Raw genomic sequence first — 57,671 nt, 5'->3', positions numbered from 1 at the left:
GTGCTGGTTTCGGCTGTTGATAGCGGCGTGCTGAACATTACCGACTACAAAACACCGGATCCGTGGGAAGCCTTCTTTGGCCGTAAACGCTACGGCGCGGATTTATATGATATCTACGGCCAGGTGATTGAAGGAGAAGGGCGTTTAGCCGCGCTACGCTTTGGTGGTGACGGCGACGAAGGTGATGAACTCAGCCGTGGGGGCAAAAAGCCTGTTAACCACGTCACAATCATTGCTCAGCAGGCTCAACCGGTACAACTTAACGATAAAGGCGAAGGGACGATCTCGCTGCCGATTGGTGATTTCAATGGTGAGCTGCGCGTGATGGCGCAAGCCTGGACCGATGACCGTTTTGGTGACAGCGAAAGCAAAGTGGTCGTTGCCGCACCGCTGGTTACCGAGCTCGCAGCCCCGCGCTTTATGGCAAGCGGAGATACCAGCCGAGTGGCGATGGATCTCACGAACCTGACTGATAAACCGCAAACGCTGAATATTAACCTCAATGCCAGTGGCCTGATTGCACTGGATTCTGCGCCATCGCAATCAGTGCAACTTGCACCGGGGGCGCGTAAAACGCTGTTTGTTTCAGTCCGTGGGCTGGATGGTTTTGGTGATGGACAATTAAATGCGCAAATCAGCGGCCTGAGCCTGCCTGGTGAAACGCTACCGGCGATTCAGAAGCAATGGAAATTAGGCGTACGTCCTCCGTTCCCGGCACAAAATATCAACAGCGGTACAGTGCTTGCTCCTGGTGAAGTGTGGAATATCCCACCGCAACATATTTCTGGATTGGCACCGGCCACGCTTGAAGGGCAAGTGCTGCTCAGTGGCCGCCCGCCACTCAACCTGGCTCGTTATATCCGTGAACTTAAAGCCTATCCGTATGGTTGCCTCGAACAAACAACCAGCGGACTGTTCCCATCGCTTTACACCAACCAGGCGCAGTTAGCGTCTTTGGGAATCAAAGGAACCACGGATGAACAACGCCGTGCGGCAATCGACCTGGGCATTTCACGTCTGCTGGATATGCAGCGCGACGACGGCAGTTTTGGCCTGTGGGATAAAGAAGGGCCGGAGGAATACTGGTTAACGGCTTACGTTACTGATTTCCTGGTGCGTGCGAGTGAGCAAGGTTACAGCGTCAATACCGACTCTCTGAACAAAGCCAACCAGCGCCTGCTGCGTTACCTTCAGGATTCGGGGCTGATTTCGCTGCGTTACAGCGATGATGCCGCCGCCAGTAAATTTGCGGTTCAGGCTTATGCCGGGCAAGTGCTTGCGCGCCAGCAAAAAGCTCCTTTAGGTGCGTTGCGTGAACTTTGGTCACGTCATAACAGTGCGCGTGCTGGTTTGCCGTTAGTGCAGCTTGGAGTTGCGTTGAAATTGATGGGGGATGCGCCGCGTGGCGATAAGGCTATCAATTTAGGTTTGAAAACCAATCGCAGCGACGAGCGTATCTGGATGGCTGACTACGGCAGCGAATTGCGCGATAAAGCCATGGAGCTGAGTCTGCTGGAAGAGAATAAATTGCTGCCGCAGCAGCAGAATCAATTGCTGATGGAGCTTTCAAATCTCGCTTACAGCCAACGCTGGCTTTCCACTCAGGAAAGTAACGCGTTGTTCCTGGCGGGTCGTAATTGGCAAACGGCGAAAGGTGACTGGCAATCCCAGGTGTCATTCGACGCTGAACCGCTGGCGGGGACACAATCCGTCACTCGTAATTTGAGTGCTGAAGAACTGGCAGGGTTGCAGGTAAGCAATACGGGTACAGGTAATCTTTACCTTCGTTTAGACAGTGTGGGTTATCCGCAGCAGGCTCCGGCACCGTATAGCAATGTGTTGCACATTGAGCGCCATTTCCTCGATGCAAAAGGCAACAGCAAATCGTTGTCGCAACTGAAAAGTGGTGAGTTGGTGATGGTTTGGCTGGACGTGTGGGCAGATAAAAATGTGCCGGATGCGCTGGTAGTGGATTTGTTGCCTGCCGGGCTGGAACTGGAAAACCAGAATCTTTCTGATAGCAGCGCAAGTCTGAACGACAGTGATAGTCAGGTTCAGGGATTACTGAACCAAATGCAGCAAGCGGATATTCAGCATATGGAATTCCGTGACGACCGCTTTGTGGCTGCATTGCCGCTGAACGAAAGTCAGCATGCAACGCTGGTTTATCTGGCTCGCGCTGTGACACCTGGAACTTATTCGGTGCCAGTATCGCAGGTTGAGTCGATGTATGTACCGCAATGGCGGGCAACGGGAGCCAGCACAGGCATGCTGACTATCCATCCATAACAGGCTGAAGCAAGTGCGAAAGCCTTTACGTTGGCGGCACCGCTATTTGTGGCTGGTGCTGCCACTTATTTTCTTGCTGGGTGTTTGGTTGGCGGACCGGCTTTGGCCGCTTCCGCTATCTCAGGCGAACCCAGCGCGAGTCGTCGTCGCCGCTGATGGCACGCCGTTATGGCGCTTTGCAGATGAGAATGGCATCTGGCGTTATCCGGTTACTCTCAAAGATGTTTCTCCGCGCTATCTGGAAGCCCTGATCAACTATGAAGATCGTTGGTTTTGGGATCATCCGGGGATCAACCCGCTGTCGATTATTCGTGCGGCCTGGCAGGATCTTATCAGTGGCAGAGTGATTTCGGGTGGCAGCACTTTGACGATGCAAGTGGCTCGTTTGCTCGATCCTCATCCGCGTACATTTGGTGGCAAGGTTCGCCAGGTGTGGCGAGCGTTGCAACTTGAGTGGTATCTCTCAAAAGAACAAATCCTCACGCTTTATCTCAATCGAGCCCCTTTTGGCGGCACGTTACAGGGCGTCGGGGCCGCCAGTTGGGTTTATCTCGGAAAATCCCCGCAACAGTTAAGTTATGCAGAAGCTGCCTTATTAGCGGTGCTCCCGCAGGCACCTAGCCGTTTGCGTCCGGATCGTTGGCCTGAGCGTGCGCAAGCGGCGCGTAATAAAGTGCTTATGCGAATGGCGGAACAAGCCGTCTGGGAACCGCAGCAGGTAAAAGAATCTCTGGAAGAACCGGTCTGGCTCGCCTCACGCCAGATACCGCAGTTAGCGCCGTTACTCTCGCGTTATCTGGTGAACCGCAGCAAGGCACAGAAAATAACCACAACGCTGGATGCGTCGTTACAGCGCCAACTCGAAGAGCTGGCCTTGAACTGGAAAGCCCGACTTCCGCCGCGTTCATCATTGGCGATACTGGTTGTTGACCACACCACCATGGACGTTCGCGGTTGGGTGGGTTCAGTCGATATCAACGATCAAAGCCGCTTCGGGCATGTTGATATGGTGACGGCGATTCGCTCACCAGGCTCGGTGCTGAAGCCGTTTGTCTATGGCATGGCGCTGGATGATGGGCTGATTCATGCCACATCCTTGTTACAGGATGTCCCCCGGCGTTTTGGCGATTATCGCCCTGGGAATTTCGACACTGGCTTTCATGGCCCGGTGAGTATGAGTGAAGCGTTGGTTCGTTCACTTAATCTCCCGGCGGTTCAGGTTCTTGAGGCGTATGGCCCAAAGCGTTTTGCCGCGCAATTGCGAAATGTCGGTCTTGATCTGCGTTTTCCTGCTGGAAGCGAACCGAATCTTTCGTTAATTCTTGGCGGAGGAGGGGCGCGACTTGACCAGATTGTTGCAGCGTATAGCGCCTTTGCTCGTCATGGTCGTGCAGCTCAACTGCGCTTGCAGCCTGAACAGCCGCTCATCGAACGCCCATTAATGTCAGCCGGAGCGGCCTGGATTATCCGTCGAATTCTGGCGGGTGAAGCACAACCACAATCGGATGCGACCTTGCCCGCAGTCGTGCCTTTAGCCTGGAAAACCGGCACCAGTTATGGCTACCGCGATGCGTGGGCTGTTGGTGTGGCCCCTCGTTATCTGATTGGCATCTGGACTGGTCGCCCGGACAGCACTCCGGTTGCCGGGCAGTTCGGAACGGGCAGCGCCATTCCGCTGCTAAACCAGGTGAACAATTTGCTGCAAGCCAGTTCAGCCGTACAACAAGCGCGTCTGCCGGTTGACCCTCGCCCGGCGGCTGTTTCTGAAGGGCAAATTTGCTGGCCGGGTGGGCAAAATCTGACTGACGGAGACAGCAATTGCCGACGTAGATTAACGAGTTGGTTGTTGGATAACAGCCAGCCACCGACGCTTGAAGCGCCGGGTCAGGAGGGCGTGCAGGGAGCAAGGAAAGTCGTCTGGTTAGACGAACATGGCAAGCAGGTGGCGGCTGATTGCCCGGGCGCGACGCAACAAACCCTTTCATTGTGGCCGTTACCGCTCGAGCCATGGTTGCCTGCAAGTGAAAGAAGAGCCGCGCGTTTACCTCCGGTGTCAGAGCAATGTCCACCCATACAGAAAGATGAAGTTACGCCTTTATTGTTGTTAGGCGTTCGTGAGGGCGCTATTTTGAAGCGTCTTCCCGGCGAACTGAGCTTAGCGCTTCGCCTGAGTGCTCAGGGTGGCCAAGGAAATCGCTGGTGGTTTTTGAACGGCGAGCCAGTGGGGGACAGTAGTAACGGAATCGCGCTCAGTCTTGATAAACCGGGGGCGTATCAGATTCTGGTGCTCGATGAGGCAGGGCAAATTGCGGCAGCTCATTTCACATTGCAGTAGAGCGATAGTCTAATTTTTAGACGTTTGCATTATTATGTTGCCGACATTCATCTTATTTTAAAAAAATGTTACCTGCATCCATATGCAATGCAAGAGTTGCTCATTATAATCGGCGCCAAATCATAACCGGTTATCCCACCAGGGACCGGGCAAACAGAACAGACAGAGGTAATCATGGCTATTGAACGTACTTTTTCCATCATCAAACCAAACGCGGTGGCAAAAAACGTTATTGGTAACATTTATGCTCGTTTTGAATCCGCAGGGTTTAAGATTGTTGGCGCAAAAATGCTGCACCTGACTTCCGAGCAGGCTCAGGGTTTCTATGCTGAGCACGAAGGCAAACCTTTCTTCGACGGCCTGGTTGCTTTCATGACCTCCGGCCCAATCATGGTTAGCGTTCTGGAAGGCGAAAATGCCGTTCAGCGTCACCGTGACATTCTGGGTGCAACCAACCCAGCTAACGCACTGGCTGGAACTCTGCGTGCAGATTACGCTGACAGCTTCACCGAAAACGGTACTCACGGTTCCGATTCTATAGAATCAGCTACCCGTGAAATCGCGTACTTCTTCGCTGAAGGCGAAGTGTGCCCGCGTACACGTTAATAAATTCTTTCTGTTAAGCGACCGTTACATTTATTTATCGGTACTTCGCTTTCAGTCATGGCATCTGTGCCATAGAATTTGTACAATGCTGCGCCCCGGACGAGCCTGCTCTCCGGGGCGTATCTTTTTTTAACCCACCTGGGGCCGTAACGTGTAACAACGAGGCCGGAAGAAATTATGTCAGAACAAATTGTCACTCCTGAGACACCAGTTTCAGTCATTTCTAACAAGTCAGAAAAAATTAACCTGTTGGATCTCAACCGCCAGCAACTGCGTGAGTTCTTCGCTGATATGGGCGAAAAACCCTTCCGCGCCGATCAAGTCATGAAATGGATGTATCACTATTGCAGTGATGACTTCGACGACATGACCGACATCAACAAAGTCCTGCGTAACAAACTTAAAGAAGTTGCTGAGATCCGTGCACCTGAAGTGGCTGAAGAGCAGCGTTCAGCTGATGGCACCATTAAATGGGCTATCAAAATTGCCGATCAGCTGGTGGAAACCGTGTATATCCCGGAAGAAGACCGCGCCACGTTGTGTGTTTCTTCGCAAGTGGGTTGTGCTCTGGAATGCAAATTCTGTTCTACCGCTCAGCAAGGTTTTAACCGTAACCTGCGTGTTTCTGAAATCATCGGCCAGGTCTGGCGTGCAGCGAAAATTATCGGTGCGCAAAAGAAAACCGGCGTTCGTCCGATCACCAACGTGGTGATGATGGGCATGGGTGAGCCACTGCTGAACCTGAACAACGTGGTTCCGGCAATGGAAATCATGCTGGATGATTTCGGCTTTGGTCTTTCCAAACGCCGCGTAACGCTTTCGACTTCTGGTGTGGTTCCTGCTCTCGATAAATTGGGCGACATGATTGATGTGGCATTGGCCATTTCTCTGCATGCTCCGACCGATGATATTCGCGACGAAATCATGCCAATCAACAAAAAGTACAACATCGAGACTTTCCTGGCTGCGGTTCGCCGTTATCTGGAGAAATCCAATGCCAACCAAGGCCGCGTCACCGTAGAGTACGTTCTGCTGGATCACGTGAACGATGGTACTGACCATGCGCATCAACTGGCAGAATGCCTGAAAGATACGCCATGTAAGATTAACCTGATCCCATGGAACCCGTTCCCGGGCGCGCCGTATGGCCGTAGCTCTAACAGCCGTATTGACCGTTTCTCAAAAGTATTAATGAGTTATGGCTTTACAACCATCGTGCGTAAAACACGCGGTGATGATATTGACGCGGCATGTGGTCAGTTGGCTGGTGAAGTTATCGACCGCACCAAACGTACGTTGCGTAAACGTATGCAAGGTGAACCTATTGATGTTAAAGCAGTCTGATTAGCGTTCCAATAAATCAGATTCGTGCCGCGCGGCAATGTCGCTTCGTGGCACAAAAAACACATAGTGATCTCTTGCAGTTATGCAAGTTTCGCGAGTGTCTTTAAGATTAATAATTACGGTGCGTTTCACTGCCTTTTAAGGCAGTATGTAGCGGTACAACAATAGTTTAGGCGTATCTATTTGAGCCATCACATTCGCAATCCGCTGACAACATTAAAAATGGTGTCTATGGTTAACTCAACGGTGATGAAGTTGTTCATGTGAAGCGGTTCGTTTATGTGAACAAGTTGTTTGAACTAAATGTTATGTTGTCTGAAGGTGTTGCCTTCAGAACACAAATTTGTTTCGCGGAGCGGGAGAATGTGGCGTAGCGGAAATGCTGTGCGACAAGGCTCCTGCCTAATTCCTCAATCGAACAGTTCCAGCAGTTGTAGCTAATGAATACTGAAGCCACTCACGAATCAAATGCAGCAAAAACTACGGGTGAACGTTTACGTGTTGCCCGCGAAGAACTCGGTCTGACCCAACAAGCCGTGGCGGAACGCCTGTGCCTGAAAGTTTCTACCGTTCGGGATATTGAAGATGACACGGCGCCTGCTGAGTTAGCGTCTACCTTCCTGCGTGGTTATATCCGCTCTTATGCACGTCTGGTGCGTATTCCGGAAGAAGAACTGTTGCCAATGATGGAAAAACAAGCACCGATCAGAGCAGCGAAAGTGGCTCCGATGCAAAGTTTTTCTCTGGGGAAACGCCGTAAGAAACGTGACGGTTGGTTGATGAGCTTTACCTGGCTCATTTTGTTTGTCGTCGTCGGCCTGACGGGTGCATGGTGGTGGCAAAACCACAAAGCGCAGCAGGAAGAAATCTCGACAATGGCGGATCAATCTTCAGCTGAGCTTTCCGCCAGCAACAGTAACTCTCAGTCAGTGCCGTTGAATACGGGTGATTCATCGACTACCGATACCTCTGCACAGCAACCTGTGCAGACTCCTGCGCCGCAATCTGCTCCAGCGACTGATTCAACGCAAAGTCTGACTCCATCAGCAACGGCTCAGCAAACCACACCGGCGGATTCTTCCGCAGTTGTGTCGCCAAGCCAGGCTCCGGTCGACAATGCGCAGGCCACGACGGCTCCAGCATCAAACACGGCGTTGCCAACCGATCAAGCTGCTGTAACAACGACTCCAGCGGCTGATCCGAACGCATTAGTCATGAATTTTAACGCTGATTGCTGGTTGGAAGTGACCGATGCAACCGGGAAAAAATTGTTCAGCGGTATGCAGCGTAAAGACGGCAATTTAAATTTAGCGGGCCAGGCACCGTATAAGTTGAAAATTGGCGCTCCGGCAGCGGTACAAATTCAGTTCCAGGGTAAACCTGTCGACCTGAGTCGTTTTATCAGAACTAGCCAGGTTGCACGTCTGACAGTAAGCGCTGAATAATCGCAGCCAGCATGACGCGTAATTGTGGAGATTTGTAATGCATAATGAAGCCCCAATTCAACGTAGAAAATCCAAACGGATCTACGTCGGGAATGTGCCAATCGGCGACGGGGCACCGATCGCCGTTCAGTCAATGACTAACACCCGTACAACGGATGTTGAAGCTACTGTCAATCAGATCAAAGCGTTAGAAAGAGTCGGTGCAGATATCGTTCGTATATCTATACCGACGATGGACGCGGCAGAAGCCTTTAAGCTTATCAAACAGCAGGTCAATGTCCCGTTGGTCGCTGATATCCATTTTGACTATCGTATCGCCCTCAAAGTCGCTGAGTATGGTGTCGATTGTCTGCGTATCAACCCAGGTAACATTGGCAGCGAAGAGCGTATTCGTTCAGTCGTCGATTGCGCCCGGGACAAAAACATCCCTATCCGTATCGGTGTTAACGCCGGATCGCTGGAAAAAGATCTCCAGGAAAAGTATGGCGAGCCGACACCACAGGCGTTGCTGGAATCAGCAATGCGTCATGTGGATCATCTGGATCGTCTCAACTTTGATCAATTCAAAGTTAGCGTTAAAGCCTCCGATGTTTTCCTCGCTGTAGAATCTTACCGTTTACTGGCTAAGCAGATTGATCAACCGCTGCATCTCGGGATCACCGAGGCGGGCGGCATGCGTAGTGGTTCGGTGAAATCAGCAATTGGCTTAGGTTTACTGCTTTCTGAAGGTATCGGTGACACGCTGCGTGTTTCACTGGCCGCCGACCCGGTTGAAGAAATCAAGGTCGGTTTCGACATTCTGAAATCTTTGCGCATTCGCGCTCGCGGTATTAACTTTATCGCCTGCCCGACCTGTTCGCGCCAGGAGTTCGATGTTATCGGAACGGTTAACGCACTCGAACAACGCCTGGAAGATATCATCACGCCGATGGATGTTTCGATTATTGGCTGTGTGGTGAACGGGCCGGGTGAAGCGTTAGTGTCCACTTTGGGTGTCACTGGCGGTCACAAGAAAAGCGGTTTCTACGAAGACGGTGTGCGTCAGAAAGAACGAATGGATAACGAAAACATGATTGCGCAGCTTGAAGCGCGTATTCGTGCCAAGGCTTCCATGCTTGATGAATCACAGCGTATTAGTATCCAGCAGTTGGAAAAATAGTGCGAAACATGGGAAGCATTCGGCTTCCCGTGTATGATTGAACCCGCCAGACGTTTTGCTCACGCAAACAGTCTGATTTCGGGTTCATTTTTTGTATAAATTCGGTAGAGAATAAACGTGGCAAAAAACATTCAAGCCATCCGCGGCATGAACGATTACCTGCCTGGCGAAACCGCCATCTGGCAGCGCATTGAAGGCATTCTGAAACAGGTGCTCGGCAGCTACGGTTACAGTGAAATCCGTTTGCCGATTGTAGAGCAGACCCCGTTATTCAAACGCGCCATCGGTGAAGTCACCGACGTGGTTGAAAAAGAGATGTATACCTTTGAGGACCGCAACGGCGATAGCCTGACTCTGCGTCCTGAAGGCACCGCGGGCTGCGTGCGTGCCGGTATCGAACATGGTCTTCTGTACAATCAGGAACAGCGCTTGTGGTACATCGGGCCGATGTTCCGCCATGAGCGTCCGCAAAAAGGACGCTATCGCCAGTTCAATCAGTTGGGTGTTGAAGTCTTTGGTCTGCAAGGGCCAGATATTGACGCCGAGCTGATCATGCTGACCGCTCGTTGGTGGCGTGCGCTGGGTATCGACCAGCACGTTAGCCTTGAGCTGAACTCTATTGGTTCGCTGGAAGCTCGCGCTAACTACCGCGATGCGTTAGTGGCATTCCTTGAGCAGCATAAAGAAAAGCTTGATGAAGATTGCCAGCGTCGCATGTACAGCAACCCACTGCGCGTGCTGGATTCCAAAAATCCAGAAGTGCAGGCTTTGCTGGATGACGCTCCAACGCTGGGCGATTATCTGGACGAAGAGTCCCGTGAACACTTCGCAGGCTTGTGCCAGTACCTTGATGCTGCCGGTATCGCATATACCGTGAATCAGCGCCTGGTGCGCGGCCTGGACTACTACAATCGCACCGTTTTCGAATGGGTGACCAGCAGCCTGGGTTCACAGGGCACCGTTTGTGCTGGCGGCCGTTACGACGGATTAGTCGAGCAACTCGGTGGTCGCGCGGCACCTGCTGTTGGTTTTGCGATGGGCCTTGAGCGTCTTGTTTTACTGGTTCAGGCTATTAATCCGGAATTTAAAGCAGAATCTGTTGTCGATATTTACCTGATATCGTCAGGTCAGGGAACGCAAGCTGCGGCAATGCTGTTAGCTGAGCAATTGCGTGACCAGGTCCCGGCTATCAAGCTGATGACCAACTACGGCGGTGGCAACTTCAAGAAACAGTTCGTCCGTGCAGATAAGTGGGGCGCTCGTGCGGCTCTGGTGCTGGGTGAAACAGAAGTCGCAAATGGTCAGGTGGTCGTGAAGGATCTGCGCACAGGTGAGCAAACTACCGTTGAACAAGCTAACGCGGTCGCTCATTTGCAGGCGCTACTGGGTTAATTTCCCCAGTGATTAATCGTTAAGGAGAAGGACTGCGTGGAAATTTACGAAAACGATAACGAGCAGGTTGAAGCGGTAAAACGTTTTTTTGCTGAAAATGGCAAAGCGCTGGTAGTGGGTGTCGTTCTGGGTATTGGCGCACTGGTTGGCTGGCGTTACTGGAACGGTCATCAAGCTGAAAGCGCAATGGCTTCTTCTCTGGAATATCAAACGGTAACCGAGGCTGTGCGTGCAGATAATCCTGCGACGCTGAGTGCGGCTGAGAAATTTGCTGCTGGCACCAAAAATACTTATGGTGCTCTGGCGGCATTAGAATTAGCGCAGAAGTATGCGGATAACAACGACCTCGCGAAAGCGGCAGCTCAATTGCAGCAAGGTCTGGCAAATACGACTGATGAAAACCTGCAGGCGTTGATCAATGCGCGTCTGGCTCGTGTTCAAATTCAACAAAAGCAATCTGATGCAGCGCTGAAAACCCTCGACAGTATTAAAGGTGAAGGTTGGGTAGCGATTGTTGCTGATTTGCGCGGTGAAGCGCTGCTCAGCAAAGGGGACAAGCAAGGTGCACGCGATGCGTGGAGCAAAGGCTCAAACACTGACGCTTCTCCAGCCCTGCGCGAAATGATGCAGATGAAAATTAATAATTTGTCGAGCTAAGAGGGACCCGATGCAATTGCATAAACTACTTGTACCAGGGCTGATTTCTCTGACGCTGCTCAGCGGTTGTTCACTGTTTAGCGGTGAAGAAGACGTGGTAAAAATGTCTCCACTGCCGACAGTTGAAAACCAGTTTGAACCTGAAAAAACATGGAGCACTTCTGTTGGTAGCGGTATTGGTGATTTCTATTCCAATCTGCACCCAGCATGGCAAGACGGCAACGTTTATGCCGCAGACCGCCGTGGTACTGTTAAAGCCGTAAACGCGGATGATGGTAAAGAAGTCTGGTCTGTTGATCTGTCTGAAAAAACAAACTTTTACTCCAGCAATCTTCCGGCACTGCTTTCTGGTGGCGTAACGGTTGAAGGCGCGCATGTTTACGTTGGTAGTGAGAAAGCACAGGTTTATGCGCTGAACACCTCTGATGGTAGTATTGCGTGGCAAAACAAAGCCGCTGGCGAAGTGCTTTCTCGCCCGGTAGTGAGTGACGGTTTAGTTCTGATCCACACCAGCAACGGTCAGCTTCAGGCATTTGATGAAGCAGACGGCGCGGTGAAATGGACCGTGAACCTGGATATGCCAGCGCTTTCCCTGCGTGGCGAATCTGCACCAGCCACTGCGTTTGGTGCTGCTGTAGTCGGTGGTGATAATGGCCGTGTCAGCGCTGTGCTGATGAAACAAGGCCAGCTGATTTGGCAACAACGTATTTCTCAGGCAACCGGTGCAACTGAAATTGACCGTCTGAGCGATGTTGATACCACTCCAGTCATCGTGAATGGCGTTGTTTATGCCCTGGCATACAACGGCAACCTGACTGCGCTGGACTTACGTTCAGGCCAGATCATGTGGAAACGTGAACTGGGCTCAGTGAACGATTTCATCGTGGATGCAAACCGTATTTTCCTCGTCGATCAGAATGACCGCGTTGTCGCGTTAAACGCTGATGGCGGCGTGACTCTGTGGACGCAAAGCGATTTGCTGCACCGTAATCTGACCGCTCCTGTTCTGTACAACGGTTATCTGGTTGTTGCCGACAGCGAGGGTTACATGCACTGGATCAATGCTGACGATGGTCGCTTTGTTGCCCAGCAAAAAGTGGACGGTTCTGGCTTCCAGACTGAGCCAGTTGTTGCCAGCGACAAGCTGCTGATTCAGGCAAAAGACGGAACGTTATACGCTATTAAGCGTTAAACTTTCCTGAAGCAATATTGATTGCGAAACGGTTCCCGTAGTCCGGGAGCCGTTTCCTGTTTTTAGAAACGGTGTGATTTGACGCCGTTTTATGATGAATTTTGAGTTATGAGGCTTTTATCATGGTACCTGTGGTTGCGCTTGTCGGGCGCCCTAATGTCGGAAAATCCACGTTGTTTAACCGCTTGACGCGTACCCGAGATGCGCTGGTCGCGGATTTCCCGGGGCTGACTCGCGACCGCAAGTATGGTCGTGCTGAAGTGGAAGGTCGCGAATTCATTGCCATTGATACCGGTGGTATTGATGGCACTGAAGATGGCGTTGAAACGCATATGGCTGCTCAATCGTTATTAGCGATTGAAGAAGCTGATGTCGTGCTGTTTATGGTTGATGCGCGTGCGGGCCTGATGCCAGCCGATGAAGCCATTGCAAAACACCTGCGTTCACGTATGAAGCCAACCTTCCTGGTGGCGAACAAAACTGACGGTATGGACCCGGATCAGGCGGTAATTGATTTTTACTCCCTGGGTTTAGGTGAAATCCACCCAATCGCTGCATCTCACGGTCGTGGTGTCACCACACTGCTTGAACATGTTCTGATTCCGTTCATCGACGAAAAAAATCCGCGTGAGCCGGAAGAAGAAATTGATGAAGATGCGGCTTACTGGGCGGCATTCAATGCTAAAAACGGCATTGTTTCTGAAGATGACGAAGAAATCGAAGAGGAAGAAGAAGCCTTCAATCCTATCGATTTGCCTATCAAACTGGCAATCGTTGGCCGTCCAAATGTAGGTAAGTCAACGCTTACCAACCGTATTCTTGGCGAAGACCGCGTTGTGGTTTACGACATGCCGGGCACCACGCGTGACAGCATCTACATCCCAATGGAACGTGATGAGCGCGAATTCATTCTTATCGACACCGCTGGTGTCCGTAAGCGCGGCAAAATCACTGAAACCGTTGAGAAATTCTCGGTAATCAAAACGCTGCAAGCGATCGAAGATGCAAACGTTGTATTGCTGGTGATTGATGCCCGCGAAGGGATTTCCGACCAGGACTTGTCTCTGCTCGGCTTTATCCTCAATAGTGGGCGCTCACTGGTGATCGTGGTCAACAAGTGGGATGGCCTGAGCAACGAAGTCAGAGAACAAGTTAAAGAGACACTGGATTATCGTCTTGGCTTTATCGACTTTGCTCGCGTGCACTTTATCTCCGCACTGCACGGCAGCGGCGTGGGTAACTTGTTTGAATCTGTTCGTGAAGCCTATGACAGCTCCACGCGCCGCGTAAGCACTGCATTGCTGACTCGCATCATGTCGATGGCTGCGGAAGACCACCAGCCACCGTTAGTGCGTGGTCGTCGCGTTAAGCTGAAATACGCTCACGCCGGTGGTTATAACCCGCCAATCGTGGTGATTCACGGCAACCAGGTGAAAGACCTGCCGGATTCCTACAAGCGCTACTTGATGAACTACTTCCGCAAATCGCTGGATGTAATGGGTACGCCAATCCGTATTCAGTTCAAAGAAGGGGAGAACCCGTTTGCTAACAAACGTAACACCCTGACGCCGAACCAAATGCGTAAACGTAAGCGTTTGATCAAGCACATCAAGAAAAGCAAATAATTCGTTGCGGGCAATAACCCGCGAGTGAAAAATAAAAACCCGGTATCTACCGGGTTTTTTTATGTTTGTTACTTACTTCACACCATATTTGCTTTGCAGTTCAGTGATTCGTTGCTGATAAGCATCTTGCAGGCAGGCGTTTTTATCGTCTTCTTTCCAGCACTCATTGCGCCCCTTGATCCAGCCACGTTGTTCGGCTTTTAGCGTCGAGTTATTGTTGGATTTAGCCAGCGCGAGTTTGTAGGTTTCGGTCAATTTAACATCCTGGGCCGATAACGTTTTGCTTTGGCAAATAAGATCTTCCATGCTGCCTTTGCTCACCGCGGCACAAGCAAACGATGGGCCAGTTTGAGACGTGGTTTTTTTCCCTGCGACCGGGGCGAAACTCACTTCATCTTCAGCTAAACAGATGCCGTGTGTACGGTTTGGGCCGGTAAAGGAAATTTCCGGATTACCTTCTGCAGAGCGCCCAATGCTGATAACCGTTTTTCCGCTGCTCGCTTCCCAGTAGGTCGGGCTGCTCTGCTTGACCGTGGCCTTATTGCCATCAATCCACACACCGCCTTTCCCATCGCTATAAACCCCACCGGTTTTCCCACAACTAAAATTGAATGGTTGAGGTGCTGCAGCGAATGAAGCCAGCGGAATAAGCGTTAGTGCGAGTAAAATTAATTTTTTCATTTAAAACCCCAGATAAAAATTATGCTATTGAGATAGCGGTTTAACTATTTGATGCAACGCTGGATTATCGCTTTCGTCTTTAAGCTTTACGCCCGTTAAGCGGCGTAGAAATGCCTGTTCCAGCAACCAGGCCAGTTTAAATGCCGCGGCTTTATGGCACAAACCTTCCGGGCGAATGTTAGATATGCAGTTGCGTTCTGACTCCAGCCGTTTGCGCTCGGGTTTCCACGTTAAATACACCCCCAGACTGTCTGGTGAAGAAAGCCCTGGACGCTCGCCAATCAGCATCGCCACCGCTTTGCAGTGAAGTATCTCGCCAATATCGTCCCCCAGCGCGACACGTGACTGATGGGCCAATACAATGGGGGCCAGCGTTAGCCCGAGCGTTTCGGTATACGGTAATAACTCGCGAACAAGCGCAACAGCCTGGCGATGGACGGCGTGAGAAGAAAGCCCATCACCGATAACGATCAACAGATCGTTAGTTCTGGTCTGGTTTGTTTTCAGCATCTCGCGGCTTTCATCGCTCAGCATGCGCCCTAAATCCGGACGGCTCAGATAGATGTGCCGGTCGGGTGCTGCACTTTCTACCGTCAGTGTGGGTAAACCCAGTTCAGCCAATTCATGACAGATATCGTCGCTATGAAAGGGCTGGTGAACGGCATCTCTGGCCTGCGCGTGAGCAAGGCCAAAGTTGAGCACTTCTTTGGTTGGCAGGCTCGCACCGCTGCGGCCAAGAGCAATACGCGCGTCAGTAAACTCCCGTAATAATGTCCAGGCATCGGCAGTCATTACGTACCTCCCTGCGGGAGTGCGGTTAACAAGGGGTGACTGGCACCCGTGAGGCGAAGCTGCCCATGCGTATCTATAATTTGCATCCGTGTCAGCCAGTCGGCAAATTCTGGCGCATGTTTTAGCCCCAGCAAACGGCGGGCATAAAGGGCATCATGGAAAGAGGTGCTTTGGTAATTGAGCATGATGTCGTCCGCACCCGGTACGCCGATTAAGAAAGTCAGCCCAGCGTTACACAGCAGCGTGAGTAGCGTGTCCATATCGTCTTGATCGGCTTCGGCATGATTGGTGTAACAGACATCACAACCCAACGGTAAGCCCATCAGTTTGCCGCAGAAATGATCCTCTAATCCGGCACGAATAATCTGTTTGCCGTCATAAAGATATTCCGGGCCAATAAACCCTACAACGGTGTTGACCAGTAACGGATTAAAATGACGAGCAACCGCGTAAGCACGGGCTTCGCATGTTTGTTGGTCAACGCCGTGATGTGCATTGGAAGACAGACAACTGCCCTGGCCGGTTTCGAAATACATCACGTTATTGCCGAGCGTGCCGCGGTTTAAACTCAGCGCTGCATTGTGTGCTTCTTGTAACAATGCGAGGTTTATTCCAAAACCACTGTTGGCGGCTTCGGTTCCCGCGACGGACTGAAACACCAAATCGACAGGTGCGCCGCGTTCAATTAATTGCAGTGTGTTGGTCACATGCGTGAGTACGCAGGATTGGGTCGGAATCTCAAAGCGGCTAATGATGTCATCCATCATATGATTCAGCCGCTCCAGCACAGGCAGGCTGTCGCTGGCAGGGTTAATGCCAACCACCGCATCGCCTGCGCCATAAAACAGCCCGTCGAGCATGCTGGCGGCAATACCTTTTAAATCGTCGGTCGGGTGATTGGGCTGCAATCGCACGCTGAGGTGGCCGGGCAAACCGATGGTATTGCGAAATTGAGTGGTGACCTGGCATTTGCTGGCCGCCAGAATTAAATCCTGGTTGCGCATCAGTTTACTGACCGCTGCCGCCATTTCTGGCGTGATGCCTTTTGCGACCTCACGCAGTGTCTGGGTATCCGTGCTGTCATCAAGCAACCAGTCGCGAAAATCGCCGACGGTTAAATGGCTAATGGCCTGAAAAGCGTTTTTATCGTGAGTATCAATAATCAGACGGGTAACTTCATCGTCTTCATAGGGAATCAGTGGGTTATCGAGGATTTCACGTAACGAAACATCTGCCAGCGCCATTTTTGCAGCCATTCGCTCCTCAGCACTTTGCGCCGCAATACCTGCCAGATTATCCCCGGAACGCGCCGGGGATGCTTTTGCCATTAACTCCTTGAGGCTGGCAAACTGATAATTGTGATGTGCCAGAGTCGTGTTATACATTTGCCTTCCTCGAGAGATAGCTCAAAGTTATGCACGGTGCGCCAGCATTCTGGTGGCATCAAAAGATGAATATAGTTGAAGTATTGCAAGGAGTAATTATGGAAACCAAATGTCCGGTGTGTGAAAACACGCTACAGCCAACTGACTCAGGCGCATTCTGCGAAACTTGCCAGCAGAGTTTCCATCTCGAAGCGCGTTGCCCGGATTGCCACAAGCCGCTGGAAGTTTTAAAAGCCTGTGGCGCAGTAGATTATTTTTGCCAGAACGGGCATGGATTAATCTCGAAGAAACGCGTCGAGTTCGCGCCCATTGCCGGCTAAGTTTTAACTTTTCGCTGCTATTTTACGCTCGCGAACAGGTTTCACCGGTGTAATGCCGGTGACCTGGCTTTCAACCCAGCCATCTTCCAGACGCGTAGTGAGCGTATCCCCGGAATTCACCTGTTTGGTTTTCTTCAGCACTTTGCCGTCCGTCGCTGTCGTCACGCTATAACCACGTGCCAGCGTTGCAAGCGGGCTGACCGCTTCGAGCTGTGCGATAGCCGTGCCAAAGCGCTGGCGAGTGTTGCTCAGACGTGCCGTTACCACCTGCGATAATCGATATTCCAGCTGCTGCAAACGAGTTTGCGCTCGGTGGATTCGCGCTTGAGGTTGTTGCTGGTTCAAGCGTTGTGCGAGACGTTGTTGCTGTTGCGAGCTGCGCCGCAGTTTGGCATCCATTGCGACGGTCAAGCGTTGCTGCAAACGCTCAAGCGTCGTTTGCTGGCGAGCCAGACGCAGTTGCGGATGCTGTTGCTGCAAGCGGTGATGCAGACGCGTGAAACGCTGCGTCCGTTGGGCGAGGTAGTAATCCATCGCCATTTCCATACGCTGCTGTTGAGACTGGATTTGGCGTAGCAATTCGACTTGATTACGGCTGACAATTTCCGCTGCGGCTGAAGGCGTTGGCGCACGAACATCGGCGACAAAATCCGCGATCGTGACGTCAGTTTCATGCCCTACGGCGCTAACGACGGGGATCGTGCTGGCAAAAATTGCCCGAGCTACACGCTCGTCGTTAAAGCTCCACAAATCTTCCAGCGAACCGCCACCGCGCCCGACAATCAGCACGTCACACTCTTTGCGCAAATTTGCCAGTTCGATGGCGCGGACGATTTGCCCAGGCGCGTCGGCACCTTGCACGGCGGTCGGGTAAATGATTACCGGTAGGGAAGGGTCGCGGCGTTTGAGTACGTGCAAAATATCGTGCAGTGCGGCACCCGTTTTCGAAGTAATAACCCCAACCTGGCGGGCAGGACTCGGTAGTGGCTGCTTATGAATTTGCTCAAATAATCCTTCCGCCGTGAGGCGTTGTTTCAGCTCTTCGTATTGCTGCTGCAACAGACCTTCACCAGCAGGCTGCATACTTTCAACGATAATCTGGTAATCGCCACGCGGCTCGTACAGCGTCAGAGTGGCGCGCACCAAAACTTGCTGCCCATGTTGCGGCCGGAAGGTGACGCGGCGATTGCTGTTGCGGAACATCGCTCCACGAATTTGAGCGGTATCGTCTTTGAGCGTGAAGTACCAATGGCCGGAAGCCGGTTGGGTGAAGTTAGAAATTTCACCGCTGATCCAGACTTGCCCCATCTCTTGTTCCAATAGCATTCGGACCGTCTGATTCAGACGGCTGACGGTAAAAATTGAAGGGGAATTTATCGAAGACATGTGAGCCAGATCAAATTTTAAATCAGCGGGTTATTCGGTCAATAGTATCTTTCATATTGCACTTGGCAAGGAGTTTTCTGAAAAAAGTGTGGATGCAATCGATTCCGCTCTGTATAATGCCGCGGCAATATTTTATCTGTTCTCATTCACCCCAGGTTGAGATATTGCCATGCTACGAATCGCTAAAGAAGCACTGACGTTTGATGACGTTCTCCTCGTTCCAGCTCACTCTACAGTTCTGCCTAACACGGCCGATCTCAGCACCCAACTGACCAAAACTATTCGTTTGAATATCCCTATGCTGTCCGCAGCCATGGATACCGTAACGGAAGCCCGTCTGGCCATTGCATTGGCTCAGGAAGGTGGACTTGGTTTCATTCACAAAAACATGTCGATTGAGCGCCAGGCTGAAGAAGTCAAACGCGTGAAAAAACACGAAAGTGGCGTTGTGACTGACCCACAGACCGTGTTGCCGACCACCACTCTGCACGAAGTGAAAGAACTTACCGCACGTAACGGTTTCGCGGGCTATCCGGTTGTCACCGAGGCCAACGAACTGGTCGGTATTATTACCGGTCGTGACGTTCGTTTTGTGACTGACCTGAACCAGCCTGTTAGCGTGTACATGACCCCGAAAGAGCGTCTGGTTACCGTGAAAGAAGGCGAGGCGCGTGACATTGTGCTGTCTAAAATGCACGAAAAACGTGTTGAGAAAGCGCTGGTTGTCGATGGTAACTTCCATCTGCAAGGCATGATCACCGTAAAAGACTTCCAGAAAGCAGAACGTAAACCTAACGCCTGTAAAGACGACCAGGGCCGTCTGCGTGTTGGGGCTGCCGTTGGCGCAGGTGCGGGCAACGAAGAGCGTATCGACGCTCTGGTAGCCGCTGGTGTCGACGTTTTACTGATTGACTCCTCCCACGGTCACTCCGAAGGCGTTCTGCAACGTATTCGTGAAACTCGCGCGAAATATCCTGACCTGCAAATCATCGGCGGCAACGTTGCTACCGCGAACGGCGCTCGTGCGCTGGCAGATGCCGGTGTGAGTGCGGTAAAAGTCGGTATCGGCCCAGGCTCCATCTGTACCACTCGTATCGTTACCGGCGTAGGCGTTCCACAAATCACGGCGGTTGCTGACGCGGTTGAAGCGCTGGAAGGTACAGGCATCCCGGTTATCGCTGATGGCGGTATTCGCTTCTCTGGCGATATCGCTAAAGCTATCGCAGCAGGCGCTTCTGCGGTGATGGTTGGCGGCATGCTGGCAGGGACTGAAGAATCTCCGGGTGAAATCGAACTTTACCAGGGCCGTTCATTCAAATCCTACCGCGGTATGGGTTCTTTGGGCGCGATGTCCAAAGGCTCTTCAGACCGTTACTTCCAGACTGATAACGCAGCCGACAAACTGGTGCCGGAAGGTATCGAAGGCCGCGTGGCATACAAAGGCCGCCTGAAAGAGATCGTTCACCAGCAAATGGGTGGCCTGCGTTCCTGCATGGGTCTGACCGGCTGTGCTACCATCGACGAGTTGCGTACTAAAGCGGAATTTGTACGCATCAGCGGTGCGGGCATTCAGGAAAGTCACGTTCACGATGTGACGATCACTAAAGAGTCCCCGAACTACCGTATGGGTTCTTAAAATTTCTGCACCCGGCTTTCTGCCGGGTGTTTTTATTTTGTTTCACTTGCCTCGGAATTAGCGTCAATGACGGAAAATATCCATAAACATCGCATACTTATCCTTGATTTCGGTTCTCAGTACACTCAACTGGTTGCGCGCCGTGTGCGTGAGCTGGGCGTTTACTGTGAGCTGTGGGCATGGGATGTCACTGAAGCACAGATTCGTGATTTCAACCCAAGCGGTATCATCCTTTCTGGTGGCCCGGAAAGCACCACAGAGCTGAACAGCCCTCGTGCGCCAGAATACGTATTTGAAGCAGGCGTCCCGGTATTTGGTGTGTGCTACGGCATGCAGACCATGGCGATGCAGCTCGGCGGCCACGTTGAAGGTTCTAACGAACGTGAATTCGGTTACGCGCAGGTCGAAGTTAGAACTGACAGCGCACTGGTTCGCGGCATTGAAGATTCTCTGAGTGCTGATGGCAAACCGCTATTGGACGTCTGGATGAGCCATGGCGATAAAGTCACCGCTATCCCGTCTGACTTCGTGACCGTTGCCAGCACCGAAACTTGCCCGTTCGCGATTATGGCGAACGAAGAAAAGCGTTTTTATGGCGTGCAGTTCCACCCGGAAGTGACCCATACCCGTCAGGGCCAGCGTCTGCTGGAGCGTTTTGTTCTGGATATCTGCGGCTGCGAAGCGCTGTGGACTCCAGCAAAAATTATCGAAGATGCGATTGTTCGCCTGCGTGAACAAGTTGGCAACGACAAAGTGATCCTGGGCTTGTCCGGTGGCGTGGATTCTTCCGTTACCGCCATGCTGCTGCACCGCGCCATTGGTGACCGTCTGACTTGCGTGTTCGTCGATAACGGCCTGCTGCGTTTGAACGAAGCTGAACAAGTCATGGACATGTTTGGCGACCACTTCGGCCTGAATATTATTCACGTTAAAGGCGAAGAGCGTTTCCTGTCCGCGTTGAAAGGCGAGAACGATCCAGAAGCGAAACGTAAAATCATCGGCCGTGTTTTCGTTGAAGTCTTCGATGAAGAAGCTCTGAAACTGGAAGACGTGAAGTGGCTGGCGCAGGGAACGATTTACCCTGACGTGATCGAATCTGCTGCTTCTGCGACGGGCAAAGCACACGTCATCAAATCTCACCACAACGTGGGCGGCTTGCCGAAAGAGATGAAGATGGGGCTGGTTGAACCGCTGCGTGAGCTGTTCAAAGACGAAGTGCGCAAAATTGGCCTGGAACTCGGCCTGCCGTACGACATGCTCTATCGTCATCCATTCCCAGGCCCAGGTCTTGGCGTGCGCGTGCTGGGTGAAGTGAAGAAAGAGTATTGCGACCTGCTGCGTCGTGCCGATGCCATCTTTATTGAAGAGCTGCATAAAGCGGATCTCTATAACAAAGTGAGCCAGGCATTTACCGTGTTCCTGCCGGTGCGTTCTGTTGGCGTGATGGGCGATGGCCGTAAATACGATTGGGTTGTTTCACTGCGTGCAGTGGAAACCATCGACTTTATGACCGCGCATTGGGCACACCTGCCATACGATTTCCTTGGCCGTGTCTCCAACCGCATTATCAACGAAGTTAACGGCATTTCCCGTGTGGTTTACGATATTTCTGGCAAACCGCCAGCAACTATCGAGTGGGAATAACTTCTCAGTAACGCGATTCTAAGCCCGCTAAAAGCGGGCTTTTTTAATTATTGAATTCGCCGCGTAGTCCACCAAAAGAACAGTGCAAACAGACTGACTCCAGCCCCCAGCAGACATACGCCTTGCCAGCCAGAATAAGCATAAGTTGCTGTCGTACTGATAGCACCCAGCCCGCTACCGATTGCATAGAACATCATGTACAGACCGACCATTCGACTATGGGCTTCGGGACGGCTGTGAAAAATCATGCTCTGATTCGTCACGTGAAGTGCCTGTCCACCCAAATCGAGCAGCACAATACCGATAACTAATACGCCGAGCGACTGCCCCATTAGCGACAGCGGCCACCAGGCTATGAGCAATGCCAAAAGGGCGACTGCACTTGTGCGTTGTGCATATCCCCGATCGGCCCATTGCCCGGCTCGTGTCGCGGCCAACGCACCGACGACACCAACCAGCCCAAATGCGCCGATGGTGGTGTGAGAGAAGTTATAAGGTGGCACACTTAATGGAAGTACCAGCGCGCTCCAGAAGATATTAAACGCAGCAAACATCAGTAACGCCAGTACGCCGCGCACTTGCAGGACTTTATCCTCCCGCAGCAGGGTCAGCATTGAAGCGATCAGGCGCGGATAGCTCATGTTATTTTGCGTGACAGCCAGTCTGGGCAATTGTCGCCATAGTGGAAATGCAACCAAAAGCATCAGCGCAGCGCCGCAAAAATATACGCCGCGCCAGCCCGCTAAATCGCTAATGCCTCCGGAAAATACCCTAGCTAAAAGCAGGCCAATGAACACGCCGCTTTGTGCCACACCCACAACACGCCCTTGTTCATTTGGAGCCGCGGCACTGGCTGCATAGGCGATAAGACCTTGCGTCATCGCGGTCCCTAGTAAGCCCACGGCGAGCATGCCAGCGAGTAGAGCAGGTGCAGAGTGCGCCATGCCCACGGCGACTAGCGCTGCCACTAAAGCCAGCAACTGCAATGCCATCAGACGACGTCTATCTATTTGGTCACCTAATGGCACCAGAAACAGCAAAGCCAGAGCGCAGCCAATTTGTGTGGCTGTCACCACCCCGCCAACGGCTGCATGGCTGATTCCGAACTCCTGCGCTAGCGTGTCGAGCAAAGGCTGTGCGTAATAGACATTTGCTACGCTCAACCCACTGGCAATGGCGAAAAGCCACACCAGGCTGACGGACATATTCGTACGCCGTGTCTGCGTGCTGCTTTGATCTTGCTGTAACGGTGAGACAAGAGACGTTTTCATTCGGTATCAACTCCATTAACCTAGTTTCAAAATGAAACTGATTGAATGCTAGGTTAAGTAGTTTTAAAATGCAACTGGAAACCTGTTAACCATTTGAGGAAAAGCAATGCCGCCCCGTAAACCGATGAACAAAGAACCATGCCCCGTAGCCCGTGGCGTCGATCTCATTGGCGATCGTTGGTCGCTTCTCATCGTACGTGATGCCTTCGATGGCACACGCCGCTTTGGGGATTTTCAACGCAGTCTTGGCGTGGCGCGGAATATTCTCACTGACCGACTGCGCAAGTTGGTGGAGGGAGGCATTCTTGAAATGCAGGGTGCATCGGATGGTACGGCGTATCAGGAATACGTGCTGACAGCCAAAGGGCAAAGCCTGTTTACCGTTGTGGTGGCGCTGCGCCAATGGGGTGAACAGCATCTGTTCGAGAACGGCGAGCGTCATTCATTGTTGATCGATAAACGTTCGGGCAAGCCGATTGCTTTCATGACTCCCACTGCGCAAGATGGCACGGTGCTGGCACCAGATGCCACTGAAGTGCTGAAGGTAAAGTGAATCTACATGACACAACAGACGCAACAAATCGCACCGGCTAGAGTCAGTGTTATTATTTTTTAATTAAAAGAAGGCGTTACCGGCTATTGTTGTCCACGGACAGGCTACTTTGCTGTGCTTCTACTTTGTCCTGATGATGATACCAGGCACCGATGGCAGAGTAGACAAAACGGCCAAAAAGGAAGAGAAAACTGATAAGCAGAATAATGCGGGTCATACGATTATTGAATTTATGTCGTCTTCGCATACTCGTAACCTGTGTCACGCAAATGATCCTTGAGGTTTACCCATCAACCGTGGGCGGTGGCAATATTTAGGCATAGTGATGCCGCAAGGTCAAATCCTGTTCTTCTCAGAAATACACGCTAAATCATTTCTCCTTGTTATATAAACATTTCTTAATATTAGTTGATGAGTCTTTATGCAGTTACTTTTTTGCATATTTTGCAAATAAAGCACAAACTTATCGGAGAAATTGATTTAGATCATATTCATAACAAAATCCCTAACTAAAATCTGCACTCTATCCCATAGCGATATGGGCATAACGTCCGGGTTGGATACCTGTTCGAAACATACCCGAGCTGGATGATAGGGTTCCTGGCGAATTTCAATGTCTCTGGCAAGCTGGTATAAAAAAAATAACAACAAATGGTGGGCGCTGCCTCTGGTGCTGCCGAGCCTGTTTCTTCCTGTCGCTGAATGGTGTAACGCAAATACCATTATGGATGGGAGCCGTGTTTTCCTCATCTATATGCCGCTGGGCTTGATGACGGCTTTCTTGCTGGTTTTCGGCTGGGCCGCGCTACCTGGCATTATTCTCGCGCTACTCATTCGCTACATCCCCCTGAACGGCGGACTGACTGCATTGCTGGCGGTGGTTCACTTTGTGATTCCCATAGCTGTCAGTTGGGGAGGCTACCGGATATTCGTGCCGCGGCGCAGTTCGGTCATGTTCGGCGTCATCAAGTTAACCTCTCAACGCATGCTTTGGCTGGTCATTGTTAACTCAGTGCTATTCCTGGTCATCTACCAGATGGGGCTTTTCTTCGGCTGGTACGGTGGCGTTAATAACGTGGCTGCGGAAAGCCCTCTACACACCCGGACGCTTATCAATTTCCAGGCCGTGCTAGTCGGCTGCCTGACCGGAACGCCATTTTTCTATTCCCTCATTCGCATGTGCCGCAACCCGCGCTTTGTGTTTTCGTTCCGCTCGCGCATGAAAGCACAAATGCAGTCTGGCGTGACGAAGCTTGAGATTACGTTGTGGGCCGTGCTGGTCGCTGTTTTGGTCGGCTTATTATTAGTTCCGATTGATGATTTCAGCAGCATTTTCACCACCGACTATACGTTGACGCTGATTCTGCCGTTGATGCTTTGGGGCGCGATGCGCTTTGGTTTTCTGTTCATCACCACCGCATGGATGGTGGTACTCACCATTTTGTGCAGTGGTTTTCATAACTATCTGCCGCCGTATATGGGCTTCCAGCTTCACCTGGCGATAGCGTCATCCAGCTACGCGGTCTTTTCTATTACCATCTATTTGATGGCGGTGGTCACCACACGCCAGCGCTTTTTGCACAATAAAGCGCGTCGCGTGGCTTTTATCGACCCGATTGTACAAATGCCAAACCTGCGGGCGCTAAACCGGGATTTATCCCGTCACTCTTATTCAGCTTTAGCGTTTTTGCGCGTCCCCGAGTTGGAGTTGCTCGGTCGGAATTATGGAGTGCAGCTGCGCATTCAATATAAACAGCAGCTTAACGATTACCTCCAGCCGGTCTTGACGACTGATGAGCAGGTTTACCATTTGTCGGGGCATGAACTGGCTGTTCGCCTGGGTTATGACTCTTATCATGAGCGCATCGAAATCCTCGACCAGCGAGTAAAGCAATTCCGATTTATGTGGGATGGCATGGCAATGCAGCCACAAGTGGGCATCAGCTATTGTTATATTCGCCAGCCGGTTAACCATATTTCCTTCCTGTTGGGCGAACTCAGCACGATGGCTGATTTATCGCTCTCGACCTCTAAGCCTGAAAGTTTGCAGCAACAAGGTTCAAACCACGTGCAGAATGCGGTGAGAAAAAAAGTTGCGATGATGAACCGCCTGCAAGCCGCCATTGATACCGGAAGTTTTGTGTTGATGGCCCAGCGCATCGAAGGGATTCGGGGTGATGCTTACCATGAAATTTTGCTGCGCATGAAGGGCGATAACGAAGACGACAAAATGTTCACGCCGGATACGTTTTTGCCGGTGGCACATGAATTTGGCTTGTCTTCAAAAATCGACAAATGGGTATTAGAGGCCACGCTCAAATTTATGGATGAACACCGCGAGCAACTTCCCGGCAGTCGTTTTTCCATCAACCTGACACCGGCTTCCGTCGGGCGTTTGCAGTTTGCGGGTGAAGTGAAACGCCTGCTGGCGCGATACAAAATAGAACCCTGGCAGCTTATTTTTGAAGTCACCGAAAGCAATTCACTGACGAATCTTGAGCAGGCCAACGCGACGTTAACCGCGCTGCAAAATATGGGATGCCGGATAGCGATTGACGATTTCGGTACGGGTTATGCCAGCTATGCGCGGCTGAAAGATATTAGCGCTGACATCCTGAAAATCGACGGCAGTTTTATTCGCAATATTTTGACCAGCAGCCTGGATTACCAGATTGTCGATTCGATTTGCCAGTTAGCGCGAATGAAGAAAATGCAGCTGGTTGCCGAGTATGTTGAGAATGAGGCTGTTAAGGCAGCCGTTCAAAGCCTGGGGATTGATTACATTCAGGGATATTTGATTGGACGCCCGCGCTTGCTTGAATCACTGCTCACAAAACAGCGTTAAGGCAGAAAAAAGAAACGCCCGGCAAAGGGCGTTTCGTTATTTTAACCTCAGGCAGCCACGTTCGGGCTGACTTCCTCTTCGATGTTAAGTTTCCAGCCAGGCGTGTTATCCCAGTATTGTTGTTCCCGCTCTAAGTCCAGCAACACCAGCGTGTTCTGGCTGAACCAGTCGTACGGGAAACGCAGCGTCCATTGATGTTCGTCGGTTTCCAGTACCAGAGTCGGTGGCGTGGTGGTCGCCTGGCGTTGGTTATTCAGTAACACCCCCAGACGCAGAATCTGGATTAACGGCAAGAACTGCTTTTTCTTAAACAGCGTAAAACGCGGCAAGTCATCAATTTTGATGCCTTTACGGTGATAGCGCACCAGCGATGCAATCAACGTCTGCTGTTCCTGATTAAAGCCCGGCAGGTTGCTGTGTTGCAGAATATAAGCCGAATGGCGATGCAACCCGCTGTGGTTAATGTTCAGGCCGACTTCATGCAGCATGGCTGACCATTTCAGCAGCGCGGCCATTTGTGGATTAGCCTGCTTCGGGTTTTGCACTTCCCACTGCTGATAAATATGCTCGGTGGTTGCCAGCACGCGTTTGGCCTGATCGCTGTCGATATGGTATTGATCCGCCAGGCTTTGTGCGGTGCGGATGCGAATGTCCTGGTGGCGGAAACGGCCTTCCATTTCATACAGCACGCCTTCACGCAGCGCGCCGTCAGACAAGCGTAATTCACGAATCGCCAGCGAATCAAACACGCCGCACAGAATCGCCAGCCCCGGCACAAACACCGCTTTGCGTTCTTCCGATAAGCCCGGTAGGCTCATCACGTTAAAACTTTTGTATTTCAGCACTTCATCGCGCAGCATTTCCAGGCGTTCAGGCGTAATAATGCCGTCCTTTTCGCCCATATTGACCAGCACTTCATGAGCCGCTTTGATCGTCCCGGAAGCGCCCATCGCCACATTCCAGCCTTGCAAACGGTACTGCCAGGAAAGATTCTCCAGCTTTTGTACCGCCGCAAGCCGCGCACGCTTGAAGTTTTCGGCAGTGATAACTCCTTGCGGGAAAAAGTTTTGCGCAAAGCTGACGCAACCCATACGGCGACTTTCGACCAGCATCGGCTCGAAATCTTCACCAATGACCAGCTCGGTCGAACCACCACCGATATCAATCACCAGTTTGCGGCCTTTCTCGGGCTGGGTATGTTCCACGCCCATGAAAATCAGACGCGCTTCTTCGTTACCGGAAATAATTTCAATCGGGTAGGGGATAACCTGCTCAGCTCGTTTGAGAAACTCTTCGGCATTCACCGCCAGGCGTAAACTATGCGTGCCGACGATACAGACGTTATCGGCCGCAAAGCCCTGCAAACGTTCAGCAAATAGCGCCAGGCACGATAGCCCACGTTCCATCGCTTCTTCGCTTAACTCGTTGTCGGCATTCAGGCCATCAGCTAAATGAACACGTTGTTTCAGGCGTCCGATGATTTGCATCGCGCCGTCAACCACACGGGCGATCACCATGTGGAAGCTGTTCGAGCCAAGGTCTACCGCGGCGAATTCTTGCGGTCGTGGAGCATGTTTTTTTATTGGCATGATTTTATAGTCAGCATGATGCGTTATTCAGGTTGTTCCAGAGACTTGATGTAGTCATAAATCGCCAGTTGTGCGCGCACCTTGCGGCGGTTACCGCGCGGAACATAGCGATTACTCAGTTCTTTGTCGAGGTAACGCGCTTTTACCGTGTCACTGAACAAGATTTCGATGATATCCAGCACCCGCTGTTTCAGGCGCGGATCGAGGATGGCGACCGCAACTTCGATACGATAATCAATGTTGCGCGTCATCCAGTCGGCAGACGAAAGATACACTTTCTTATCGCCACCATTTTCAAAGATATAAACGCGGTCGTGTTCCAGATAACGGTCGACGATACTGATAACGCGAATATTATCGCTGATCCCTTCCAGATTCGGGATAAGCGAGCACATGCCGCGCACCAGTAAATTCACCTTCACGCCCGAGCTTGACGCAGCATATAGCCTGTCTACCAGCCCTTTATCGACCAGGTTATTCAATTTCAGAGTAATGCCAGACGGTTCGCCGTTTTGTGCATTCGCGATTTCTTTATCGACTAAATCATAAAGCAGGCGACGAGAGTTCTGCGGGGAAACCATCAGATGCTCAAACGTCACCGGGCGATACGGGTTTTCGATAAAGTTAAACACGCGGCGAACTTCATTGGTGATGCGTGCATCGCAGGTCAGCAACGAATAGTCGGTATAAAGACGCGCGGTTTTTTCGTTAAAGTTACCGGTGCCGATGTGGGCATAGCGCACCACTTCCTCGCCTTCTTTGCGGGAAATCAGGAACAATTTTGCGTGAATTTTCAGGCCCGGCGCTGAGAAGATAACGTGCACGCCCGCTTCGGTCAGGCGCTTCGCCCAATGAATGTTGGCTTCTTCGTCAAAGCGCGCTTGCAGCTCAACCACCACGGTGACTTTCTTGCCGTTGTGCGCGGCGTGAATCATCGACTCGATAATGCGCGAGTCTTTCGCCACGCGGTAAATATTGATTTTAATCGCCAGCACGCTGGGGTCGAACGAGGCCTGGCGCAGTAATTCGAGTACGTGCTCAAAGGTGTGATAAGGATAATAAAGCAGCACGTCACGGTTACGAATCGCATCAAAGCCGTTACGGAATTTATCGAACCAGATATGGCGCAAACGCGGCAACGGCTTGTTGATTAAGTTGGCTTTGCCGACGTTCGGGAAGCTGATGAAGTCTTTAAAATTGTGGTAGCGACCACCGGGAATAATGGAGTCGTAGTTGGTGATGGTCAGCTTGTTACGCAGCATTTCCACCATCGCATCTGGCATATCACGCTGATAAACAAAACGCACCGGCTCGGCGGTCAGGCGCTGCTTCAGGCTCGATGACATCAGTTCCAGCAGGCTGGATTCCATCTCCGTGACCAGGTCATACTCCGCGTCACGGGTCATTTTCATCGAATAGGCGTTCAATGCGTCGTAATCGAAGAAGCCTTTGAAAATGTCGTCCAGGCAATAACGCAGGATGTTATCCAACAGGATCATCGGCTTGCGACGGCGTGGCGCTTCCGGCGGCAAATTCACAAAACGCGGCACTTTATCGGACGGGATTTCCAGCAGGGCATAGCGAATATCGTCGCCCTGAATAATCTCTACCGCCAGATAGGTGTAATCATCTTTAAGAAACTGCACCAGGTCAGTTTCGTTATTAATCAGAATAGGAGTGATGTGCTGGCGTAAATAGTGTTTGAAGTAATGACGCAGCCAGTTTTGCTGATTCGGTGAAAGCTGGCGTTCGTTGATCAAGAAGATCTGATTGCGTGCCATTTCCAGCAGTAAATCGTTGTACAGGCCGTCAAATTCCTGGTCGGCTTTCAGCACTCGCGCCTGAATTTTATTGAGTAAATGGCGCGAATTCGGTGCCGTACCTTGCTCTTCACTGATCAGAATGCGTCGCTTAAGTTCAGCGAAACGAACCTTGTAGAATTCATCAAGGTTATTCGAATAGATGCCGAGAAAACGCATTCTCTCGATTAGCGGGTTAATTTTATCCGCCGCTTCCTGGAGTACGCGCTCGTTAAAATTCAACCAGCTCAGTTCTTTTTCGATGTACAGCTTATCCTGACCCATTAGCCCTCACACTCCGTTTTCGTGGACGTAAAAATGCCGTCACGTCTGTCATTATGGCGAGCTTTAGCGGGGAATGTCCAACGCTCGCCGCAAAGTAGGGCGATTCGTTGATTTCGGCATAAAGAATGACAGAACGGGGCATTAAAAAAGGAGCCGAAGCTCCTTAATTTTATTCGTCTGCGGCATGGCCTTGCGGCGGCAGTTTACTGCCATCAAGCCAGGCGCTATTTTCGCGCATTTCCAGGCGTCCATCCATAAACCAGGAAACGACCAGCGGATAAATAGCATGTTCTTGATTCTGCACGCGCGCGGTGATGTCGTCTTCTTCGTCACCTTCAAACACCGGAACGCTGGCTTGCAGAATGACCGGGCCGCCGTCTAACTCTTCAGTGACAAAATGCACCGAAGTCCCATGGACTTCATCACCGTTTTCCAGAACCTGACGATGGGTATTCAGGCCAGGATATTTAGGCAATAAAGAAGGGTGGATGTTAATCAGGCGGCCCGCATAGTGCCCGACAAATTCCGGGCTAAGAATGCGCATGTAACCCGCCAGCACCACCAAATCCGGGGCGTAGGCATCAATCTCAAGCATCAGCTCGCGATCGAATGCCGCGCGGTCAGCGAACTGGCTGGCGGTTAACGCGTGAGCCGGGATTTCTGCTTCACGCGCACGTTCCAGGCCAAAGGCATCGGGTTTGTTACTGAATACAGCCGCAATGGCGCCATTAATTTTTTTAAGCTTGCAGGCATCAATAATCGCCTGAAGATTACTTCCGTTGCCGGAAATGAGCACCACTATGCGTTTCATTATTCAATAACCACACGTTCGGAGGAACCAGAAGCTTTGATACTACCGATTTTCCACGCGTTTTCACCTTTTGCATTCAGGAATTCTACTGCTTTATCCGCTTGCGCCGCAGGCAGCGCAATCAGCATGCCGACGCCGCAGTTAAAGGTGCGGTACATTTCGTGACGGCTGATATTCCCGGCAGTTTGCAGCCAGTTGAATACCGCAGGCCACTGCCATGAAGACTCAGCAATCACAGCCTGAGTGTTTTCTGGCAGCACGCGTGGGATGTTTTCCCAGAAGCCACCGCCGGTCAGGTGAGCGATGGCGTGAACGTCAACTTCACCAATTAACTCAAGCAGGTTTTTGACGTAAATACGCGTCGGTTCCAGCAGATGATCGGCCAGCGGTTTGCCTTCCAGTTCGGTGGTCAGCGGGTCGGTGCCGCTCACTTCCAGCACTTTACGCACCAGAGAATAGCCGTTGGAGTGTGGGCCGCTGGACGCCAGGGCAATCAGCACATCGCCATCAGCGACTTTAGAACCGTCAATGATTTCAGATTTCTCGACCACGCCGACGCAGAAACCCGCCACGTCGTAATCTTCGCCGTGATACATGCCTGGCATTTCAGCGGTTTCACCGCCAACTAATGCGCAGCCAGATTGCAGGCAACCTTCAGCAATACCAGAGATGACGCTGGCAGCCGTCTCGACTTCAAGTTTGCCGGTGGCGTAATAATCGAGGAAGAACAATGGCTCAGCGCCCTGAACAACCAGATCGTTTACGCACATCGCAACGAGATCGATACCGATGGTGTCATGACGTTTTAAATCCATCGCCAGACGCAGTTTCGTACCCACACCGTCAGTGCCAGAAACCAGCACAGGCTCACGATACTTCTGAGGCAACGCGCACAGCGCACCGAAACCACCCAGTCCACCCATCACTTCCGGGCGGCGAGTCTTTTTCACTACACCTTTGATTTTATCGACCAGAGCGTTACCAGCATCAATATCAACACCGGCATCTTTATAGCTAAGAGAGGTTTTGTCGGTCACTGCTAAGTCCCCGCGGATGGGTTAGAAATAAAAAACGCCGCAATTCTAACAGTGGAGGCAAACGTTTGCGAGCCTCTTGTTCGGCGGGATGTAATTATTATCGTTCTATACTCATTTCACCCAGTTTGATCTCGAAGCGGTGGCGCGGTGTTAAAAAAGCGGTATAATCCGGCGATTTTTTTTATGGTGGCCAACTATCTCGGGGAGAAAGAGTATGAAGATCGTGGAAGTCAAACACCCACTCGTCAAACACAAGCTGGGCCTGATGCGTGAGAACGACATTAGCACCAAACGCTTTCGTGAACTCGCCTCAGAAGTTGGCAGCTTGCTGACTTACGAAGCCACGGCGGATCTGGAAACTGAAAAAGTCACTATCGAAGGCTGGAACGGCCCGGTAGAGATTGATCAGATCAAAGGCAAGAAAATTACCGTTGTGCCGATTCTGCGTGCTGGCCTGGGTATGATGGAAGGCGTGCTGGAAAACGTTCCAAGCGCACGTATCAGCGTTGTCGGTATCTACCGTAACGAAGAAACTCTGGAGCCGGTTCCTTACTTCCAGAAACTGGTTTCTAACATCGAAGAACGCATGGCGCTGGTGGTTGACCCAATGCTGGCAACCGGCGGTTCTATGATTGCCACCATCGACCTGCTGAAAAACGCCGGTTGTACCAGCATCAAAGTGTTGGTTCTGGTAGCAGCACCTGAAGGTATCGCGGCGCTAGAAAAAGCGCACCCGGACGTAGAACTGTTTACCGCTTCTATCGATCAGGGCCTGAATGAGCACGGATACATTATTCCGGGCCTCGGCGATGCCGGCGATAAGATTTTTGGTACCAAGTAATGCCCTTCATCTTTCGAATTGCAGATGCGTTGGCTGCCTTTGCTCACCCTGGTCACGTAGCAAATCTACGCTCCCAGGGATTTGCGCAGTTGCCGCCTTCCTGCAATCCGAAATCTATTGGGCATTAAAAATAGCCGACTTTGAGAGTCGGCTTTTTTTTGACTAAAACACAACAACACAATACTCAGAGGAAAACGACATGACACGCCGCGCCATTGGAGTGAGCGAAAGACCACCCCTGCTGCAAACGATACCGTTAAGCTTGCAGCATCTGTTTGCCATGTTTGGTGCCACCGTTCTGGTGCCGATTCTGTTCCACATCAACCCGGCGACGGTATTGCTGTTCAACGGGATCGGGACGCTGCTGTATCTCTTTATCTGTAAAGGCAAAATCCCGGCTTATCTCGGTTCAAGCTTTGCGTTTATTTCACCCGTGCTGCTACTTCTGCCACTGGGTTATGAAGTCGCGCTCGGCGGTTTTATCATGTGCGGCGTGTTGTTCTGTATTGTGGCGCTGATTGTGAAAAAAGCCGGTACTGGCTGGCTGGATGTGATGTTCCCACCGGCGGCGATGGGCGCAATTGTGGCGGTTATTGGCCTGGAACTGGCTGGCGTGGCGGCGAATATGGCAGGTTTGCTGCCTGCTGACGGCACTTCACCAGATTCAACGACCATCATTATTTCTCTGGTTACGCTGGGCGTGACGGTCTTCGGTTCTGTGCTGTTCCGTGGCTTCCTGGCGATTATCCCGATTCTTATCGGCGTGCTGGCGGGTTATGCACTTTCCTTCGCCATGGGCGTGGTAGACGTCACGCCAATTGTGGAAGCACACTGGTTTGCGTTGCCAACCTTCTATACCCCGCGTTTTGAATGGTTTGCCATCTTCACCATTTTGCCTGCGGCGCTGGTGGTGATTGCTGAACACGTCGGTCACTTGGTGGTAACGGCGAACATCGTGAAGAAAGATTTGATTCGCGACCCTGGCCTGCATCGCTCCATGTTTGCTAACGGTATTTCGACTATCTTCTCCGGTTTCTTCGGTTCTACGCCAAACACGACTTACGGCGAGAACATCGGCGTGATGGCAATTACCCGCGTGTATTCCACCTGGGTTATTGGCGGCGCGGCAATTATCGCGATTCTGCTTTCTTGCATCGGAAAACTGGCGGCAGCAATCCAGGTGATTCCGGTTCCAGTGATCGGCGGCGTTTCTCTGCTGCTGTACGGCGTGATTGGCGCGTCCGGTATTCGCGTGCTGATCGAATCAAAAGTCGATTACAACAAAACGCAAAACCTGATCTTAACCTCCGTTATCCTGATCATCGGCGTCAGCGGCGCGAAAGTGCACATTGGCGCGGCTGAGCTGAAAGGCATGGCGCTGGCGACAATCGTCGGCGTTGGCCTGAGCCTGATCTTCAAATTGATCAGCGTTCTGCGCCCGGAAGAAGTGGTGCTGGATCCTGAAGATAGCGAAGTAAAATCCTAGTTTTGTCTTAAGCCGGGCGGCGCGCTCGCCCGGTTCTATTGATCCTCAATTCTGTGTTAGACTCTCTGCGTTTTTCTGCCTGTTATGGTTGAGGTAATTCTGAATACGCCGGCACAGCTCTCACTGCCACTCTATTTGCCTGATGACGAAACTTTTGCAAGTTTCTGGCCGGGTGATAACCCTTCTTTACTCGCTGCACTTCAGTCCGTGCTCCGTCAGGATCACAGCGGCTATATCTATTTTTGGTCGCGAGAAGGAGGAGGGCGCAGCCATTTGCTGCACGCCGCCTGTGCGGAATTGTCGCAACGTGGCGAAGCTGTCGGTTATGTGCCGCTTGATAAACGCACCTGGTTTGTCCCGGAAGTGCTCGATGGCATGGAACAACTTTCGTTGGTGTGCATTGATAATATTGAGTGTGTAGCAGGTGACGAACTGTGGGAAATGGCGATTTTTAATCTCTACAACCGCATTCTGGAATCCGGGAAAACGCGCTTGCTGATCACCGGCGATCGCCCACCGCGCCAACTGAATCTGCAATTACCCGATCTCGCATCGCGCCTGGATTGGGGGCAAATCTACAAACTTCAGCCTTTATCGGATGACGATAAACTCCAGGCTTTGCAACTGCGTGCAAAACAGCGTGGTTTTGAATTGCCAGAGGATGTGGGCCGCTTCTTGCTAAAACGACTGGATCGGGAAATGCGCACGCTGTTTATGACGCTGGATCAGCTCGATCATGCGTCGATTACCGCACAGCGAAAATTGACGATCCCGTTTGTGAAAGAGATTTTAGGGCTTTAAAACCACCCTCATCCTGTCCTTCTCCCTGAGGGAGAAGGGGAAATACTAAAATTCCCTCTCCTGAGGGAGAAGGGGAAATACTAATATTCCCTCTCCTGGGGGAGAGGGTTAGGGTGAGGGCTACAAAATCTCCAGCACCGACTCCGGCGGGCGGCCAATTCTTGCTTGCCCATTCGCCAGCACAATCGGGCGCTCAATCAGTTTTGGATTTTCCACCATCGCCTGAATCAACTGCTCTTCGCTTAACGCGGCATCCGCCAGATTCAACTCCTTGTACAAATCCTCTTTCTGACGCATCAACTCACGAGCGCTGGCAAAGCCTAATTTGCTTAATAACGATTTGAGCGTTTCGGCGTCTGGCGGGGTTTCCAGATACAGCACCACTTCGGGTTCTACACCATTCGATTTCAGCAGACTTAACGTTTCACGGCTCTTAGAGCAGCGCGGGTTGTGGTAAATAGAAACGGTGGACATCGTAACTCCTGTTACATCTTAGAATACTGAAGGAAGCGTTTTTGCAATTCGCGGAACTGATCGATTCTCGCGTCATAACGTGCTTGCTGCAAGCTGCCTAATTTCACCTGCCCGCTTGCGCCACTGAGCAGCGTAATAGCCTGATCGAGACGCCCGACAAGTGCCATCACTTCCGCTCGCGCCGCCAATTCCTGGTCACGATTACCTAACGCCGCTTCAGTTTGCGCTAACAAATCCCAGCCGTTGCTGTCGTCGGGATGAGAAAACGTATAACGGTTAAGGATTGTGGCTGCCTGAGCGGGTTGTTTGGCCTGCACATAAGCGTTGGCGAGGTTGAGCTGTAGCACTGGGTTTTGCTTCAGGTCAGGGGCGTTTTTCAGGCGGTTTATCGCATCGGCGGTTTTATTTTGCCCCAGGTCGATATCCGTGGATAAGTCGAGATACCACGTATTTCCTGGCTCTGCGACCAGCAGCGGTTGCAAAAGCTTGCGGGCTTCATCCCATTTATCGTTGCCCATCGCCTGCAGCGCATGGCCATAGGTTGAGGCACGCTGTTCACGAATATTGCCCTTCGCCCAGCTATCCAGCAAATCGCTGGTCAACTGGTTACGGCCAGAGTTGTACATGCCGAGCGTTCGGGCTTTCGCCATGTAAAAATCTTCAGAAGATTGCACCACGACCGGGCGCATTTGGTTGGCGCGGTTACGGGCATCGGACAAACGGCTTTCCGGCAATGGGTGCGTCAGCAAAATTTCCGGCGGACGTGATGAATAGCGCGACTGATCGAGCAGCTTTTCAAGGAAGGTTGGCATTGCTTGCGGATCAAAACCTGAGCGTTGCAGCACCTGAATACCGATGCGGTCGGCTTCCTGTTCGTTCTGCTGCGTAAAGCTAATCATGCCCTGCTGCGTTCCCGCCAGGGTTCCGCTTAACGCCGCCATACCCGCTTGCGGGCTGGCCATCGCCAGTAAAATGGAACCTAACGCGCCAACCCAGGTGAGCGGGGCGTTCTTTTTCTGATCTTCCATCGCTCGCGCCAGATGGCGCTGCGTGACGTGAGAGATTTCGTGCGCCATAACCGATGCCAGCTGGCTTTCGTTATCGGCATAACGGAACAGCGCGGAGTGCAGTACCACATTGCCGCCAAAGAAGGCAAAGGCGTTGATTTCGTCGTTGTTAATCAAGAAGAAATGGAATGGCGTCTTGACGGAGTTGGCATGGCTAACTAAACGCATACCGAGTTGATTAATGTACTGCACGAGTAAAGGGTCGTTGATTAATGGGGCGCTGCCGCGCAGCTGACGAACATAATAGTCGCCCATCTGCATTTCCTGGCCTATCGACAGCGTGCTTCCCGCAGAGGTTCCCATATCGGGCAGTTGATCGGTAACGTCTGCAAAGGCTGGCGTTGCAGGGCCGGCGAGCAGAGCTGCCATCAGAGTTGCAACCAGCGATTTTTTCAACTGCTTGAACATACGTCCTGTCCTGTTTAATCAAAGTTTATCTTCGACACGCATTAGGTGCTTTTGTTCGCATCACACGATGAACTGTAGCTCAGCACATGATTGACGCCTATCTTAGCCGTGGCAATGCCAAACCGCTATTGAAGCGAGATAAAAAGCGAAGTCTTTACTGTGACATTTAGATACAATCTCCCCTCGCATAATGCTGTCAGGGAAGGGATGTATGCTCGAAATGTTGTTGCAGTGGTATCGACGACGGTTTAGCGACCCGGAAGCTATCGCGCTGCTGGTGATTCTGGTTGCAGGGTTCGTGATCCTGTTCTTTTTCCATGGACTTTTAGCGCCGCTGCTGGTGGCGATTGTACTGGCTTATTTGCTGGAGTGGCCAACTGCGCGGCTTCAGCGTTTAGGGTGTTCGAGGACGCTAGCGGCTTCTATTGTGCTGGTGTTGTTCGTCGGCATTTTGCTGCTGATGGTGCTGGTTGTCGCGCCTGTGGCCTGGCAACAGGGCATTTATCTAATCCGCGATATGCCTGGCATGCTCAATAAACTTTCTGATTACGCCGCCACATTGCCAAGACGTTACCCGGCGCTGGTTGACGCAGGAATTATCGACGCCATTGCTGAGAATATGCGCGGGCGCATGATGGGCATGGGCGACCAGGTGGTGAAATATTCTCTCGCTTCATTAGTTGGTTTGCTGACGCTGGCCATTTATCTGGTGCTGGTGCCGCTGATGGTGTTCTTCCTCGTTAAAGATAAAGAACAAATGCTCAATGCGGTGCGCCGTGTCTTGCCGCGAAACCGTGGGCTGGCGGGGCAGGTGTGGCTGGAGATGAACCAGCAAATCACCAATTATATCCGTGGCAAAGTATTAGAAATGCTGGTCGTGGGTGTGGTGACGTACATCGGCTTTGTGGTGTTTGGCCTGAACTACTCTCTGCTGCTGGCGGTGCTGGTGGGATTCTCGGTGCTGATTCCGTATATCGGCGCGTTTATGGTCACGATTCCGGTGGTCTGTGTGGCGCTCTTCCAGTTTGGCATCGGCCCGGAATTCTGGACGCTGTTTGCGGTGTATCTGATTATTCAGGCGCTGGACGGCAATTTACTGGTGCCGGTGTTGTTCTCTGAAGCGGTGAATTTGCACCCGTTGGTAATTATTCTTTCGGTGGTGATATTCGGCGGTTTGTGGGGATTCTGGGGCGTGTTCTTCGCCATCCCGCTTGCCACGTTGATTAAAGCGGTGGTGCATGCCTGGCCTGATGGTTTGTTGATAGACGACGAGCCAAATTAGAGACAGTAAAAAGCCGACGTGAAGTCGGCTTTTTTAATCATGTATTGCTGTAATTAAGCGTTTTCTTTCAGCCAGTTCACCACGATATCGTGATGGTTGCTGGTTTTGAAATCATCAAACACTTTTTCAACTTTTCCTTCGCCATCCAGCAGGAAGCTGATGCGATGGATGCCGTCGTAGGTTTTACCCATAAACGTCTTCTCGCCCCAAACGCCAAATTGCTCACAGACTTGATGGTCTTCATCAGAAAGCAGCGTGAAGTTGAGTAACTCTTTTTCGGCAAAACGTGAAAGTTTTTCTGGTTTGTCAGTGCTGATACCTAACACTTCCACACCACTCTTTTTCAACTCGTCCATGTTGTCGCGCAAACCGCACGCTTGCACGGTACAGCCTGGCGTCATCGCTTTCGGGTAGAAATAAACCAGAACGCGCTGTCCCTGGAAGTCGGTTAAATTTATTTGCTCGCCGTCTTGATCAGGCAAGCTAAATTTCGGTGCACTGTCACCGGCTTTCAGTGGGCTCATTACAACTCTCCGTCTTAATCATCTTGCTGTGGATAATTCACAACGTTAATACTGCCCTGCGCTTTGAGTTCTGTACAGAGGGCCTTGAATGCATCTTCAATAACACTCGCATCCTGAGACGCCGGACTGTGAGCCGTGATCTGAATATACAACTGAGCTGGATTGCCATCCTGAGCCGGTTGCGTCCGCGAACTTAGCTCAGCGATATTCATGTGGTGTATATCAAACAGATTGGTGAAACGCTCGATTAAATGAGGCGAGTCAGTCACTTCTACCTGAACCCAAACTGTTGCAGGCATCGCCGGGCGCTCTTGCGCAGCGGTACGCTTCATCACAATTAACAAATCAAGCTCTGCGCCTTTAAGCGGCAGCGTTGATTCAATCAGGGTTATCGCATTCCAACTGCCTGACAGCAGCATAATAAACGTGAACTCTTCACCGAGCATAGCGAGGCGACTGTCTTCAATATTACAGCCGCAACTGCTCACATGACGGGTGATGGTATTAACAATACCAGGCCGGTCCGCCCCAAGGGCTGTGATGACCAAATAATGGTGTGGTGAGGGAGTCAAACGTATTCTTCCTGTGAATCGGTGAGTTAACATAAGGAAAGCATAAAAAAAACTTGCGTACAACCGTATGGCATCACTTGGTCACTTGCTTTTGATCCTGCACCAAACGTACCATTGAGACACTTGTTAGCACAGAGGATGGCCAATGTTCACTGGAAGTATTGTCGCGCTTGTGACGCCGATGGATGAGAAAGGTAATGTCTGCCGGTCAAGCCTGAAAAAACTGATTGATTACCATGTCGCCAGCGGAACGTCGGCGATTGTTTCGGTAGGCACTACCGGAGAGTCTGCTACGTTGAGCCATGACGAGCACGGTGATGTGGTACTGATGACGCTGGAACTGGCCGATGGCCGTATTCCTGTTATCGCGGGGACTGGCGCCAACGCCACCTCTGAAGCTATCTCGCTGACAAAGCGTTTTGAAAAAAGCGGTATTGTGGGCTGCCTGACGGTCACACCTTATTACAACCGCCCAACCCAGGAAGGGCTGTATCAGCACTTCAAAGCTATCGCCGGAAGCACCGACCTGCCGCAGATGCTGTACAATGTACCGTCTCGTACCGGTTGTGACATGCTGCCTGAAACAGTTGGCCGCCTGGCGAAGATAAAAAATATTATTGGTATCAAAGAAGCCACCGGGAACTTAACACGAGTAAACCAGATCAAAGAGCTGGTTGAAGATGACTTCATCCTGGTGAGCGGCGATGACGCCAGTGCGCTGGACTTCATGCAGCTAGGTGGCCACGGTGTGATTTCTGTGACGGCAAACGTAGCCGCGCGTGAAATGGCAGAAGTGTGTAAACTGGCCGCCAATGGGCAATATGCGCAAGCGCGCGTGATCAACGAACGTTTGATGCCGCTGCATAATAAATTATTTGTAGAACCCAACCCTATCCCGGTCAAATGGGCTTGTAGGGAGTTGGGACTTGTGGCAACCGATACCTTACGCCTGCCAATGACACCGCTGACTGAAGCCAGTCACCCGGTGATTCTAAGCGCGCTTAAGCATGCCGGTTTGCTGTAAAGTTTAGGGAGATTTGATGGCTTACTCAGTACAGAAGTCGACGGTGGCGAAAGTTGCAGTAGTAACGCTTGCCATGCTGTTAGCAGCATGTAGCACCGACCAGCGTTACAAGCGCCAGGTTAGTGGTGACGAATCCTATCTGGATGCTCCACCGCTGGCGGAAATCCACGCACCGTCAGGTATGATCCTGCCAGTGCAGAATGGTCAATATGATGTTCCCGTCACCAACGGCAGCGGCGCAGTAGGCAAAGAGCTGGACATTCGTCCGCCGGCTCAACCTCTGGCATTGGTCAGTGGCGCACGTACCCAGTTTACTGGGGATACCGCAACATTGATGGTGGAAAATTCGCGTAGCGCAACGCTTTGGCCGCAGGTTGTGAGTGTTATCCAGGCGAAAAACTACGGCATCGAAAAACGTGATGACGCGACCCAAACCCTGACAACTGACTGGGTACAATGGAGCCGTGCTGACGAAGATGAACAGTACCGTGGGCGCTATCAAATCAGCGTGAAACCGCAGGGCTATCAACAAGCCGTAGTGGTTAAGCTGCTGAACCTGGAGCAGGCGGGCAAGCCGGTTTCAGATGCAGCCTCTATGCAGCGTTACAGCGCAGAAATGCTGAACAGCATCAGCGCGGGTCTGGATAAAACTCAGACTGACCAGCAAAATGCGAAAGACAGCCGTGCAGCAACGCAACTTGATGTACAAAGTGCCGCTGACGATACTGGCTTACCAATGCTGGTGGTGCGTGGCCCGTTCAACGTGGTGTGGAGCCGTTTACCTGCAACGCTTGAAAAAGTCGGCATGAAAGTCACCGATTCAACGCGTTCAACAGGCAGCGTGGCCGTTACGTACAAGCCATTGTCTGATAGCGCATGGCAGGATTTAGGCGCGAAAGACCCGGGCCTGTCCAGCGGCGACTACAAACTGCAAGTGGGCGACCTCGATAACCGCAGCAGTCTGCAGTTCATCGATCCGAAAGGTCATACACTGACGCAGTCGCAGAATGATGCACTGGTAGCGGCATTCCAGGCAGCGTTTAGCAAGTAACATTAAGAGGCCAGAGCAATCTGGCCTTTTTTCTACCAGGCTACGCAAACGTGTGCGTAGCCACAGATAGCGAAATTTTTAGTTAAATCACACCTGGAGTAAGAAAGATGCAAAAGCAAGCTGAGTTGTATCGTGGCAAAGCGAAGACCGTATACAGCACGGAGAACCCGGATCTGTTGGTGCTCGAATTCCGCAATGATACGTCAGCAGGAGACGGTGCGCGCATCGAACAGTTTGACCGTAAAGGTATGGTGAACAACAAGTTCAACCATTTCATTATGGCTAAGCTGGAAGAAGCGGGCATTCCTACGCAAATGGAAGCTCTGCTCTCCGACAACGAAGTGCTGGTGAAAAAGCTCGATATGGTGCCGGTTGAGTGCGTCATTCGTAACCGCGCGGCAGGTTCTCTGGTGAAGCGTCTGGGTATTGAAGAAGGTATTGAACTCAATCCACCGCTGTTTGACCTGTTCCTGAAAAACGATGAGATGCATGACCCGATGGTCAACGAATCTTATTGCGAAACCTTTGGCTGGGTGAACAAAGAGAATCTGGCTCGTATGCGCGAGTTAAGCTACAAAGCTAACGATGTCCTGAGCAAAATCTTTGACGACGCGGGTCTGATCCTGGTTGATTTCAAGCTGGAGTTCGGTCTGTTCAATGGTGAAGTCGTACTGGGTGATGAGTTTTCCCCTGACGGCAGTCGCCTGTGGGACAAAGAAACCCTCGATAAAATGGACAAAGATCGTTTCCGTCAAAGCCTGGGCGGACTAATTGAAGCCTACGAAGAAGTGGCGCGACGTATTGGCGTTAAATTAGACTAAAATCTCGCACGAATCTTTTAAAGCCGAAAGTGTTCCCACTTTCGGCTTTTTCACGTCTTGTTTCTTATGGTAATTCTGGAATTAACCACCTACGATCTATCTATTACAAAATATTAAAAGAGGCCGCCTATGCGCTGGCAAGGTCGTCGTGAAAGCGACAATGTAGAAGACAGAAGAAATAACTCTTCTGGCCCGAGCTTTGGCGGAGGCGGCGGTGGCTTCCGTTTGCCCGGCGGGAAAGGCGGGATAATCTTACTTATCGTGGTGGTTGTGGCGAGTTATTACGGCGTTGATCTCACTTCAATGCTTGGTGGCCAACCGGTTCCGCAACAGCAATCGACACAGCGTTCTATCAGCCCTAACGATGACGAAGCGGCTAAATTCACCTCGGTTATTCTGGCGACCACGGAAGACACCTGGGGGCAGATTTTCCAGAAAATGGGCCGCACCTATCAGCAGCCTAAACTGGTGATGTATCGTGGTGCGACGCGCACGGGATGCGGAACCGGTCAGTCAGTAATGGGGCCATTCTACTGCCCGGCTGACAGCACCGTATACATCGACCTTTCTTTCTACGATGAAATGAAAGGCAAACTTGGCGCGGATGGCGATTTTGCTCAGGGCTACGTGATTGCCCACGAAGTCGGGCACCACGTGCAGAAATTACTCGGCATTGAACCGAAAGTACGCCAGCTGCAACAAGGCGCAAGCCAGGCGGAAGGTAATCGTCTCTCCGTGAAAATGGAATTGCAGGCCGACTGCTTCGCCGGTGTCTGGGGCAACAGCATGCAAAAACAAGAAGTGCTGGATGCCGGAGATTTGCAGGAAGCACTGAATGCCGCGGAAGCCATTGGCGATGATCGTCTGCAACAGCAAGGGCAGGGGCGAGTCGTGCCGGATAGCTTTACGCATGGCACTTCCGAGCAGCGTTACACCTGGTTCAAACGAGGCTTCGACAGCGGCGACCCGTCGCAGTGCAACACCTTCGGTAATACCGTCAAATAACCCGATGTGGCAAGGATTGATGCTATGGAACAGCTAAGGCAAGCAACGGCCTCAATGGCTGATGCCGGTATTCGCCGGATGATGATTCTTTCGGGCGAGAGCGTGTGGAGCAGCCAGCAAGTTCAGACGCTCGCCCGGCAACATCCCGGCGACTGGTTGTGGGTAGGAGCGGCACCAGAATTGCCCCTGCACTGCGCGACATCCGCCATGCGCACGTTGTTGGGGCGTGAATTTCTCCATGCGGTTTTTGATGCGCGTAACGGGCTGGATGCCGAAGCGCTCGCCGCGCTTGCTGGAACGCTAAAAGCGGGAAGCTGGCTAGTGCTGCTGGCACCCGTCTGGAACGACTGGCCGATGCAGCCTGACTGCGATTCAAGCCGCTGGAGCGAGCAGCCTGAAGCCATTCCCACTCCGCACTTTATCGCTCATCTGCAACACTGCATTCGTGCCGATAGCGAGTGCTTGCTCTGGCAACAGCATCAACCGTTACGCCTACCTGAATTTCCCCCACGCCCAAAATGGCACGCCGCCAGTGGCGCTCCTTTCGATGAACAGGCAGCGATTCTGAACGAGCTTGCACAAATGCCACCCGGCGTTGCTGTAGTTACCGCACCGCGAGGCCGTGGGAAATCAGCGCTGGCGGGCATGTTATTACGCATGATCCCAGGAAAAGGGTTGGTCACCGCACCGGGCAAAGCAGCCACCGACGTGTTAGCCGAACATGCGGGAGAACGCTTTAACTTTGTGGCCCCGGACGCATTGCTGGCGAATACCGAAGCCTTTCAGGCTGACTGGCTCATCATTGATGAAGCGGCGGCCATTCCCGCGCCGCAATTGCGCAAACTTATTGCCCATTTCCCGCGAGTATTATTGACGACCACCGTTCAGGGCTACGAGGGCACCGGGCGCGGATTCGTTCTCAAATTCTGTGCCAGCCTCGATGCGTTAACGCGCTACACCCTTTCGACGCCGATTCGTTGGGCCACCAACGATCCGTTGGAACACCTGATCGACGCCGTGTTGCTGTTTGACGAACCCGACGTAACGAGCGCACCCCAAGGTGCCATTTCTCTGCAAGCGATTGAGCGCAACCGCGAAGGGGAACCGTCCGAGCAGTTGCAAGACATGTACCGCCTGCTCTCTGGTGCCCATTACCGCACCAGCCCATTGGACTGGCGTCGTATGCTCGATGCCCCCGGTCAGCATTTTATTGCTGCTATCAGCGAGGATGAAACAATCGGCGCGACCTGGCTGGTCGAAGAGGGCGGGTTGGATGAGCAATTGAGCCGCGCGGTGTGGGCGGGTTTTCGGCGTCCACGGGGCAATTTAGTCGCCCAATCCCTGGCGGCACACGGTGGTAGCCCGCTCGCCGCAACGCTAAAAGGATTACGCGTCAGCCGCATTGCGGTTCATCCGCTGCGCCAACGTCAGCAAATCGGCCAGCAGATGATTGCTTTGGCGAGGACTCAGGCGCAGCAGGGCGCTGATTACCTCTCGGTGAGTTTTGGCTTCACTAATGAGCTTTGGCGCTTCTGGGAAAGTTGCGGCTTTGTGCTGGTGCGAGTCGGCAGTCACCGTGAAGCCAGCAGCGGTTGCTACACTGCGATGGCGCTACTGCCGTTGACCGCGCAGGGTGAAGCGTTGACACGCCACGAGCAACAGCGGCTGGAGCGTGACATCAGCTGGCTGCAACCGTGGATTGATCAACCCTTGCCGGTGATTCCCCGCGAAGAAACTACGCTAAACAGTGATGACTGGCTGGAGCTGGCCGGTTTTGCATTTGCTCATCGCCCACTGGAAGCCTGTTTAGGCTCCCTGAATCGCTTATTACTGAGTTGTGATTTGCCGCTAAATGCCTTGCGTGGGCGCGTCCAGCAGCGTTTAAGCGTGGAAGCGATTTGCCAACAATTGCAGATTTCGGGTCGCAAAGCCTTGCTCAATGTGATGCGTCAGGAAGCACAAAAGGCCCTGGAAAAACTCGATGAGCAACAGTGCATTGCATTGAAAGACTCGCTTTTGCAATTGCAATTTTTCCACTAAGTCATTCAGTCAAATGGCATGGTGATCGCGTTTCGTCGGCGTATAGTCAACTCCAGAAACATAAGGAGAAAACCATGAAACACGAGCACTTTGTTGTCCAGAGCCCCGCCACACCTGCAAAACAACTATTGTTGCTGTTTCATGGTGTGGGCGATAACCCGGTTGCGATGGGGCAAATTGGCAGCTGGTTTGCACCCCATTTCCCTGAGGCGCTGGTGGTCAGCATCGGCGGCCCGGCACCAAGCGGCCCGTATCAAGGGCGTGAATGGTTTTCCGTGGCTGGCGTGACGGAAGAAAATCGTCAGCAACGCGTGGACGCTATCATGCCAACATTTGTTGAGGTTGTACGCCACTGGCAAAAACAGAGTGGTGTTGGGGCGAATGCCACGGCGCTGATTGGTTTCTCTCAAGGAGCCATCATGGCGCTTGAGGGCGTGAAAGCCGACTCGCAACTTGCTTCCCGCGTCGTGGCGTTTAATGGACGGTATGCGCAGTTGCCGCAAGCCGCATCGACCTCAACCACCATTCATTTGATTCACGGTGACGTTGATAAAGTGATTGATGTGAAACACGCATTTGATGCGTCAGAAGCATTAACGCAATTGGGCGGTGATGTGACGTTGGATGTGATTGACGATTTAGGTCACGCCATTGATGACCGCAGTATTCAGATCGCGCTGGATCACTTGCGTTATACGGTGCCGAAGCATTACTTCGATGAGGCGCTGAGCGGTGGGAAACCGAACGATGAGGATATTGTGGAGTTTCTTTGAGATGGGACTCCCTCACCCTAACCCTCTCCCCAGGGAGAGGGGATTGTCCGAGGGAGAAAGAGTTGATCGGTTTTCCCCCTCTCCTGGGGGAGAGGGCCGGGGTGAGGGCGAAACTTAAGGCTTCTTCTTCGGAAAATCGTCCTCGTCATCCCACTTATCGTTAAAGTCGCGATGCGGAGGCAACTCAGGTTTATTCGCCATATATTTTTTCGGATCGATGCGCTTCAAGTCCTTAATCACATTAAGGAAAATGCCTAACAGCAGCACCAGAACAATGATCCACCAGTAATGAGAAAGCCATTCCATGCCAGTACCTCTTTTGGGTTGCACAGCCTGTTAAGCAACAAGCTGTTCCATAATACGTTGATACATACGGGCAAGAAGTTGCAGGTCAGCGGCGTTAACGCACTCATTAATTTTATGAATCGTCGCGTTCACTGGCCCCAATTCCACCACTTGCGCCCCCATGCGCGCGATAAAGCGCCCATCGGACGTGCCGCCAGTGGTCAACAACTGCGGTCTAATTTCATTATAGTGCTCAACTGCGTTCACCACCGCATCGACCAGCTTACCGCGTGAAGTCAGGAACGGTTGGCCTGAAAGCCACCAGTCCAGGGTGTAACGCAATTCGTATTTGTCGAGCAGCGCAATCACGCGCTGTTTGATATCTTCGTCGGTCAATTCCGTGCTGAAACGGAAGTTGAACTGCACGAACATATCGCCAGGGATCACGTTGTTGCTACCAGTTCCCGACTGAACGTTGGCAATCTGCATGCTGGTGGCCGGGAAAAACTCGTTCCCCTTGTCCCATTCAATCGTGACCAGTTCGCTCAGCATCGGGGCTGCGCGGTGAACCGGGTTATCAGCCAGATGCGGATAAGCAACGTGGCCCTGCACGCCATGAATGGTCAGGTTGCAGGTCAATGAACCACGGCGGCCATTCTTCACCACATCGCCGACGACTTCAGTGCTCGAAGGTTCGCCCACCAGGCAGTAATCCAGTCTTTCGTGGCGTGCCATCAGCGTTTCGACGACTTTCACCGTGCCATTTTTGGCGCTGGCTTCTTCATCGGATGTAATCAGGAACGCGAGGCGGCCTTTATGGTTTGGGTATTGCGCCACGAAGCGCTCGGCGGCCACCACCATCGCAGCCAATGAACCTTTCATGTCAGCGGCACCACGGCCAAATAACATGCCATCGCGGATGGTCGGTTCAAACGGTGGGTTAATCCAGCGGTCAGCATCGCCTGAAGGCACGACATCGGTATGACCGGCAAACGCCAGCGTTTCGCCTTTTCCTCGCCATGCCCAGAAGTTTTGTGTGTCGCCAAAATCCATATGCTCAATCGTAAAGCCGATGGCACGTAGTCGCTCAATCATCAGCGCCTGGCAGCCAGCGTCGTCAGGGCTCAGGGAAGGGCGGCGGATAAGCTGTTGCGTCAGCTCAATAACCGGGCAAGACATAGGACTATACCTCGTTGATAAACTGCTGATAGTTCGATTCATTGAAACCCAGCAGCATAGGCTGCCCCGGCGCGTAGAGCAATGGGCGTTTGATGATTGCAGGCATTTCCAGCATCAAAGCCGCTGCGGTTTTGGCATCTGTAATGCTTGCACGATGGGCTTCGTCGAGTTTACGCCAGGTCGTTCCACGCGTATTTAACAATGCTTCCCAACCCAGCTCAGCGATAAAACTATTCAATAATTCGCCGTCCAGGCCATCAGCGCGATAATCATGAAATTGGTATTCCACACCTTGCGTTTCCAGCCAGCGCCGGGCTTTCTTGATGGTGTCGCAGTTTTTAATACCGTAGAGAGTTATCACGGAGTTAATCCTTTTGTTTGTCGTTGGGTATTTATGCAGGAATTTAGAATAATTAAAATGATAAAAAAGTCGCAAGGAAAAATATAGCGTAATTGCTAGTCTCATTGTTATGGGTTCACTCTGTTTTTTCGCGATGGCTAATTTCTAATCAACTATCCTGGATTGTTCTCGATCCAGAGGCTCATCGCTGTAGGCCAGTGTTTTCCAGCTTTGCGGGGTAAATTCTTAAAATCATCGAAACGTTTTGTTTCCTGTCATTCGTCACATAATAAAAGCTCTGCTGAGCTAATAATAAAGCTAATACGCACTCAACATTAGATGCTGCAATTTGAATTAGGGTGCGTATAATTAAAGCAATAATAGTGAGGCGGTTATGATTGAACACGAACTAGGGAACTGGAAAGACTTCATTGAAGATATGCTTCGTAAATGATCTGACCAGCAATAAAAAATATTAAGAACATGAAGTTCTTATTCTCAATACTCTTCGAGTCAATGACTCTCTGAGAAAACAAAAAGCGACCCTCGTCAGGTCGCTTTTTTGTTGGCTAGTTTTCAGAATGTTCCTTGAGCGGGAAACGTCTTCGCACCAGCACGAAGAACAGCGGTACGAAGAATATTGCCAGCACGGTCGCTGAAATCATCCCGCCCATGACCCCGGTGCCCACCGCGTGCTGGCTGCCGGAACCCGCGCCGCTGCTAGTTGCCATCGGCAGAACACCGAAGATAAATGCCAGCGAAGTCATTAATATCGGGCGCAGGCGCTGGCGGCAGGCATCAAGCGTGGCAGCCACCAGTTCACGGCCTTGGGCGTTCATATCGTTGGCAAATTCAACAATCAAAATGGCGTTCTTGGCGGCAAGCCCAATGACCGTCAGCAGTCCCACCTGGAAGTAAACGTCGTTTTCCAGGCCACGCATCCACGTTGCCAGCAGTGCGCCAATCACGCCCAGCGGCACCACCAACATCACCGAGAACGGCACCGACCAGCTTTCATAAAGTGCGGCCAGGCATAAGAACACCACCAGTAACGAGATGGCGTAAAGCGCCGGAGCCTGCGCGCCTGACAGCCTTTCCTGGTATGACATTCCCGTCCATTCGAGGCCAAAACCAGACGGTAATTTCTGCACCAGTGTTTCCATCACTTGCATGGCGGTGCCGGTACTCACACCAGGCGCTGCCTCACCGACAATTTCTAACGAGGAATAGCCGTTGTAACGCTCAAGACGCGGCGAACCGGTTTCCCAATGTGAAGAGGCAAACGCCGAGAACGGCACCATGCCGCCATCTTTATTGCGCACATACCACTGGTTAATGTCTTCCGGCAGCATGCGATATTTCGCGCCCGCCTGCACATACACCTTCTTCACGCGCCCACGATCCATAAAATCGTTCACGTAGCTCGAACCCCAGGCGGTTTGCAGCGTGTTATTGATGTCATCAATAGAAACACCCAGCGCCTGCGCTTTACGCTGATCGATGTCAATCTGCATCTGCGGGCTGTCATCGAGGCCGTTATGGCGAACTCGGGTCAGCAGTGGTTCATCGCCAGCCATATCGATAAGTTGATCTCGAGCTTGCATTAGCGCATCGTGCCCGGCTCCCGCGTGGTCCTGCAATTCCATATCAAAGCCTGCCGCGTTCCCCAAACCACTGATCGCCGGAGGGCTGCTGGCAATCACGCGCGCTTCTTTTATCTGGCGGAAGGCTTTAGTGGCGCGCTCGATAATGGCAAATGAACTGGCGGTTTTCGGGTCGCGTTCATCCCAGTCTTTCAGGCGCACAAACATACGCGCCACGTTCTGCCCGTTACCGCCAGGGCCGGAGCCGATGGTCGCGAACACCGACAGCACGTTATCTTTCTCTTTCGTCAGATAATACTGCTCGAGCTTTTCAACCACTTTGGTGGTTTGTTGCTGCGTCGAACCGCTGGGCAATTGTATTGAAGTGGTGAATACACCCTGATCTTCCAGCGGCAGGAAGGAGGTTGGCAGGCGCAGGAATAAGAACACCATGCCGCCAAGCAGCAGTACATAAATCAGGATCCAGCGCAGGCTGTGTGCCAGAATTTTGCCGACCCCTGATTCATAGCGCTCCGCATTGCGGTTAAACATACGGTTAAACCAGCCGAAGAAACCTTTCTGGCCGTGGTGCTCACCTTTATGCAGCGGTTTTAAAATCGTGGCGCACAATGCGGGCGTCAGAATCATCGCCACCAACACCGACAGCACCATCGCGGAAACAATCGTTATTGAGAACTGGCGGTAAATCGCCCCGGTGGTGCCGCCGAAAAAGGCCATCGGCACGAACACGGCGGAAAGCACCATCGCAATCCCGACCAACGCACCCTGAATCTGGCCCATGGATTTGCGCGTCGCTTCTTTGGGCGATAGCCCTTCCTCGCTCATGATGCGTTCGACGTTTTCCACCACCACGATGGCATCATCCACCAACAAGCCGATAGCCAAAACCATGGCAAACATCGTCAGAGTATTAATGCTGTAGCCGAAGGTGTAGAGCACCGAAAACGTCCCGAGCAACACCACCGGAACGGCGATGGTCGGAATCAGCGTGGCACGGAAGTTCTGCAAAAACAGATACATGACGAGGAACACCAGCAGGATCGCTTCCAGCAGGGTTTTTACTACATCAATAATCGAGGCTTTCACAAACGGCGTGGTTTCGTAAGCGATTTTCGCTTCCAGCCCGTGTGGGAAATATTGCGATAACTCTTCAATTTTGGCGCGGGCGAGTTTGTCTGTTTCCATCTCGTTCGCGCCAGACGCGAGCTTGATCCCCAGGCCTGACGCGGGCTGGCCGTTGTAGCGGCTGAGGAAATCATATTTCTCAGCGCCCAGTTCAACTTCTGCGACATCGCCAAGAGAAACCAGCGAACCGTCCTGATTCACGCGCAGAGTAATATCTTTGAATTGCTGCGGAGTTTGCAGCAAAGACTGGGAGTTAATCGTGGCGTTCAGCGCCTGCATATCCACAGACGGCGTGCCGCCTAGCTGACCAACCGCAATTTGCGCATTCTGCGATTTGATCGCGTCCACCACGTCTTGCGTGGTCATCTGGTAGCTGGTGAGTTTGGTTGGGTCGAGCCAAATACGCATGGAATATTGCGAACCATAGGCATCGACGTCACCCACGCCGTTGATACGGCTAATCGGATCCTGAATATTACTGGCAACATAATCGGCAATATCTTGCTTATCCATGCTGCCGTCGGTGGAGACAAACGCCACCATTAAAATGTTGGTATCGCCGGTTTTCCTGACGGTAACGCCCTGGGTTTGCACCGCTTGTGGCAATTTACGAAGTGCCGATTGCAACTGGTTTTGCACCTGCTGCACCGCTTCATCAGGGTCGGTTCCGGCTTTAAAGCTCAGTGTAATACTCGCCTGGCCGGTGCTGCTGCTCTGGGAGGACATATACATCATGTTGTCCAGCCCGGTCATATTCTGCTCGATAACCTGCGTGACCGTGTTTTCCAGGGTTTGCGCCGATGCACCTGGGTAGTTCGCAGTGATTCGCACATTCGGTGGCGCGAGGTCAGGATATTGCTCGACAGGAAGTGAAAAAATCGCGAGCAAGCCGGTGAGGCACAAAATAATGGCCAGCACCCAGGCAAAAATGGGGCGATTGATAAAGAAATTCGCCATTCAGTCAGGACCTCGTTAATACTTCAAATTGTGATTATTGGGATATTCGTCACTGTAGCCTTAACGGCAAGTCCAAACGTGGAGAAATTGAGGAGATATTGTAAATTATCTTCGCTCTGTGTGGTGTGGCGAGGCTTCAGAAGCCTCTGCTTTCAAGGAACAACACCGTTGCGGCGACGCGAGATCGCACCTGCAGTTTGCGCAGCAAATTGCGAATATGCACTTTCACCGTCTCTTCGGAGATATGCAAACCCGACGCGATTTGTTTGTTTGATAACCCTCTGGCGACTTCCTGCAACACGTCCAGTTCGCGTTCGGTTAATACGGCGAACGGGTCTTCACTGCGTTTATCGGTGCCTCGGTTTCGTAAATATTCCGCGACTTGCTCGCTGTACGCTTCGCCTTCAGTCGCGCCACGGCGAATATCTTCCAGCAGCACATCCGGGTCGCTATCTTTGAGCAAATAGCCGTCGGCACCGGCATCAATCAGGGTGAAAATATCGCTGCGCGAATCAGAAACCGTTAGCACAACGATGCGCGCACTCACGCCATCACGGCGCAGGGCGTTCAGCGTATCCAGCCCGCTCAGGCCTTTCATATTCAAATCAAGCAAGATGAGATCGGGAACCAGGCGATTCGCCATGCTTATCGCTTCGGCACCGCTGCTGGCTTCACCCACCACGCTAAAACTGTCGTCGATTTCCAGCAACTGGCGAATGCCACGGCGCATTAACGGATGATCGTCGACGATTAATACCTGACAGACAGTTTGTTCGCTCATATCAACTCCCAGAACTTTTACATTTTTATCGTTATGGTTTTACGGGTGTTTCATGCGTCACCCAATCCCCTGGCGGCGCACGAAAACTCATCGTAATCAAAGTCCCGCCCGAGTCAGGGCGGGAAATAGTCAGCTCGCCACCTAAACGTGCGGCGCGCTCATGCATAATATTTAAGCCGTAATGCCCTTCGGGTTCAGTCAGGCTGGCGATCCCCGTACCATCATCAAGAATATTCACAGTATGAATCCCTGATGCGGATGTACTACAGCTTACGGATATTTTACGGGCTTGCGCATGTTTAATCGCGTTTAAAACGCCCTCGCGAATAATCTGCAACAAATGCACCTGTTGTGAGGCATCCAGCGCCTGAGTCGGAATATGGCAATCCAGCGTAATCGCCGCTTCAGTCTGGTTACGCAGCGGGGCGATCATTTCCTGCAATGCCGACGGTAAATCAGCCTGCTGAAGCGTCAGGCGGAAGGTGGTCAGCAACTCACGCAACTGGCGGTAAGCGTCATTCAGCGCCTGCGAGAAATCATTAATAATGCGCTGCGCGGGTTGGTTTTCCGCCGGAACGGCCCGTTTCAGTAGCGTAAGTTGAATGCGTAAATAAGAGAGCACTTGCGCGAGTGAATCGTGCAATTCGCGGGCAATCGTCGCGCGCTCTTCCATTAATAATAATTGCTGATAATGCTTTTGCGCCTGATTGAAATAGAGCCCGCGCCCCAGCATATTCGCCAGGCTTTGCATCAGTGGCAACGGGGGAACGCCCGCCGGAGCCTGCCAGCGCAGCAACGCCAGTTCTTTATCCTCAAGGACAATCGGCAGTGTTTGCCAAGGCGCATTATCTTGTTGAACGCCTTCCTGAATCTTCCAGTTTTCACCGGTTTTCATTTCCAGATAATTAACCGGCGTTTTCTGACGCACTTGCTGCAATACCCGTTCAAAACAATGCTGATCGATGGTGCTCACCGTCAGCGCTTGCGAACAGGCATACAGCACTTCCAAAGTGCGGTTCGCCTCCTGCAAATCCAGGGTTTTTTCCTGCACGCTCTCTTCAAGGGAGCGATAGAGTTTGTGTAATTCGCCCGACATGCGTGTGAAGGTTTGCGAGAGCAATCCCAGTTCGTTCGGCAATTGGGTATTTAACGGCGGGTAATCGAATTCGCCACGCTCAATTGTGCGACTGGCCTCCATCAGCTTATTCAGCGGGGCAACGACCTGATGGCGAAAACGGCGCAGCGTGAAAAACACCAGCGTGAAAATGGCAATAAAACCGACCACCGACGCAATAACTACCTGCATCATTTTGCGCTCGGCGTAATGCTGAAGTGCCAGCACAAATAAATCTATTTGCTCCACGTAACCGGAAATATGTGCCTGATACCACGCGATATCGCCGTTGCGGATATGGCTCTCCATTTCCAGCCAGGCGTAGTTGATCACCTTAAAGCGCTCTCGTACTTCGGCTGGCACCCAGAATTTCTCAGTTTTCAACAACGCGGGTGAACGCAGCGACTGAGCATATTGCTCAAGATGTTTATCTAACTGCCCACGATCCCCCTGTAAATCATATCCCAGGCGATAACTTTGCATGCGCAAGGAACCGGCGACGTTCACCGCTTCGGCATCTCGCAAACTGCTGGCGAGCGTCAGCATCGCGATGCCGGTGGAAAGCAGCGATAGCAGCACAATGTAAAAGAAGGCGCGGGCCAGACTCGTGGAAACCGAGCGTTTTACTATCACCTGTCAATATCCTGAGAATTATGGGGGAGGAAACGATGTTTCATTAAACACGAAAAGAAATTGATCCGTACCAGGTTATTGTCAGATTTCAACACAAACTGGGCAAATGACCATTGCCAGCGCAGATATCACCAGGTAATAACATACCCCCATAAAAAATAAGCCTCCTGTTTGTAATAAACGGGCAAAGGGGTAACTAATGAATCGTTTTGTTCTTGCCAATGCGCAGCTTTGTATCGGTTGTCATGCTTGTGAAGTCGCCTGCGTGATGGCCCACAATGATGAAAAGCATGTTCTGACCAGCCCACAATTTCTGCCACGCATCTCCGTCATTAAACATGAAGGGCGGCGTAATGCGGTGACATGTCGCCATTGCGAAGATGCCCCGTGCGCCAGCAGTTGCCCAAATGAAGCCATCTCCCGGGTGAGCGATAGCGTGCAGGTGAATCAGCAAAAATGTATCGGCTGCAAATCTTGCGTGGTGGCGTGCCCGTTTGGGGCGATGCAAGTCATTACCATTCCAATGAATGATAGCCGTTCCGTAAAAGCGAATGCGCATAAATGCGACCTCTGTAACCATCGCGAAAACGGCCCGGCGTGCGTAGAAAATTGCCCGAGCAAGGCGCTGAAATTAATCAACAGTGAAACCCTGGCGGCGCTGGCGAAAGCCCGTCGTTTGCGTTCGGCGGCGCAGGAATCACAGCCGTGGCACAGCACCGCTCAGCAGGCGGCGCAACAGCAATCATTGTCTGCGGATCTCACTAAAGTTTGTAAAATGCGCGCCACTCCAGCTCGCCAGGACCCCGACAAAATCGAGCTGACGCTGCGCAAAACCGGCTTTGCCGAAATCTACCGTACCTTTGATCAAAACCAGGCCGAAAGCCAGGCAGACCGCTGCCTGAAATGTGGCGATCACAGTATTTGTGAGTGGACTTGCCCGCTGCATAACCATATTCCGCAATGGATTGAACTGGTGAAAGAGGGGCGCATTCTCGAGGCGGTAGAACTCTCGCACCAGACCAACTGCCTGCCGGAAGTCACCGGGCGCGTCTGCCCACAAGACCGTTTATGCGAAAGCGCCTGTACGCTGAAAGACGAATACGGCGCGGTCACTATCGGCAACATCGAACGCTACATTTCCGATAATGCGTTTGCCAGCGGATGGACGCCGGATCTGTCTTACGTCAAACCCACCCACCGCCGCGTGGCAGTGATTGGCGCGGGGCCAGCCGGGCTTGCCTGTGCGGATATTCTGGCGCGTAACGGCGTTAACGCGACGGTGTTTGACCGCCATCCTGAAATCGGCGGCTTGCTGACGTTCGGTATTCCGGCCTTCAAACTCGACAAATCGCTGCTCAGTCGCCGCCGTGAAATCTTCAGCGCCATGGGTATTGAATTCAAACTCAATACCGAAATTGGCCGTGACATTCCGCTTGAACAGGTTCTGGCGGATTACGACGCGGTGTTTGTCGGCGTGGGGACTTATCGTTCCATGAAAGCCGGGCTGCCGAACGAAGACGCACCGGGCGTTTACGATGCGCTGCCGTTCCTGATTGCCAATACCAAACAAGTGATGGGATTGCCGGAATTGCCCGATGAACCGTATATCGACATGGCGGGCAAACAAGTCGTCGTCCTCGGTGGCGGCGATACCGCGATGGACTGCGTGCGCACCTCGATTCGCCACGGTGCGGAACAGGTGACGTGCGCTTATCGCCGTGACGAAGCCAACATGCCGGGTTCCAAAAAAGAGGTCAAAAACGCCCGCGAAGAAGGGGCGATGTTTGAATTTAACATGCAGCCGCTAAATATCGAACTCGACGAAAGCGGGCGCGTGATGGGGATTCGGATGCTGCGCACCCAAATGGGCGAGCCGGACGAACAAGGCCGCCGCCGCCCGGAACCGATTGCCGGGTCTGAATTTGTCATGCCAGCCGATGCGGTCATCATGGCGTTTGGCTTCCATCCACACGGCATGCCGTGGCTGGAAGAGCACAGCGTGAAACTCGATAGCTGGGGCCGAATCATCGCCAGCGTCGAGGATAAACTTCGTTATCAGACCAGCAACCCGAAAATCTTCGCCGGTGGCGATGCGGTGCGCGGCGCGGATTTAGTCGTGACCGCGATGGCAGAAGGTCGCCACGCCGCAGCGGGGATAATGGAGTATCTGGAAGTTACTGTGCAAACTAAACTCGTCTCATAAGATCATTTAGCCCTTCCTGAAAGGGAAGGGCTAAATGAAACCTGGTCCATCTTTCTCATCGTATTTTGTCCGTTTCCCTATTTCTGTCTTTTTGACAGAGATCGCAGTAATTACTCCATCTTGTCTTTAGGTTTGAATTTATATTGTTGATTTAAATGTATTTGTTTTGAAAATACATTTTGCCATGTCAGACAAAATATCAATCATTTCAACCGCACTTTAAAAGGACTTAACCATGCCTGGAATGCCTGCTGCGCGTCAGGGTGACGCAACTTTAATCGGCGGCCCGATTGTTCAGGGTTCCCTCGGGGTGATGATTGGTGCCCCCACCGGCGTGGCCTGCTCAGTCTGCCCCGGTGGCGTGGCGGTGGGCAATCCCGTCAACCCGGTGTTGGGAGCCAAAGTGCAGCCCGGTGAAACCGATATCGCCCTGCCGGCACATTTACCGTTTGTGCTCACCCGCAGCTACAGCAGTTACCGCACCGACACACCCGCCCCGGTCGGTACCTTCGGCCCCGGCTGGCAGTCGGCGACAGATATTCGCCTGCAGATTCGCTCTTCTGAGCTCATTCTTAACGATAACGGCGGGCGCAGCATTCATTTTGACCTGCTGGCTCCGGGTGCCATTGCCTACAGTCAGTCCGAAAAACTCTGGCTGGCCCGGGGCGGCGTGGATACGCAGCCTGAAAGCCATCGTCTGAGCCGCCTGTGGCAGGCGCTGCCCGCTGATGTACGTCTCAGTCCACATACCTATTTTGTTGCAAACGATGCCACCGGGCCGTGGTGGATACTGGAGCCTTTTCAGTTACCGGTTTCACCGGACGACATGCTGCCACGCCCGTTGCCGCCGTTCCGCGTGCTTTCCGGTCTGGTGGACCGCTTTGGTAATCAGTTGCGCTATCACCGTGATGCTGACGGGGAATTTGCCGGGCAGGTCACTGCGGTGACGGACAGCAGCGGGCGACAGTTCCGGCTGGAGCTTGTCACACTCCCCGCCGGCATTCGTCTTGCCGCCGTCTGGCTGGTGCGGGATGCGGCGTTTCCCGATTTGCCGTCACTCCCGCTCGCCCGTTATGACTACAGCCCGCGCGGTGAGCTGGCGGCGGTGTATGACCGGGCGGGGGTGAAAACGCGTCACTTCGAATGGCACCCGCAACATGCAGGCCTGATGGTCGCCCACCGGTACACCGGGCGGCCCGCCAC

At 52.2% G+C, this 57,671-nt stretch carries 48 protein-coding genes (1 of these 48 running past the window's edge); 28 read left to right on the top strand and 20 right to left on the bottom strand.

Translation table 11 applies throughout. The features are described from left to right. The 10 genes from D6029_RS13535 to der all read left to right on the top strand — a co-directional run. A protein-coding gene (locus tag D6029_RS13535) for an alpha-2-macroglobulin family protein (RefSeq protein ID WP_120065256.1) crosses the window boundary here: on the top strand, positions 1–2,289 show its 3' portion. It extends 2,676 nt beyond the left edge of the window; the window shows 2,289 of its 4,965 coding nt (coding positions 2,677–4,965); its start codon lies off the left edge, out of view; the stop codon is at positions 2,287–2,289. Between the two features lie 46 nt (positions 2,290–2,335). Continuing rightward, on the top strand, positions 2,336–4,624 hold the full coding sequence (pbpC, locus tag D6029_RS13530) for a peptidoglycan glycosyltransferase PbpC (protein WP_418230263.1): 2,289 nt from the start codon (positions 2,336–2,338) through the stop codon (positions 4,622–4,624). A 174-nt stretch (positions 4,625–4,798) separates the two neighbouring features. Continuing rightward, the gene (gene ndk / locus D6029_RS13525; protein WP_120065254.1) at positions 4,799–5,230 is read left to right on the top strand and encodes a nucleoside-diphosphate kinase; all 432 of its coding nucleotides are present in this window, start codon (positions 4,799–4,801) and stop codon (positions 5,228–5,230) included. 177 nt (positions 5,231–5,407) lie between these two features. Further along, on the top strand, positions 5,408–6,574 hold the full coding sequence (gene rlmN, locus D6029_RS13520) for a dual-specificity RNA methyltransferase RlmN (RefSeq protein ID WP_120065253.1): 1,167 nt from the start codon (positions 5,408–5,410) through the stop codon (positions 6,572–6,574). A gap of 440 nt (positions 6,575–7,014) precedes the next feature. Further along, positions 7,015–8,019, top strand: a complete 1,005-nt coding sequence (gene rodZ, locus D6029_RS13515) for a cytoskeleton protein RodZ (RefSeq protein WP_120065252.1) — start codon at positions 7,015–7,017, stop codon at positions 8,017–8,019. A gap of 37 nt (positions 8,020–8,056) precedes the next feature. After that, entirely contained in the window at positions 8,057–9,178 is a 1,122-nt protein-coding gene (gene ispG / locus D6029_RS13510; protein WP_120065251.1) for a flavodoxin-dependent (E)-4-hydroxy-3-methylbut-2-enyl-diphosphate synthase, read from the top strand. 117 nt (positions 9,179–9,295) lie between these two features. Further along, positions 9,296–10,570: a histidine--tRNA ligase gene (hisS, locus tag D6029_RS13505; protein ID WP_120065250.1), complete on the top strand. Its 1,275-nt coding sequence runs from the start codon at positions 9,296–9,298 to the stop codon at positions 10,568–10,570. Between the two features lie 36 nt (positions 10,571–10,606). Then, on the top strand, positions 10,607–11,227 hold the full coding sequence (locus D6029_RS13500; RefSeq protein ID WP_120065249.1) for a YfgM family protein: 621 nt from the start codon (positions 10,607–10,609) through the stop codon (positions 11,225–11,227). Between the two features lie 10 nt (positions 11,228–11,237). Continuing rightward, positions 11,238–12,419, top strand: a complete 1,182-nt coding sequence (bamB, locus tag D6029_RS13495) for an outer membrane protein assembly factor BamB (protein WP_120065248.1) — start codon at positions 11,238–11,240, stop codon at positions 12,417–12,419. Between the two features lie 122 nt (positions 12,420–12,541). Beyond that, on the top strand, positions 12,542–14,044 hold the full coding sequence (der, locus tag D6029_RS13490) for a ribosome biogenesis GTPase Der (RefSeq protein ID WP_120065247.1): 1,503 nt from the start codon (positions 12,542–12,544) through the stop codon (positions 14,042–14,044). Positions 14,045–14,116: 72 nt separating this feature from the next. Here der and D6029_RS13485 read toward each other — a convergent pair whose 3' ends face one another. From D6029_RS13485 to D6029_RS13475, 3 genes are read right to left on the bottom strand one after another with little or no spacing between them, the layout of a single operon-like run. Continuing rightward, a complete protein-coding gene (locus D6029_RS13485; RefSeq protein ID WP_120065246.1) occupies positions 14,117–14,725 on the bottom strand; it encodes a lysozyme inhibitor LprI family protein in 609 nt (202 codons plus the stop codon). A 24-nt stretch (positions 14,726–14,749) separates the two neighbouring features. Then, complete coding sequence (eutC, locus tag D6029_RS13480; RefSeq protein ID WP_120065245.1) at positions 14,750–15,517, bottom strand: ethanolamine ammonia-lyase subunit EutC; 768 nt, start codon at positions 15,515–15,517, stop codon at positions 14,750–14,752. Further along, entirely contained in the window at positions 15,517–16,902 is a 1,386-nt protein-coding gene (locus D6029_RS13475; protein WP_120065244.1) for an ethanolamine ammonia-lyase subunit EutB, read from the bottom strand. The genes eutC and D6029_RS13475 overlap by 1 nt, the downstream gene beginning before the upstream one ends. 98 nt (positions 16,903–17,000) lie before the next feature. On the opposite strand from D6029_RS13475, the gene D6029_RS13470 reads away from it, so the two are divergent. Beyond that, positions 17,001–17,222, top strand: coding sequence for a zinc ribbon domain-containing protein (locus D6029_RS13470; protein ID WP_120065243.1), 222 nt, complete (start codon positions 17,001–17,003; stop codon positions 17,220–17,222). Between the two features lie 3 nt (positions 17,223–17,225). Here the strand turns inward: D6029_RS13470 and xseA are convergent, their stop codons facing one another. Continuing rightward, positions 17,226–18,608 carry an exodeoxyribonuclease VII large subunit gene (xseA, locus tag D6029_RS13465; RefSeq protein ID WP_120065242.1) on the bottom strand — a complete coding sequence of 461 codons (1,383 nt, stop codon included), beginning with the start codon at positions 18,606–18,608 and terminating at the stop codon, positions 17,226–17,228. Positions 18,609–18,777: 169 nt separating this feature from the next. Here xseA and guaB point away from each other — a divergent pair, with 169 nt between their 5' ends. Both guaB and guaA read left to right on the top strand, forming a co-directional pair. Then, positions 18,778–20,244, top strand: coding sequence for an IMP dehydrogenase (guaB, locus tag D6029_RS13460; RefSeq protein WP_120065241.1), 1,467 nt, complete (start codon positions 18,778–18,780; stop codon positions 20,242–20,244). 66 nt (positions 20,245–20,310) lie between these two features. Next, a complete protein-coding gene (guaA, locus tag D6029_RS13455) occupies positions 20,311–21,888 on the top strand; it encodes a glutamine-hydrolyzing GMP synthase (RefSeq protein ID WP_120065240.1) in 1,578 nt (525 codons plus the stop codon). 47 nt (positions 21,889–21,935) lie between these two features. Here the strand turns inward: guaA and D6029_RS13450 are convergent, their stop codons facing one another. After that, positions 21,936–23,159, bottom strand: a complete 1,224-nt coding sequence (locus D6029_RS13450) for an MFS transporter (protein ID WP_120065239.1) — start codon at positions 23,157–23,159, stop codon at positions 21,936–21,938. A gap of 106 nt (positions 23,160–23,265) precedes the next feature. Between D6029_RS13450 and D6029_RS13445 the strand changes: the two genes are divergently transcribed. Further along, complete coding sequence (locus D6029_RS13445; RefSeq protein ID WP_120065238.1) at positions 23,266–23,712, top strand: winged helix-turn-helix transcriptional regulator; 447 nt, start codon at positions 23,266–23,268, stop codon at positions 23,710–23,712. A 76-nt stretch (positions 23,713–23,788) separates the two neighbouring features. Here the strand turns inward: D6029_RS13445 and D6029_RS13440 are convergent, their stop codons facing one another. Beyond that, positions 23,789–23,977: a YfgG family protein gene (locus D6029_RS13440; protein WP_120065237.1), complete on the bottom strand. Its 189-nt coding sequence runs from the start codon at positions 23,975–23,977 to the stop codon at positions 23,789–23,791. 348 nt (positions 23,978–24,325) lie between these two features. Here D6029_RS13440 and D6029_RS13435 point away from each other — a divergent pair, with 348 nt between their 5' ends. Continuing rightward, positions 24,326–26,557 (top strand): sensor domain-containing phosphodiesterase, encoded by a 2,232-nt coding sequence (locus D6029_RS13435; RefSeq protein WP_120065236.1) that lies wholly within the window; start codon positions 24,326–24,328, stop codon positions 26,555–26,557. 47 nt (positions 26,558–26,604) lie between these two features. On the opposite strand, the gene ppx is transcribed toward D6029_RS13435, so the two are convergent. The 4 genes from ppx to purM form a co-directional block, all read right to left on the bottom strand. Then, positions 26,605–28,146 (bottom strand): exopolyphosphatase, encoded by a 1,542-nt coding sequence (gene ppx / locus D6029_RS13430; protein WP_120065235.1) that lies wholly within the window; start codon positions 28,144–28,146, stop codon positions 26,605–26,607. A gap of 23 nt (positions 28,147–28,169) precedes the next feature. Further along, positions 28,170–30,230, bottom strand: a complete 2,061-nt coding sequence (ppk1, locus tag D6029_RS13425) for a polyphosphate kinase 1 (protein ID WP_120065234.1) — start codon at positions 30,228–30,230, stop codon at positions 28,170–28,172. A 169-nt stretch (positions 30,231–30,399) separates the two neighbouring features. Continuing rightward, positions 30,400–31,041: a phosphoribosylglycinamide formyltransferase gene (purN, locus tag D6029_RS13420; protein ID WP_120065233.1), complete on the bottom strand. Its 642-nt coding sequence runs from the start codon at positions 31,039–31,041 to the stop codon at positions 30,400–30,402. Next, on the bottom strand, positions 31,041–32,078 hold the full coding sequence (gene purM, locus D6029_RS13415; protein ID WP_120065232.1) for a phosphoribosylformylglycinamidine cyclo-ligase: 1,038 nt from the start codon (positions 32,076–32,078) through the stop codon (positions 31,041–31,043). The genes purN and purM overlap by 1 nt, the downstream gene beginning before the upstream one ends. Before the next feature lie 214 nt (positions 32,079–32,292). Here purM and upp point away from each other — a divergent pair, with 214 nt between their 5' ends. From upp to D6029_RS13400, 3 genes are all read left to right on the top strand, one after another. Beyond that, the gene (gene upp, locus D6029_RS13410; RefSeq protein WP_034459132.1) at positions 32,293–32,919 is read left to right on the top strand and encodes a uracil phosphoribosyltransferase; all 627 of its coding nucleotides are present in this window, start codon (positions 32,293–32,295) and stop codon (positions 32,917–32,919) included. A gap of 199 nt (positions 32,920–33,118) precedes the next feature. Continuing rightward, positions 33,119–34,405, top strand: coding sequence for a uracil permease (gene uraA, locus D6029_RS13405; protein WP_120065231.1), 1,287 nt, complete (start codon positions 33,119–33,121; stop codon positions 34,403–34,405). A gap of 99 nt (positions 34,406–34,504) precedes the next feature. Next, positions 34,505–35,206, top strand: a complete 702-nt coding sequence (locus tag D6029_RS13400; protein WP_244212409.1) for a DnaA inactivator Hda — start codon at positions 34,505–34,507, stop codon at positions 35,204–35,206. 120 nt (positions 35,207–35,326) lie between these two features. Here the strand turns inward: D6029_RS13400 and arsC are convergent, their stop codons facing one another. Together arsC and bepA are read right to left on the bottom strand one after the other, a co-directional pair. After that, a complete protein-coding gene (arsC, locus tag D6029_RS13395) occupies positions 35,327–35,680 on the bottom strand; it encodes an arsenate reductase (glutaredoxin) (RefSeq protein WP_120065229.1) in 354 nt (117 codons plus the stop codon). 11 nt (positions 35,681–35,691) lie between these two features. Then, complete coding sequence (bepA, locus tag D6029_RS13390) at positions 35,692–37,155, bottom strand: beta-barrel assembly-enhancing protease (protein WP_120065228.1); 1,464 nt, start codon at positions 37,153–37,155, stop codon at positions 35,692–35,694. A gap of 211 nt (positions 37,156–37,366) precedes the next feature. Between bepA and D6029_RS13385 the strand changes: the two genes are divergently transcribed. After that, positions 37,367–38,437: an AI-2E family transporter gene (locus D6029_RS13385; protein ID WP_120065227.1), complete on the top strand. Its 1,071-nt coding sequence runs from the start codon at positions 37,367–37,369 to the stop codon at positions 38,435–38,437. Positions 38,438–38,490: 53 nt separating this feature from the next. On the opposite strand, the gene bcp is transcribed toward D6029_RS13385, so the two are convergent. Continuing rightward, a complete protein-coding gene (gene bcp / locus D6029_RS13380; protein ID WP_120065226.1) occupies positions 38,491–38,961 on the bottom strand; it encodes a thioredoxin-dependent thiol peroxidase in 471 nt (156 codons plus the stop codon). Between the two features lie 14 nt (positions 38,962–38,975). After that, on the bottom strand, positions 38,976–39,533 hold the full coding sequence (locus tag D6029_RS13375; RefSeq protein WP_208642681.1) for a glycine cleavage system transcriptional repressor: 558 nt from the start codon (positions 39,531–39,533) through the stop codon (positions 38,976–38,978). Positions 39,534–39,678: 145 nt separating this feature from the next. Between D6029_RS13375 and dapA the strand changes: the two genes are divergently transcribed. From dapA to ypfH, 6 genes are all read left to right on the top strand, one after another. Next, positions 39,679–40,557, top strand: a complete 879-nt coding sequence (dapA, locus tag D6029_RS13370) for a 4-hydroxy-tetrahydrodipicolinate synthase (RefSeq protein ID WP_120065225.1) — start codon at positions 39,679–39,681, stop codon at positions 40,555–40,557. 16 nt (positions 40,558–40,573) lie between these two features. Next, positions 40,574–41,608 carry an outer membrane protein assembly factor BamC gene (gene bamC / locus D6029_RS13365; protein WP_120065224.1) on the top strand — a complete coding sequence of 345 codons (1,035 nt, stop codon included), beginning with the start codon at positions 40,574–40,576 and terminating at the stop codon, positions 41,606–41,608. Positions 41,609–41,715: 107 nt separating this feature from the next. Then, on the top strand, positions 41,716–42,429 hold the full coding sequence (gene purC, locus D6029_RS13360; protein ID WP_120065223.1) for a phosphoribosylaminoimidazolesuccinocarboxamide synthase: 714 nt from the start codon (positions 41,716–41,718) through the stop codon (positions 42,427–42,429). 129 nt (positions 42,430–42,558) lie between these two features. Next, the gene (ypfJ, locus tag D6029_RS13355) at positions 42,559–43,434 is read left to right on the top strand and encodes a KPN_02809 family neutral zinc metallopeptidase (RefSeq protein WP_120065222.1); all 876 of its coding nucleotides are present in this window, start codon (positions 42,559–42,561) and stop codon (positions 43,432–43,434) included. A gap of 24 nt (positions 43,435–43,458) precedes the next feature. Continuing rightward, complete coding sequence (locus D6029_RS13350) at positions 43,459–45,474, top strand: tRNA(Met) cytidine acetyltransferase TmcA (RefSeq protein ID WP_167456003.1); 2,016 nt, start codon at positions 43,459–43,461, stop codon at positions 45,472–45,474. 74 nt (positions 45,475–45,548) lie between these two features. After that, positions 45,549–46,247 (top strand): esterase, encoded by a 699-nt coding sequence (gene ypfH / locus D6029_RS13345; RefSeq protein WP_120065220.1) that lies wholly within the window; start codon positions 45,549–45,551, stop codon positions 46,245–46,247. Positions 46,248–46,361: 114 nt separating this feature from the next. Here the strand turns inward: ypfH and D6029_RS13340 are convergent, their stop codons facing one another. From D6029_RS13340 to D6029_RS13330, 3 genes are read right to left on the bottom strand one after another with little or no spacing between them, the layout of a single operon-like run. Then, positions 46,362–46,553: a YpfN family protein gene (locus tag D6029_RS13340; protein ID WP_034459091.1), complete on the bottom strand. Its 192-nt coding sequence runs from the start codon at positions 46,551–46,553 to the stop codon at positions 46,362–46,364. Between the two features lie 30 nt (positions 46,554–46,583). After that, positions 46,584–47,711, bottom strand: coding sequence for a succinyl-diaminopimelate desuccinylase (gene dapE / locus D6029_RS13335; protein WP_120065219.1), 1,128 nt, complete (start codon positions 47,709–47,711; stop codon positions 46,584–46,586). A gap of 4 nt (positions 47,712–47,715) precedes the next feature. Then, a complete protein-coding gene (locus D6029_RS13330) occupies positions 47,716–48,072 on the bottom strand; it encodes an ArsC family reductase (protein WP_120065218.1) in 357 nt (118 codons plus the stop codon). 373 nt (positions 48,073–48,445) lie between these two features. On the opposite strand from D6029_RS13330, the gene ypfM reads away from it, so the two are divergent. Continuing rightward, entirely contained in the window at positions 48,446–48,505 is a 60-nt protein-coding gene (gene ypfM, locus D6029_RS13325) for a protein YpfM (protein ID WP_087867655.1), read from the top strand. Between the two features lie 115 nt (positions 48,506–48,620). On the opposite strand, the gene acrD is transcribed toward ypfM, so the two are convergent. From acrD to narQ, 3 genes are all read right to left on the bottom strand, one after another. Then, entirely contained in the window at positions 48,621–51,737 is a 3,117-nt protein-coding gene (gene acrD, locus D6029_RS13320; RefSeq protein ID WP_120065217.1) for a multidrug efflux RND transporter permease AcrD, read from the bottom strand. A gap of 136 nt (positions 51,738–51,873) precedes the next feature. Further along, the gene (gene narP, locus D6029_RS13315; RefSeq protein WP_120065216.1) at positions 51,874–52,518 is read right to left on the bottom strand and encodes a nitrate/nitrite response regulator protein NarP; all 645 of its coding nucleotides are present in this window, start codon (positions 52,516–52,518) and stop codon (positions 51,874–51,876) included. A 31-nt stretch (positions 52,519–52,549) separates the two neighbouring features. Further along, positions 52,550–54,265, bottom strand: a complete 1,716-nt coding sequence (gene narQ, locus D6029_RS13310; RefSeq protein ID WP_120065215.1) for a nitrate/nitrite two-component system sensor histidine kinase NarQ — start codon at positions 54,263–54,265, stop codon at positions 52,550–52,552. A gap of 199 nt (positions 54,266–54,464) precedes the next feature. Here narQ and aegA point away from each other — a divergent pair, with 199 nt between their 5' ends. Beyond that, positions 54,465–56,468, top strand: a complete 2,004-nt coding sequence (gene aegA / locus D6029_RS13305) for a formate-dependent uric acid utilization protein AegA (RefSeq protein ID WP_120065214.1) — start codon at positions 54,465–54,467, stop codon at positions 56,466–56,468. A 235-nt stretch (positions 56,469–56,703) separates the two neighbouring features. Continuing rightward, positions 56,704–57,671 (top strand): DUF6531 domain-containing protein (locus D6029_RS13295; protein ID WP_244212408.1); only part of this gene is annotated, 968 nt, incomplete at its 3' end.

This window comes from Buttiauxella izardii, from assembly GCF_003601925.1.
GTDB lineage: Bacteria > Pseudomonadota > Gammaproteobacteria > Enterobacterales > Enterobacteriaceae > Buttiauxella > Buttiauxella izardii.
Note: the sequence above shows the minus strand (reverse complement) of the source record. Positions and strands in the feature narration are given on the sequence as shown.

Excerpts from the sequence above, each read along its gene's own strand:
- purN (WP_120065233.1), bottom strand. The coding sequence starts at position 31,041 with ATGAAACGCATAGTGGTGCTCATTTCCGGCAACGGAAGTAATCTTCAG.
- guaA (WP_120065240.1), top strand. The coding sequence starts at position 20,311 with ATGACGGAAAATATCCATAAACATCGCATACTTATCCTTGATTTCGGT.
- ppk1 (WP_120065234.1), bottom strand. The coding sequence starts at position 30,230 with ATGGGTCAGGATAAGCTGTACATCGAAAAAGAACTGAGCTGGTTGAAT.
- dapA (WP_120065225.1), top strand. The coding sequence starts at position 39,679 with ATGTTCACTGGAAGTATTGTCGCGCTTGTGACGCCGATGGATGAGAAA.
- D6029_RS13485 (WP_120065246.1), bottom strand. The coding sequence starts at position 14,725 with ATGAAAAAATTAATTTTACTCGCACTAACGCTTATTCCGCTGGCTTCA.
- purC (WP_120065223.1), top strand. The coding sequence starts at position 41,716 with ATGCAAAAGCAAGCTGAGTTGTATCGTGGCAAAGCGAAGACCGTATAC.
- D6029_RS13350 (WP_167456003.1), top strand. The coding sequence starts at position 43,459 with ATGGAACAGCTAAGGCAAGCAACGGCCTCAATGGCTGATGCCGGTATT.
- ypfJ (WP_120065222.1), top strand. The coding sequence starts at position 42,559 with ATGCGCTGGCAAGGTCGTCGTGAAAGCGACAATGTAGAAGACAGAAGA.
- ndk (WP_120065254.1), top strand. The coding sequence starts at position 4,799 with ATGGCTATTGAACGTACTTTTTCCATCATCAAACCAAACGCGGTGGCA.
- dapE (WP_120065219.1), bottom strand. The coding sequence starts at position 47,711 with ATGTCTTGCCCGGTTATTGAGCTGACGCAACAGCTTATCCGCCGCCCT.
- D6029_RS13470 (WP_120065243.1), top strand. The coding sequence starts at position 17,001 with ATGGAAACCAAATGTCCGGTGTGTGAAAACACGCTACAGCCAACTGAC.
- D6029_RS13475 (WP_120065244.1), bottom strand. The coding sequence starts at position 16,902 with ATGTATAACACGACTCTGGCACATCACAATTATCAGTTTGCCAGCCTC.
- der (WP_120065247.1), top strand. The coding sequence starts at position 12,542 with ATGGTACCTGTGGTTGCGCTTGTCGGGCGCCCTAATGTCGGAAAATCC.
- rodZ (WP_120065252.1), top strand. The coding sequence starts at position 7,015 with ATGAATACTGAAGCCACTCACGAATCAAATGCAGCAAAAACTACGGGT.
- D6029_RS13445 (WP_120065238.1), top strand. The coding sequence starts at position 23,266 with ATGCCGCCCCGTAAACCGATGAACAAAGAACCATGCCCCGTAGCCCGT.
- eutC (WP_120065245.1), bottom strand. The coding sequence starts at position 15,517 with ATGACTGCCGATGCCTGGACATTATTACGGGAGTTTACTGACGCGCGT.
- upp (WP_034459132.1), top strand. The coding sequence starts at position 32,293 with ATGAAGATCGTGGAAGTCAAACACCCACTCGTCAAACACAAGCTGGGC.
- uraA (WP_120065231.1), top strand. The coding sequence starts at position 33,119 with ATGACACGCCGCGCCATTGGAGTGAGCGAAAGACCACCCCTGCTGCAA.
- bamC (WP_120065224.1), top strand. The coding sequence starts at position 40,574 with ATGGCTTACTCAGTACAGAAGTCGACGGTGGCGAAAGTTGCAGTAGTA.
- D6029_RS13435 (WP_120065236.1), top strand. The coding sequence starts at position 24,326 with ATGTCTCTGGCAAGCTGGTATAAAAAAAATAACAACAAATGGTGGGCG.
- arsC (WP_120065229.1), bottom strand. The coding sequence starts at position 35,680 with ATGTCCACCGTTTCTATTTACCACAACCCGCGCTGCTCTAAGAGCCGT.
- acrD (WP_120065217.1), bottom strand. The coding sequence starts at position 51,737 with ATGGCGAATTTCTTTATCAATCGCCCCATTTTTGCCTGGGTGCTGGCC.
- D6029_RS13385 (WP_120065227.1), top strand. The coding sequence starts at position 37,367 with ATGCTCGAAATGTTGTTGCAGTGGTATCGACGACGGTTTAGCGACCCG.
- bcp (WP_120065226.1), bottom strand. The coding sequence starts at position 38,961 with ATGAGCCCACTGAAAGCCGGTGACAGTGCACCGAAATTTAGCTTGCCT.
- ppx (WP_120065235.1), bottom strand. The coding sequence starts at position 28,146 with ATGCCAATAAAAAAACATGCTCCACGACCGCAAGAATTCGCCGCGGTA.
- bepA (WP_120065228.1), bottom strand. The coding sequence starts at position 37,155 with ATGTTCAAGCAGTTGAAAAAATCGCTGGTTGCAACTCTGATGGCAGCT.
- bamB (WP_120065248.1), top strand. The coding sequence starts at position 11,238 with ATGCAATTGCATAAACTACTTGTACCAGGGCTGATTTCTCTGACGCTG.
- xseA (WP_120065242.1), bottom strand. The coding sequence starts at position 18,608 with ATGTCTTCGATAAATTCCCCTTCAATTTTTACCGTCAGCCGTCTGAAT.
- aegA (WP_120065214.1), top strand. The coding sequence starts at position 54,465 with ATGAATCGTTTTGTTCTTGCCAATGCGCAGCTTTGTATCGGTTGTCAT.
- narP (WP_120065216.1), bottom strand. The coding sequence starts at position 52,518 with ATGAGCGAACAAACTGTCTGTCAGGTATTAATCGTCGACGATCATCCG.
- D6029_RS13450 (WP_120065239.1), bottom strand. The coding sequence starts at position 23,159 with ATGAAAACGTCTCTTGTCTCACCGTTACAGCAAGATCAAAGCAGCACG.
- ypfH (WP_120065220.1), top strand. The coding sequence starts at position 45,549 with ATGAAACACGAGCACTTTGTTGTCCAGAGCCCCGCCACACCTGCAAAA.
- rlmN (WP_120065253.1), top strand. The coding sequence starts at position 5,408 with ATGTCAGAACAAATTGTCACTCCTGAGACACCAGTTTCAGTCATTTCT.
- D6029_RS13340 (WP_034459091.1), bottom strand. The coding sequence starts at position 46,553 with ATGGAATGGCTTTCTCATTACTGGTGGATCATTGTTCTGGTGCTGCTG.
- guaB (WP_120065241.1), top strand. The coding sequence starts at position 18,778 with ATGCTACGAATCGCTAAAGAAGCACTGACGTTTGATGACGTTCTCCTC.
- ispG (WP_120065251.1), top strand. The coding sequence starts at position 8,057 with ATGCATAATGAAGCCCCAATTCAACGTAGAAAATCCAAACGGATCTAC.